At 56.0% G+C, this 55,704-nt stretch carries 64 protein-coding genes, 1 pseudogene and 1 riboswitch (1 of these 66 cut by a window edge); of the genes and pseudogenes, 56 read left to right on the top strand and 9 right to left on the bottom strand.

The features are described 5' to 3' along the window. Positions 1–256: 256 nt before the first annotated feature. From aroQ to MJA45_RS17445, 4 genes are read left to right on the top strand one after another with little or no spacing between them, the layout of a single operon-like run. The gene (aroQ, locus tag MJA45_RS17460; RefSeq protein ID WP_315608048.1) at positions 257–703 is read left to right on the top strand and encodes a type II 3-dehydroquinate dehydratase; all 447 of its coding nucleotides are present in this window, start codon (positions 257–259) and stop codon (positions 701–703) included. Positions 704–709: 6 nt separating this feature from the next. Next, on the top strand, positions 710–1,783 hold the full coding sequence (locus tag MJA45_RS17455) for a M24 family metallopeptidase (RefSeq protein ID WP_315603183.1): 1,074 nt from the start codon (positions 710–712) through the stop codon (positions 1,781–1,783). Between the two features lie 32 nt (positions 1,784–1,815). After that, the gene (gene efp / locus MJA45_RS17450) at positions 1,816–2,373 is read left to right on the top strand and encodes an elongation factor P (RefSeq protein ID WP_315603182.1); all 558 of its coding nucleotides are present in this window, start codon (positions 1,816–1,818) and stop codon (positions 2,371–2,373) included. A 56-nt stretch (positions 2,374–2,429) separates the two neighbouring features. Continuing rightward, positions 2,430–3,686, top strand: a complete 1,257-nt coding sequence (locus MJA45_RS17445; protein WP_315603181.1) for an aspartate kinase — start codon at positions 2,430–2,432, stop codon at positions 3,684–3,686. 9 nt (positions 3,687–3,695) lie between these two features. On the opposite strand, the gene MJA45_RS17440 is transcribed toward MJA45_RS17445, so the two are convergent. From MJA45_RS17440 to MJA45_RS17430, 3 genes are all read right to left on the bottom strand, one after another. Beyond that, the gene (locus MJA45_RS17440) at positions 3,696–4,154 is read right to left on the bottom strand and encodes a DUF441 domain-containing protein (protein WP_315603180.1); all 459 of its coding nucleotides are present in this window, start codon (positions 4,152–4,154) and stop codon (positions 3,696–3,698) included. Positions 4,155–4,273: 119 nt separating this feature from the next. Continuing rightward, positions 4,274–5,026: a 2-phosphosulfolactate phosphatase gene (locus tag MJA45_RS17435; protein WP_315603179.1), complete on the bottom strand. Its 753-nt coding sequence runs from the start codon at positions 5,024–5,026 to the stop codon at positions 4,274–4,276. 5 nt (positions 5,027–5,031) lie between these two features. Beyond that, positions 5,032–5,823, bottom strand: a complete 792-nt coding sequence (locus MJA45_RS17430; protein ID WP_315603178.1) for a phosphosulfolactate synthase — start codon at positions 5,821–5,823, stop codon at positions 5,032–5,034. 159 nt (positions 5,824–5,982) lie between these two features. Here MJA45_RS17430 and MJA45_RS17425 point away from each other — a divergent pair, with 159 nt between their 5' ends. From MJA45_RS17425 to MJA45_RS17275, 31 genes are all read left to right on the top strand, one after another. Then, a complete protein-coding gene (locus tag MJA45_RS17425; protein WP_315603177.1) occupies positions 5,983–6,249 on the top strand; it encodes a YqhV family protein in 267 nt (88 codons plus the stop codon). A 70-nt stretch (positions 6,250–6,319) separates the two neighbouring features. Next, complete coding sequence (gene spoIIIAA / locus MJA45_RS17420; protein WP_315603176.1) at positions 6,320–7,300, top strand: stage III sporulation protein AA; 981 nt, start codon at positions 6,320–6,322, stop codon at positions 7,298–7,300. After that, positions 7,293–7,811, top strand: coding sequence for a stage III sporulation protein SpoIIIAB (gene spoIIIAB / locus MJA45_RS17415; RefSeq protein WP_315603175.1), 519 nt, complete (start codon positions 7,293–7,295; stop codon positions 7,809–7,811). The genes spoIIIAA and spoIIIAB overlap by 8 nt, the downstream gene beginning before the upstream one ends. A 13-nt stretch (positions 7,812–7,824) precedes the next feature. Continuing rightward, positions 7,825–8,028: a stage III sporulation protein AC gene (spoIIIAC, locus tag MJA45_RS17410; RefSeq protein WP_315603174.1), complete on the top strand. Its 204-nt coding sequence runs from the start codon at positions 7,825–7,827 to the stop codon at positions 8,026–8,028. Between the two features lie 9 nt (positions 8,029–8,037). Next, complete coding sequence (gene spoIIIAD / locus MJA45_RS17405) at positions 8,038–8,427, top strand: stage III sporulation protein AD (RefSeq protein WP_315603173.1); 390 nt, start codon at positions 8,038–8,040, stop codon at positions 8,425–8,427. A gap of 24 nt (positions 8,428–8,451) precedes the next feature. Then, positions 8,452–9,630 (top strand): stage III sporulation protein AE, encoded by a 1,179-nt coding sequence (gene spoIIIAE, locus MJA45_RS17400; RefSeq protein ID WP_315603172.1) that lies wholly within the window; start codon positions 8,452–8,454, stop codon positions 9,628–9,630. A gap of 10 nt (positions 9,631–9,640) precedes the next feature. After that, a complete protein-coding gene (gene spoIIIAF, locus MJA45_RS17395; RefSeq protein ID WP_315603171.1) occupies positions 9,641–10,345 on the top strand; it encodes a stage III sporulation protein AF in 705 nt (234 codons plus the stop codon). A gap of 35 nt (positions 10,346–10,380) precedes the next feature. Next, positions 10,381–10,995 carry a stage III sporulation protein AG gene (gene spoIIIAG / locus MJA45_RS17390; protein ID WP_315603170.1) on the top strand — a complete coding sequence of 205 codons (615 nt, stop codon included), beginning with the start codon at positions 10,381–10,383 and terminating at the stop codon, positions 10,993–10,995. Positions 10,996–11,029: 34 nt separating this feature from the next. Beyond that, a complete protein-coding gene (locus MJA45_RS17385) occupies positions 11,030–11,845 on the top strand; it encodes a SpoIIIAH-like family protein (protein WP_315603169.1) in 816 nt (271 codons plus the stop codon). 150 nt (positions 11,846–11,995) lie between these two features. Further along, positions 11,996–12,490, top strand: a complete 495-nt coding sequence (accB, locus tag MJA45_RS17380) for an acetyl-CoA carboxylase biotin carboxyl carrier protein (protein WP_315608047.1) — start codon at positions 11,996–11,998, stop codon at positions 12,488–12,490. Between the two features lie 11 nt (positions 12,491–12,501). Beyond that, positions 12,502–13,860: an acetyl-CoA carboxylase biotin carboxylase subunit gene (gene accC, locus MJA45_RS17375; protein WP_315603168.1), complete on the top strand. Its 1,359-nt coding sequence runs from the start codon at positions 12,502–12,504 to the stop codon at positions 13,858–13,860. Between the two features lie 112 nt (positions 13,861–13,972). Next, positions 13,973–14,383 (top strand): Asp23/Gls24 family envelope stress response protein, encoded by a 411-nt coding sequence (locus tag MJA45_RS17370; RefSeq protein ID WP_315603167.1) that lies wholly within the window; start codon positions 13,973–13,975, stop codon positions 14,381–14,383. Between the two features lie 115 nt (positions 14,384–14,498). Further along, positions 14,499–15,059 (top strand): alkaline shock response membrane anchor protein AmaP, encoded by a 561-nt coding sequence (gene amaP / locus MJA45_RS17365; RefSeq protein ID WP_315603166.1) that lies wholly within the window; start codon positions 14,499–14,501, stop codon positions 15,057–15,059. 15 nt (positions 15,060–15,074) lie between these two features. Further along, entirely contained in the window at positions 15,075–15,302 is a 228-nt protein-coding gene (locus tag MJA45_RS17360; protein WP_315603165.1) for a DUF2273 domain-containing protein, read from the top strand. 137 nt (positions 15,303–15,439) lie between these two features. Further along, on the top strand, positions 15,440–15,907 hold the full coding sequence (gene nusB, locus MJA45_RS17355) for a transcription antitermination factor NusB (RefSeq protein ID WP_315603164.1): 468 nt from the start codon (positions 15,440–15,442) through the stop codon (positions 15,905–15,907). A gap of 118 nt (positions 15,908–16,025) precedes the next feature. Then, the gene (gene folD / locus MJA45_RS17350; RefSeq protein WP_315603163.1) at positions 16,026–16,892 is read left to right on the top strand and encodes a bifunctional methylenetetrahydrofolate dehydrogenase/methenyltetrahydrofolate cyclohydrolase FolD; all 867 of its coding nucleotides are present in this window, start codon (positions 16,026–16,028) and stop codon (positions 16,890–16,892) included. A gap of 7 nt (positions 16,893–16,899) precedes the next feature. Then, positions 16,900–18,261: an exodeoxyribonuclease VII large subunit gene (gene xseA / locus MJA45_RS17345; protein WP_315603162.1), complete on the top strand. Its 1,362-nt coding sequence runs from the start codon at positions 16,900–16,902 to the stop codon at positions 18,259–18,261. Next, entirely contained in the window at positions 18,248–18,493 is a 246-nt protein-coding gene (gene xseB, locus MJA45_RS17340; protein ID WP_315603161.1) for an exodeoxyribonuclease VII small subunit, read from the top strand. Before xseA ends, xseB begins: the two co-directional genes overlap by 14 nt. Continuing rightward, positions 18,490–19,404: a polyprenyl synthetase family protein gene (locus MJA45_RS17335; protein WP_315603160.1), complete on the top strand. Its 915-nt coding sequence runs from the start codon at positions 18,490–18,492 to the stop codon at positions 19,402–19,404. The genes xseB and MJA45_RS17335 overlap by 4 nt, the downstream gene beginning before the upstream one ends. 777 nt (positions 19,405–20,181) lie before the next feature. Then, positions 20,182–20,811 carry a hypothetical protein gene (locus MJA45_RS17330; RefSeq protein ID WP_315603159.1) on the top strand — a complete coding sequence of 210 codons (630 nt, stop codon included), beginning with the start codon at positions 20,182–20,184 and terminating at the stop codon, positions 20,809–20,811. After that, positions 20,786–22,669, top strand: coding sequence for a 1-deoxy-D-xylulose-5-phosphate synthase (dxs, locus tag MJA45_RS17325; RefSeq protein WP_315603158.1), 1,884 nt, complete (start codon positions 20,786–20,788; stop codon positions 22,667–22,669). The genes MJA45_RS17330 and dxs overlap by 26 nt, the downstream gene beginning before the upstream one ends. Positions 22,670–22,685: 16 nt before the next feature. Continuing rightward, positions 22,686–23,513 (top strand): TlyA family RNA methyltransferase, encoded by an 828-nt coding sequence (locus MJA45_RS17320; protein WP_315603157.1) that lies wholly within the window; start codon positions 22,686–22,688, stop codon positions 23,511–23,513. A gap of 110 nt (positions 23,514–23,623) precedes the next feature. Beyond that, entirely contained in the window at positions 23,624–24,076 is a 453-nt protein-coding gene (locus MJA45_RS17315) for a hypothetical protein (protein ID WP_315603156.1), read from the top strand. 11 nt (positions 24,077–24,087) lie between these two features. Beyond that, positions 24,088–24,537, top strand: coding sequence for a transcriptional regulator AhrC/ArgR (gene ahrC, locus MJA45_RS17310; protein ID WP_315603155.1), 450 nt, complete (start codon positions 24,088–24,090; stop codon positions 24,535–24,537). A 6-nt stretch (positions 24,538–24,543) separates the two neighbouring features. Next, positions 24,544–26,274, top strand: a complete 1,731-nt coding sequence (recN, locus tag MJA45_RS17305) for a DNA repair protein RecN (protein WP_315603154.1) — start codon at positions 24,544–24,546, stop codon at positions 26,272–26,274. Between the two features lie 129 nt (positions 26,275–26,403). Beyond that, entirely contained in the window at positions 26,404–27,726 is a 1,323-nt protein-coding gene (spoIVB, locus tag MJA45_RS17300; protein ID WP_315603153.1) for a SpoIVB peptidase, read from the top strand. A 213-nt stretch (positions 27,727–27,939) separates the two neighbouring features. Then, positions 27,940–28,740: a sporulation transcription factor Spo0A gene (gene spo0A / locus MJA45_RS17295; protein ID WP_315603152.1), complete on the top strand. Its 801-nt coding sequence runs from the start codon at positions 27,940–27,942 to the stop codon at positions 28,738–28,740. A 229-nt stretch (positions 28,741–28,969) separates the two neighbouring features. Then, positions 28,970–29,455, top strand: a complete 486-nt coding sequence (locus MJA45_RS17290; protein ID WP_315603151.1) for a hypothetical protein — start codon at positions 28,970–28,972, stop codon at positions 29,453–29,455. Positions 29,456–29,618: 163 nt separating this feature from the next. After that, positions 29,619–29,888 carry a hypothetical protein gene (locus MJA45_RS17285; RefSeq protein ID WP_315603150.1) on the top strand — a complete coding sequence of 90 codons (270 nt, stop codon included), beginning with the start codon at positions 29,619–29,621 and terminating at the stop codon, positions 29,886–29,888. A 107-nt stretch (positions 29,889–29,995) separates the two neighbouring features. Next, positions 29,996–30,250, top strand: a complete 255-nt coding sequence (locus MJA45_RS17280; protein WP_315603149.1) for a hypothetical protein — start codon at positions 29,996–29,998, stop codon at positions 30,248–30,250. Positions 30,251–30,515: 265 nt separating this feature from the next. Continuing rightward, a riboswitch (cyclic di-AMP (ydaO/yuaA leader) is annotated at positions 30,516–30,661 on the top strand. A 29-nt stretch (positions 30,662–30,690) separates the two neighbouring features. Continuing rightward, the gene (locus MJA45_RS17275) at positions 30,691–31,506 is read left to right on the top strand and encodes a C40 family peptidase (RefSeq protein ID WP_315603148.1); all 816 of its coding nucleotides are present in this window, start codon (positions 30,691–30,693) and stop codon (positions 31,504–31,506) included. A 142-nt stretch (positions 31,507–31,648) separates the two neighbouring features. Here the strand turns inward: MJA45_RS17275 and MJA45_RS17270 are convergent, their stop codons facing one another. Next, positions 31,649–31,921, bottom strand: coding sequence for a DUF2627 domain-containing protein (locus MJA45_RS17270; RefSeq protein ID WP_315603147.1), 273 nt, complete (start codon positions 31,919–31,921; stop codon positions 31,649–31,651). A gap of 122 nt (positions 31,922–32,043) precedes the next feature. Here MJA45_RS17270 and lpdA point away from each other — a divergent pair, with 122 nt between their 5' ends. The 4 genes from lpdA to MJA45_RS17250 all read left to right on the top strand — a co-directional run bounded on the left by lpdA (position 32,044) and on the right by MJA45_RS17250 (position 36,936). Beyond that, positions 32,044–33,465, top strand: a complete 1,422-nt coding sequence (lpdA, locus tag MJA45_RS17265; RefSeq protein WP_315603146.1) for a dihydrolipoyl dehydrogenase — start codon at positions 32,044–32,046, stop codon at positions 33,463–33,465. Positions 33,466–33,590: 125 nt separating this feature from the next. Then, a complete protein-coding gene (locus tag MJA45_RS17260; RefSeq protein WP_315603145.1) occupies positions 33,591–34,592 on the top strand; it encodes a thiamine pyrophosphate-dependent dehydrogenase E1 component subunit alpha in 1,002 nt (333 codons plus the stop codon). 13 nt (positions 34,593–34,605) lie between these two features. After that, positions 34,606–35,586, top strand: a complete 981-nt coding sequence (locus MJA45_RS17255) for an alpha-ketoacid dehydrogenase subunit beta (protein WP_315603144.1) — start codon at positions 34,606–34,608, stop codon at positions 35,584–35,586. A gap of 42 nt (positions 35,587–35,628) precedes the next feature. Next, entirely contained in the window at positions 35,629–36,936 is a 1,308-nt protein-coding gene (locus MJA45_RS17250) for a dihydrolipoamide acetyltransferase family protein (RefSeq protein WP_315603143.1), read from the top strand. Between the two features lie 107 nt (positions 36,937–37,043). On the opposite strand, the gene prli42 is transcribed toward MJA45_RS17250, so the two are convergent. After that, positions 37,044–37,145: a stressosome-associated protein Prli42 gene (prli42, locus tag MJA45_RS17245; RefSeq protein WP_315603142.1), complete on the bottom strand. Its 102-nt coding sequence runs from the start codon at positions 37,143–37,145 to the stop codon at positions 37,044–37,046. Between the two features lie 149 nt (positions 37,146–37,294). On the opposite strand from prli42, the gene MJA45_RS17240 reads away from it, so the two are divergent. Both MJA45_RS17240 and MJA45_RS17235 read left to right on the top strand, forming a co-directional pair. Continuing rightward, complete coding sequence (locus MJA45_RS17240) at positions 37,295–38,434, top strand: M20/M25/M40 family metallo-hydrolase (protein WP_315603141.1); 1,140 nt, start codon at positions 37,295–37,297, stop codon at positions 38,432–38,434. Between the two features lie 135 nt (positions 38,435–38,569). Further along, a complete protein-coding gene (locus MJA45_RS17235) occupies positions 38,570–38,893 on the top strand; it encodes a 2Fe-2S iron-sulfur cluster-binding protein (protein ID WP_315603140.1) in 324 nt (107 codons plus the stop codon). A 159-nt stretch (positions 38,894–39,052) separates the two neighbouring features. Here MJA45_RS17235 and MJA45_RS17230 read toward each other — a convergent pair whose 3' ends face one another. Beyond that, positions 39,053–39,898, bottom strand: coding sequence for a phytanoyl-CoA dioxygenase family protein (locus MJA45_RS17230; RefSeq protein ID WP_315603139.1), 846 nt, complete (start codon positions 39,896–39,898; stop codon positions 39,053–39,055). A 136-nt stretch (positions 39,899–40,034) separates the two neighbouring features. Here MJA45_RS17230 and MJA45_RS17225 point away from each other — a divergent pair, with 136 nt between their 5' ends. After that, positions 40,035–40,940: a helix-turn-helix transcriptional regulator gene (locus MJA45_RS17225; RefSeq protein ID WP_315603138.1), complete on the top strand. Its 906-nt coding sequence runs from the start codon at positions 40,035–40,037 to the stop codon at positions 40,938–40,940. A gap of 84 nt (positions 40,941–41,024) precedes the next feature. On the opposite strand, the pseudogene mciZ reads toward MJA45_RS17225, so the two are convergent. Further along, positions 41,025–41,099: pseudogene (mciZ, locus tag MJA45_RS17220) on the bottom strand (Z-ring formation inhibitor MciZ); the annotation flags it as partial. 172 nt (positions 41,100–41,271) lie between these two features. Here mciZ and MJA45_RS17215 point away from each other — a divergent pair. The 4 genes from MJA45_RS17215 to fur all read left to right on the top strand — a co-directional run bounded on the left by MJA45_RS17215 (position 41,272) and on the right by fur (position 44,364). Beyond that, positions 41,272–41,832: an NUDIX domain-containing protein gene (locus MJA45_RS17215; RefSeq protein WP_315603137.1), complete on the top strand. Its 561-nt coding sequence runs from the start codon at positions 41,272–41,274 to the stop codon at positions 41,830–41,832. A gap of 2 nt (positions 41,833–41,834) precedes the next feature. Then, entirely contained in the window at positions 41,835–43,007 is a 1,173-nt protein-coding gene (locus MJA45_RS17210; protein ID WP_315603136.1) for an endonuclease Q family protein, read from the top strand. A gap of 152 nt (positions 43,008–43,159) precedes the next feature. Next, complete coding sequence (gene spoIIM / locus MJA45_RS17205) at positions 43,160–43,771, top strand: stage II sporulation protein M (RefSeq protein WP_315603135.1); 612 nt, start codon at positions 43,160–43,162, stop codon at positions 43,769–43,771. Positions 43,772–43,875: 104 nt separating this feature from the next. Then, positions 43,876–44,364: a ferric iron uptake transcriptional regulator gene (fur, locus tag MJA45_RS17200; RefSeq protein ID WP_315603134.1), complete on the top strand. Its 489-nt coding sequence runs from the start codon at positions 43,876–43,878 to the stop codon at positions 44,362–44,364. Between the two features lie 165 nt (positions 44,365–44,529). On the opposite strand, the gene MJA45_RS17195 is transcribed toward fur, so the two are convergent. Continuing rightward, a complete protein-coding gene (locus MJA45_RS17195) occupies positions 44,530–45,783 on the bottom strand; it encodes a S8 family peptidase (RefSeq protein WP_315603133.1) in 1,254 nt (417 codons plus the stop codon). Between the two features lie 40 nt (positions 45,784–45,823). Here MJA45_RS17195 and MJA45_RS17190 point away from each other — a divergent pair, with 40 nt between their 5' ends. The 8 genes from MJA45_RS17190 to MJA45_RS17155 all read left to right on the top strand — a co-directional run bounded on the left by MJA45_RS17190 (position 45,824) and on the right by MJA45_RS17155 (position 53,335). After that, positions 45,824–46,057 carry a DUF4227 family protein gene (locus MJA45_RS17190; protein WP_315603132.1) on the top strand — a complete coding sequence of 78 codons (234 nt, stop codon included), beginning with the start codon at positions 45,824–45,826 and terminating at the stop codon, positions 46,055–46,057. A 63-nt stretch (positions 46,058–46,120) separates the two neighbouring features. Then, positions 46,121–47,053 (top strand): site-specific tyrosine recombinase XerD, encoded by a 933-nt coding sequence (xerD, locus tag MJA45_RS17185; protein ID WP_315603131.1) that lies wholly within the window; start codon positions 46,121–46,123, stop codon positions 47,051–47,053. Positions 47,054–47,235: 182 nt separating this feature from the next. After that, the gene (gene deoB, locus MJA45_RS17180; RefSeq protein WP_315603130.1) at positions 47,236–48,420 is read left to right on the top strand and encodes a phosphopentomutase; all 1,185 of its coding nucleotides are present in this window, start codon (positions 47,236–47,238) and stop codon (positions 48,418–48,420) included. A 25-nt stretch (positions 48,421–48,445) separates the two neighbouring features. After that, positions 48,446–49,288: a purine-nucleoside phosphorylase gene (locus MJA45_RS17175; RefSeq protein WP_407083054.1), complete on the top strand. Its 843-nt coding sequence runs from the start codon at positions 48,446–48,448 to the stop codon at positions 49,286–49,288. Continuing rightward, positions 49,285–50,145, top strand: a complete 861-nt coding sequence (locus MJA45_RS17170; protein WP_315603129.1) for a purine-nucleoside phosphorylase — start codon at positions 49,285–49,287, stop codon at positions 50,143–50,145. The genes MJA45_RS17175 and MJA45_RS17170 overlap by 4 nt, the downstream gene beginning before the upstream one ends. Positions 50,146–50,440: 295 nt before the next feature. After that, positions 50,441–50,818, top strand: coding sequence for a cupredoxin domain-containing protein (locus MJA45_RS17165; RefSeq protein WP_315603128.1), 378 nt, complete (start codon positions 50,441–50,443; stop codon positions 50,816–50,818). Positions 50,819–50,949: 131 nt separating this feature from the next. Next, a complete protein-coding gene (locus MJA45_RS17160; RefSeq protein WP_315603127.1) occupies positions 50,950–52,281 on the top strand; it encodes a pyrimidine-nucleoside phosphorylase in 1,332 nt (443 codons plus the stop codon). Between the two features lie 238 nt (positions 52,282–52,519). Then, entirely contained in the window at positions 52,520–53,335 is an 816-nt protein-coding gene (locus MJA45_RS17155) for a lipoate--protein ligase family protein (protein WP_315603126.1), read from the top strand. A 34-nt stretch (positions 53,336–53,369) separates the two neighbouring features. On the opposite strand, the gene MJA45_RS17150 is transcribed toward MJA45_RS17155, so the two are convergent. After that, positions 53,370–54,098, bottom strand: coding sequence for an alpha/beta hydrolase (locus MJA45_RS17150; RefSeq protein ID WP_315603125.1), 729 nt, complete (start codon positions 54,096–54,098; stop codon positions 53,370–53,372). Between the two features lie 261 nt (positions 54,099–54,359). Here MJA45_RS17150 and pdhA point away from each other — a divergent pair, with 261 nt between their 5' ends. Both pdhA and MJA45_RS17140 read left to right on the top strand, forming a co-directional pair. Next, a complete protein-coding gene (pdhA, locus tag MJA45_RS17145; protein WP_315603124.1) occupies positions 54,360–55,424 on the top strand; it encodes a pyruvate dehydrogenase (acetyl-transferring) E1 component subunit alpha in 1,065 nt (354 codons plus the stop codon). A gap of 153 nt (positions 55,425–55,577) precedes the next feature. Further along, positions 55,578–55,704, top strand: partial view of an alpha-ketoacid dehydrogenase subunit beta gene (locus MJA45_RS17140; protein ID WP_315603123.1) — the beginning only. It continues 854 nt past the right edge of the window; the window shows 127 of its 981 coding nt (coding positions 1–127); the start codon lies at positions 55,578–55,580; the stop codon falls past the right edge of the window.

Below are 55,704 nucleotides of genomic sequence, written 5' to 3'. Positions count from 1 at the left end.
ATTATAGGAATATTGTAACGGTTTCGTCCCTTTAATTCCATAAGTTTTGTTGGTTGGAGCAGGGGGATGGAGGGGAACCTGCCAATGTCTGGTTCCTTGGAGATCCTTCCGGCGGTGGCGGCTTCTCCCTGATGGATTCCTGTTTCAAAAAGGGGAATCTTATGGTAAAATGTCTACGTTAAAATAACCCCTTCCATCCGGATGGGGGTTAATGATGTTTATGACGGCTTACGCCTGGCGAAGATGGGTGAAGAACTTGAAGAAAATTTTGGTTTTGCATGGACCGAACCTGAATATGCTGGGGTTGAGGGAGCCTGGAATTTACGGCACCGACACGCTTGAGACGATCGAACGGAACTTGTCCAGGCTGGCTGAAACGCTTGGCGTGGACCTCGAAAGCTTCCAATCGAACCACGAGGGAGCGTTGATTGACCGGATTCACGAAGCTTACGGGACGAAGGACGGGATCCTGATCAACCCGGGAGCCTTTACCCATTACAGCTATGCGATCCGGGATGCGCTGGCCGCCGTTCAGCTTCCGGCGATAGAGGTTCACCTGTCCAACATTCACAAAAGGGAAGCCTTCCGCCATACGTCTGTCATTGCTCCGGTTGTCATCGGCCAGATGGCCGGCTTCGGGGCGTACGGCTATGAGCTGGGGTTGCTGGCCCTGCATCGCCATCTTTCGGAGAACGGGGGTTAGATTCCATTGGAAAAGCAGAGATTAGCGCGTCTGAGACAAGAAATGGAGCAGCAGAGGCTGGAAGCCATTCTGATCACCAATCCATACAACCGTAAGTACATGACCGGGTTTACCGGCTCGTCGGGGTACGGACTCATCACGGCGGACCGGGCGTATCTCCTGACAGACTTCCGTTACATGACGCAGGCCCCCGCGCAGGCGGTGGAGTACGAAGTGGTGGAGCATGAGGCGAAGCCGATGGCCACGGTGAAGAGCCTCCTCGGGCAGCTGAACATCAAACGGCTCGGCTTCGAGCAGAACTCCGTCACCTTCGGAACGTACGCTTCCTATGCCAAGGACCTGGCAGGCATCGAGCTCGTCCCGGTGGACGCCCTCGTGGAGAAGCTGCGGATGTACAAGGATGAGAGGGAAATCCAGATCATTCAGGAAGCCGCCGATCTGGCCGACCGGACCTTCTCTTACGTGACGGGTATTCTCAAGCCCGGAATGACGGAGGAAGAGGTCGCTCTCGAGATGGAGTTCTTCATGCGCAAGCATGGGGCGACGGGAACGTCGTTCGAAACGATCGTCGCTTCCGGCGAACGCTCGGCCCTTCCCCATGGCGTGGCCAGCGGACGGACCCTGAAGGGCAACGAATTCGTCAAATTTGATTTCGGAGCGCTCTACAAGGATTACTGCTCCGATCTTACCCGCACGGTGTGCCTCGGCCAGCCGACGGATAAGCACAAAGAGATTTACTCCATCGTTCTTGACGCCCAGCTTAACGTTCTCGACAAGCTGAAGCCCGGGATGACCGGCCGGGAAGGGGATGCCCTTGCGAGGGACATCATCGCGAAGGCGGGCTACGGTGACTATTTCGGGCACGGAACGGGCCACGGAATCGGGATGGAGATCCATGAAGCTCCGCGGCTGTCGTTACATAGCGACATGGTTCTGGAGCCGGGCATGGTGGTGACCGTGGAACCGGGCATTTACCTTCCCGGCTTCGGCGGGGTTCGCATTGAGGACGATGTGGTGATCACCGACAGCGGGATCCGCATCTTGACCCAATCGTCCAAAGCTTTTACTGTTATTGATTAAGATCAGGCTACCATACTTAGGAGGTTATCCCATTGATTTCAGTTAACGATTTTAAAACAGGCTTGACCATTGAAGTGGAAGGCGACTTGTTCTCGGTATTGGATTTCCAGCACGTGAAGCCGGGGAAAGGCGCGGCCTTCGTCCGCTCCAAGCTGAAGAACCTCCGCAACGGAAACACGGTGGAGAGAACGTTCCGCGCCGGTGAGAACGTGGTCCGCGCTCATGTGGAGAACCGCGAAACGCAGTATCTGTACTCCGCCGGAACCGAACACACCTTCATGGATACCGAAACCTACGATCAGTTCCAGCTCGAGACGAAGCAGCTCGAATGGGAGCTGAAATTCCTTAAAGAAAATATGAACGTTAACATCATCAGCTACCAGGGCGAAATTCTGGGCATCAACCTGCCTAACAGCGTAGAACTGAAGGTTACCGAAACCGAGCCGGGTGTGAAGGGGAACACCGCCCAAGGCGCTACCAAGAACGCAACATTGGAAACCGGCTTGACCGTTCAGGTTCCGCTCTTCATTAACGAAGGGGACGTGCTGCTCATCGATACCCGCGAAGGCAAGTACATCTCCCGGGCGTAACGGACGGCAGCCGACTAGTCAGACAGCAAGCAACATGGGGTGGGGAGGTTTTACGGTTGTCTTTGATTGTGATGAAGTTCGGGGGGAGCTCCGTAGGAGATGCCGAACGGATGAAGCGCGTCGCAAAACGCGTAGCCGATAGGAAAAAGGAAGGTCACCGCTGCGTGGTCGTTGTTTCGGCCATGGGGGATACGACCGATGACCTGATTGATCTGTCCAAGCAGCTTTACGACGGGGCGCCGCCCGTGCGTGAGATGGACATGCTTCTCAGCACGGGAGAGCAGGTGTCCATTGCTCTTCTGTCGATAGCCATTCAAGGACTCGGCGAGAAAGCCGTGTCGTATACCGGCTGGCAGGCCGGAATGCTGACGGAAGAGGTACACGGGAAAGCTAGAATTACGGAGATCAAACCGGACCGCGTTGTCCAAGCGCTGGATGACGACAATATCGTCATCGTGGCCGGCTTCCAGGGGATGACCGCGGATGGCCAGATCACGACGCTTGGCCGGGGCGGTTCCGACACGACGGCTGTGGCTCTCGCCGCGGCAATTAACGCGGATCTATGCGAGATCTATACCGATGTGGACGGGGTATACTCCACGGACCCTCGTGTCGTGAAGGTTGCCCGCAAGCTTGCGGAAATTTCGTATGACGAAATGCTGGAGCTGGCGAACCTGGGCGCCGCGGTGCTGCATCCACGGGCCGTGGAGTATGCCAAGCATAACAATGTGGCATTGGTCGTCCGGTCCAGCTTTACCCACAACGAAGGCACGTACGTAAAGGAGGAAGCAGTCATGGAGCAGGGGATGGTCGTACGCGGCATTGCCTATGACAAGAATGTGGCCAGAATCAGTCTTTTGGGGGTGCCGGAGAAAACGGGGCAGCTCGCTGTCGTCTTCGGTGCCTTGGCTAAGGCTCAGATTGACGTTGACATCATCGTGCAAAGCGGGGTTGTCAACGGCATGGCCGATACGTCCTTTACCGTTTCCTTGAACGATGTGGAGAAAGCGAAGCAGGTGCTGGAATCCATCCGGCCCGAAGTAGGCTTCCGTGAGGTAACCTCCGAAGGAAACCTGGTTAAGGTTTCCATTGTGGGAGCCGGAATGGTCAGCAACCCTGGCGTTGCCGCCACTATGTTCGAAGCCATTTCCGCCCTTGGAATCAGCATCAATATGGTGAGCACGTCCGAAATCAAAATGTCCTGCGTCATCGACAATAGCCGTCTGAACGAAGTGATTCAGGCGCTTCATTCGGCTTATGGTCTCGATACGCAGGAGCAGGCCTTTGTCGGCGGCCCTTCGGAACGCCGCTAAGAGACTTTGCTAGACTTTAAAAAGAAATTGAAAAATCTTCAAAAGAAGTGCGGTAATCCCGGCGGCCATGAGTGGGCCGACCGGGATTCCTCGCATAAAGACGATTCCAAAGATAGAACCGATGACAAGACCCACAATCAGCTGTGGGTCTATTTTTAGCAGCTCCAGCCCTTTTCCGTTCATGTAAGTGGCGATGGCTCCTCCGGTCAAGGCGAGAATGCCGGGCCACGTCGTGAAGACCGGGGTGACATCCTTTAAGGAAATGCGTTCGCTCGCAAAGGGAACGAGCACCCCCATGGTCAGGAACAAGAGGCCGAGCTCGAGCCCCCGTCTTTCAATCGTCGGCAGGTAGCGGTCCAGGCTGAGCAGCTTGATGACCAGCAGGATGCACGAGGCTGTCGTGATGATGTTGGAGCGGCCGATAAGCCCGATGATGATAAGAAGAAGGAGCAGAATGTTTCCGTTCATTGAAAGATCTCCTTGTCCGTGCAGCTTGCTTTGGCCGCCGTTTCCGGCATGCCAAGCCTGCGTCTCCCTAAAGTTTATGTGGGACAAGGAGAACTAGAACGGTTTCTCCGCTGGTCCGTTCAGGAGAGAGCGTAACGGACCAGCTGGCCGTCTTTAAGAACCGGCACGAGGTTATACTGGTTCAGCCTCGCACAGTACAGAACATCGTCGCGGTAGCCCAGCTTGGTCAGCCGGACCCCGTTGGCGCAGGCCAGCAGCGTTTCCTCCAGCCGGTCCTTAAGAGACAAGGAGCACTCGAGCATGGCTTTGCCGAAATCGTTAAGCTCGAGCTTCCCATCGGCCAGGACCGCCAGCTCCTGAAGCAGAAAGCCGGCTCCCAGGCCGTCTTCGAGCGAGAAGTTATCCTGAGTCCCCGAGCACAGCACCATGACATCCTTACGAAGCTCCCACACCGCCTCGGCACATGCTCTTGCATTCAGGAGGCTGGCCGCGAGAACATGCCGGGCTTTAAGCGATTTCTGAATGGCCCGGGTGCCGTTCGTCGTGGTCATGACCACCCGCCGGCCCGATATATACGATTCCATATATTCAAAGGGGGAATTCCCCAGGTCGAAGCCGGGAATCCGCCGGCAGTTTCTTTCCCCTCCCAGCAGATCCTCTTCCCGGCGCACCGAAACCGCCTGCTGGACCGTTTCTACCGGTGCCACTCCGCTGGAGCCGAAGGCCAGAGCCGTGACCATGTTGCTCGTTGCCCGGAGCACGTCGATGATGACCGCCGTTTTATGAACAAATTCATCGGACCGGGCTTCACTGATCCCGGAGATGACTTCCACGCGCATGGCGTCCTTCAACCTCCCGCAGGTCTGATTCATATTCCTTAATAAACGAACGTATCCGAACGTAGCCCCCGCCGCAAAGCCTCGAGCGAAAGCACATCCGCGGCGGCGATATTGCCGAGGTTCAGATCATGACCGAGCATCTTCAGAAGATGGACCTGCTGCTCCTTCTGGGGAGCTTCCCACAATAAGAGAGTCGGTGCCGGAATTCGCTCCATCACGTGCAGCACCTCATGGTCCCGGCACTTGCCGTTCTCATCGAAGATTCCCACGCCCGTACCGGACTCCCGAGCCTCAATGGTGACGAGCTCCGCCCCGGCCCGGATATCCCCGTTCACCGTTTCCACCAGCTCTTCGACCTCCAGCATGGAGCCCCAGCACTTTTTGCCGTATTCGGTATAGACCGTCAGCCCTCTCTCCAGCCCCTTGGCAATAAGCTCATCCCGCGTCCTTCGGTCCATCTCGATCGTTCCGTCAGAGATTTCCACCGCATTGAACCCGAATTCGACTACCGAGTCGAGGTACGAGTCCGCTACGCCTCGCGCCACCGCAGCCTCCAGGAAGGTCCCTCCCGGATAAATGACCAGTCCTTTTTGGCGGGCGGAACGGATTTTATGGGTCAGCAGGCCGGTCGGGTACAGTGGAGCGGTTCCGAAGCCGATTTTGATCATATCGATATGGGCCGCCGCCGTTTCGAGCAGGTCTTCGAATGCGTGCCGCCCAAGCCCTTTGTCAATGACCATCGTTTTGCCGCTTGCTCTCGGTTTCTCCTCCCGCGATTCCGTAGGGTCGAGAAGAATCGGCGGCCAGCATGGAGCTGGACATTCACTCATGAAAAAATCGCCTCGCTTTATGGGTTCCAAGATGCCACATCATATGCAAGGACAATCGCCTGGGTTCCCTATGCTAAAACAAGACAAGCCCGCATAAGGATAGAACAGTTGCCTTCAGGCTCGAGAAAGGCAGCAGCCAGTTCTACGGGAGGGAATGGAATGATCAATAAGTTTGTAATGGGAATGGCATCGCTGCGCCTCGTATCCGGAACGCTCGAAATCTTGGCGGCCCTGCTGATGCTCCGACTGAATCAGGTGGACCGCGCTCTGCTCGTAAACTCCGGGCTCGCGTTCGTGGGCCCGCTGGTCCTGCTCGCCACCACGACGATCGGCCTGGTGGGCCTCGCGGATAAACTATCATTCTCCAAAATGCTTTATATCTTTGCGGGGGTGGGCCTCATCTTCTTTGGGATTCTCAAAAAATAGCAGACATAATAAGCCCGTCCGGTCATATAAATGTTGTAGATCAATAGGACAACTTTAGGAGGCGGCCGGAATGGACAGTGTGCTGACGGTACTTCCTTCTTCCCTAAAAACCATAGCAGCCCGGCTTCCCCGCGTGATCCTTTCCCAGCTGGAAGAGATCCGGATCCGGGAAAGGCGTCCTCTCGAAATTCAGTACGGGGGACGCTCAGGCTTTGTCAGCCGGGAAGGAGAGATCGTCCCAACGGAAGCGGAGGCTTATCTCCCCACCCGGGAGGATTGTGCCCGGCTGATCGATCTTCTCACTCACCACTCCCTTTACAGCTTCGAGGAGGAGCTGAGGAGGGGCTATATCACCATTGCGGGAGGTCACCGGGTGGGACTGTCCGGCAGAACCGTGCTCGAAGGCGGCCGGGTCAAGCTGCTTCGCGATATAGCGGGGTTCAACCTTAGGGTCGCTCGGGAAGTGACCGGCTGCGCGGCTGATGTGCTGCCCTACTTGATTGATCCGGATGGAGCCACCCTTCACCATACGCTGGTGGTCTCTCCTCCCCAACAGGGAAAGACGACGCTGATCCGCGATTTGGCCCGGCTGGTCAGCAGCGGATGGGGGCCTCTTCCCGGCAGGAAGGTGGGGATTGTGGACGAGCGTTCCGAGATTGCCGCTTGTGTCCGCGGTGTGCCTCACTTCAACGTGGGTCCCCGAACCGACGTGCTGGACAGCTGCCCGAAGGCGGAAGGGCTCATGATGATGATCCGTTCGCTGTCACCCGAGGTGCTGATGGCCGATGAAATCGGGAAGCCCGAGGACGCGGAGGCGATCCGGGAAGCCCGGCATGCCGGCATCCGGGTGGTGGCTACCGCCCACGGCAAGGACCTGGAGGACGTCAAGGAGCGTCCGGTCTTGAGAAGCCTGTGCCGGGAAGGGGTCTTTCCCCGCATAGTGGTGCTGAGCAAGCGGGGAGGGCGGTTTGAATCGGCCGTCTACGACCTCAGCGGCAGAAGGCTGGATGAGAACCGGGTCCGGCCGGCAAGGGGAAGCGCTAATGCTTAAGCTCATCGGAGCGTTGTTCGTTCTTTTTGCCGGCACGATGCTCGGGTTTTACCAGGCGGGACAGCTGGCCCGAAGACCCCGGCAGATCCGCCAGCTCATCCTTGCTCTGCAGAGGCTGGAAACCGAGATCCTGTACGGCTTCTCTCCTCTGCCGGAGGCACTGCAGACGGTCAGCCGGCCGCTTGCTTCTCCGTTATCCGAGCTTTTCCGGCAGGCCTCCGACAGCATGGAAGAGCGTTCTGGGGCCTCGGCCGAGGAGAGCTGGAACGGAGCCGTCAGCCGGACATGGGGACAAACCTCCATGAAGGGAAATGAACAGGAGGTGATGAAGCAGCTTGGTCACACGCTTGGAATATCGGACCGCGAGGACCAGATCAAGCATATCCGGCTGGCTGTCAGTCACCTTCAGGCGGAGGAGCAGACGGCGGCGGAGGAACAGAAGCGGTTCGAGAAGATGTGGAAAAGCCTCGGCGTTTTGGCGGCGGCGCTAATTGTCCTATTAATGTATTAACGGGGTGCCTTCCATGAACGTAGATGTCAACGCCATCTTTCAAATCGCCGGAATCGGCATCATCATCGCCATGATTCATACGGTCCTCAAGCAGATGGGCAAGGAGGATATGGCTCACTGGGTCACGGTCATCGGGTTTGTCGTCGTGCTGTTCATGGTGGTGAGTATGCTGAACAACCTTTTCAAGGAAATCAAAACGATTTTTCTTTTCCAGTAGGTGGGGAATGTGGAAATTGTCCAGATAGTGGGACTGGCCTTCGTGGCCGCGGTCCTGATTCTGATCATCAAGGAGCAGAAGCCGATGTTCGCGTTTCTGCTTACGGCTTTCACTGGAATCGTCATCTTCCTCTTCCTGCTCGGCAAAATTTCGTCGGTCATCCATGTGCTGGAGGACCTGGCCGAACAATCGGGCGTCAAGCCCGTTTTTCTCAAGACCATTCTAAAAATTATCGGCATCGCTTATATCGCGGAATTCGGCGCCCAAATCGTCCGTGACGCGGGGCTGGAAGCCATTGCCGCCAAGATAGAGCTCTCGGGCAAAATCCTGATCATGGTCATGGCCATTCCGATCATAACGGTCATTATCGAAACGGTGGTGAACCTGATGCCGACCTAAAACTCGTTGGAAGGGGGGCGGACCATGCTGCGCAAGCCGCTGCCGGCGCTGATCCTGCTGGTCTTGGCTCTCCTCCTGTGGGGGAGCGGAACGGCTCTCGCCGAAGGGCCGGCCGATTCCATCATTAAGGAACAGGCGGAGCAGGTGGATACCGTTAAGGTGGAAGCCTTCTGGAACCAGCTGATGAAGGAATACGGGGGTTATCTTCCGGAGAGCAGGGCCCCCACGTTTATGGAGCTGCTCGTTCCCGGATCCAAAGCTTTCAGCTTCTCCTCCATGGCCAAAGGGCTTCTCCGGTTCTTCTTCCATGAGGTGCTCGTCAACGGCAAGCTGGTAGCCACCATTGTCATCCTGTCGGTATTCAGCATGATTCTGGAGACGCTGCAGGCGGCGTTCGAGAAGAATACCGTCAGCAAGGTGGCGTTCGGCATCTGCTACATGGTTCTGATCGTTCTTGCGGTCAACAGCTTCCACGTCGGAATCGGTTACGCCAAATCAGCGATCGAAGGCATGATCCAATTCATGATCGCCGTTATTCCGCTGCTCTTGACCCTGCTCGCTTCCATGGGCAACCTGGTTTCCGTATCGGTGCTGCATCCGCTCATCATCTTCATGATCCATACGGTCAGCACCGCGATTTATATGGTCGTGTTCCCGCTTCTGTTCTTCTCGGCGATCCTTCACATCGTCAGCTCCCTCTCCCAGCGCTTCAAGGTGACGCAGCTCGCCAATATGCTCCGATCGGTAAGCGTAGGGCTGCTGGGGTTGTTCGTCACCGTGTTTCTCGGGGTGATCTCGGTTCAGGGAGCCACCGGGGCGGTAACGGACGGAGTCACGATCCGAACCGCCAAATACGTCTCGGGAACGTTCATCCCGGTGGTCGGGCGAATGTTCTCCGACGCATCGGACACGGTCATCGGAGCTTCCCTGCTCGTCAAAAATGCGGTCGGCTTGGCCGGGGTCGTCATACTTATCCTTCTGTGCGCCTTCCCGGCGATCAAAATTCTGACTCTGGCGCTCATCTATAACTTGTCCGCCGCCGTGATGCAGCCGCTTGGGGACAGCCCGATCGTTACCTGTCTGCAGACGATAGGCAAAAGCATGATCTACGTCTTCGCCGCCTTGGCCGCCGTCGGGCTGATGTTCTTTCTTGCCATAACGATCATGATCGCGGCCGGCAACGTGTCGGTGATGATGCGCTGAGGAGGGGTTCATGAGCTGGTTAAGCGGATGGCTAAAGGAACTGATCGTCATCATCATGCTTGCTTCCTTCGTGGATTTACTCCTGCCGAGCCGCTCCATGGAGCGTTACGTCAAGACGGTAATCAGCTTGTTTATTCTCCTCGTGCTGCTGTCTCCCGTATTCAAGCTTTTCCAAACGGGCTGGGATCCCGACAAGCTGATCCCGACCGCGGAATCGTCCCAGAAGGCCTTGACGGTTGGCGGCCGGGTAACCGACGGAGGGATGCAGGAGTTATCCGCCATTCTGGAGCAGGCGGACAAGCTGAAGGAAACGAACGCCGCTCAAGCGAAGCGGCTGGTGGAGACCCAACTCTCCGGTTCGATTCAGGCGGGGATCGAGCGGAGCTTGAACCTCCGTGTAGCGGAGGTGACCTCTGCGGCGGAGCTGAATGACGCCAACCGGATGGAAATCAAGTCGGTTCAAGTGTGGCTTAAGCCGGGGGGAGCTCAAGGAGGGGAGAAAAGCCCCGAAGCGGGCAGGACCATGAAACCGGTTGAACCGGTTCAGCCGGTCATCATCGAGATCCGTCCGGGCCGGACGCCTCCGCCATCCTCAACATCCCCGAGCGGGGAGAAGACCGATCCGGCGGATGTCGCCAAAATCAAAGCTTTCATAGAACGGGAGTGGCAAATTCCCGCAAATCGGATTCAGGTCGGCAGCCGGCCGTCCGAATAAGGAGGGAAGTCCGATTGGGCAGCTTCTTCAAAAAAATGGAACAGTGGCTGGGCGGCGGCCCGGGAGGCGCGAAGCGGATCCAAACCTTCCGCTGGCTGCTCCTTATCGGTCTTATCGGCGCCGGCCTGATGATCATGAATTCCTTTATCGAGGTAAAGAAGATCGATCCGATCAGCACGAGCCGTGCCTCTCCCGATCCCTCGGACGCCAAGCAGACTCTGGGCTCGGCCTCCAAGGACAAGTCGCCTTTCCGGGAATATGAGCAGGCTTACGAAACCCAGCTTCGGGATATTCTTCAGAAAATCGTCGGCGTAGGAGAAGTGGAAGTGATGGTTCAGATTGATTCGACGGAGGAAACCGTGGTGGAGAAGAACACCAAGGAAACCCAGCAGTCCACCAACGAGCAGGATAAAGAAGGGGCGAACCGCCGCGTGACCGATGTGACCCGAAGCGGGGAGGTGGTCCTGTACGAAGTCTCCGGCAGCCAGACTCCCGTTATCGTGAAGTCCATCAAGCCCAAGATTAGAGGGGTGCTGATTGTGGCGCGAGGGGCCGAAAATTTAACGGTCAAAAAGCTACTCGTGGAAGCCGTGGAACGGGGGCTGGATGTCCCCTCCAACCGAATCTCGGTGGCTCCCCGCAAGCAGTAGAACCCATTCCATTACCCTTAAGGAGGAAAAGGAAATGAACACGAAAAGACAAACGATCTGGCTGGTCTCCATGCTCAGCTTAATGGTGGTCCTGTCGGCGTACTACCTGTTTACCGAAGATGTCAACAAGCTGGATGTCGCGTCGGATGCCACCCACCAAGAGGATGTTAAAGTAACAACCCAAGAAGATCCTGCCGGAGGCAAGGACAAGGCGGTCGGCGGAACGGAAGCGGCTGGAGCGGTCAAGACGGATTCCTCCAAAACGGATGCAAAGCCAGCCGATCCCCGGTCCGAACCCAAGCCGGTTTCCCCACAGCCTACGGAAGGCGGCAAAGCCTCCCCTCAGCCAACGGACAGCGGCAAAGCTTCTCCGAAGCCCACGGATAGCGGAAAGACCCAGCCTCAAGCAAGCGCCGCTCCCAAAGACAACAAATCGACCGATGCCAAAGCGACCGACGCTCAGGTGATCTCGCAGCTCGAGTCCCAAGCCTCCGCCAAGTCCGGTGCGGATTACATCATCCAGCAGCAGCTCAAACGGTCGGATGATCTTGCCGAGCAGACCGGGAAGCTTCTCGCCATCATTAACGACACCAAGAACAGCAGCGATACCATTGCCAAGGCCTATGACGACATGAGCAAGCTGGAGCAGCAGGAAGCCAAGCAGTCCCATATCGAAGAGGTACTCTCGAAGGATTACGCTCAAGCGCTTCTGACCAAGGAAGAGAGCAAGTGGAAGGTCATCGTTCAAACGAACAAGCTTGAAAGAAGCCAAGCGCTCAGCATTATCGATCTCGTCATGAGCGAACTGAATGTAGGACCGGAGAAGGTCTCCGTTCAGGCCATGCAGTAGTTCCCATAGAGATGTTTTACGAAAAGAGTCCGCCAAAAGCCGGGCTCTTTCCATTTCTATTCTATGTGTTATAATACTAACGTCGCATTGATGTCCCGCCGGGCGGCCTAAGCCGGGGGCACTCAACCTCTAAAGGAGTGAAAATCGTTGATGTTTAAACTTAGTGAAATCAAGGAATTGATCAAGCTGGTTGATCAATCCTCTCTTCAGGAGCTGGAAATTCAGAATGAAGGCTCGAGGCTGTTCATTCGTAAACCCAATACAACCGAATCGGTTTTTGTTTCTTCCGTACCCCCTCAACCCGTATACCAGGCTCATCCTGCGGCGGCACCCGCTCCTCAGCCAAGCCCGTCCGTACAGCCGGAGAGCGCACCTGCGGCCGCACCAGCCGCCGACACCTCCAACCTACATAAGATCGTTTCTCCTATGGTCGGGACCTTCTATTCCGCCCCGTCTCCTGATGCCGCGGTTTATGTTAACAAAGGCAGCAAGGTAAGGGAGAAGACGGTCGTCTGCATCGTGGAAGCAATGAAGCTGATGAACGAGATCGAAGCCGAAATCAAAGGGGAAATCGTCGAGATTCTGGTTGACAACGGCCAGCTGGTCGAATACGGCCAGCCTCTGTTCTTGGTGAAGCCGGAATAGGAGGAGACGACATGGCCTTTCATAAAATACTTATCGCAAACCGCGGGGAGATCGCCGTGCGGATTATTCGCGCCTGCCGGGAGATGGGAATCTTCACGGTTGCCGTCTACTCGGAAGCAGACCGGGATTCCCTTCACGTCCGTCTGGCGGACGAAGCTTACTGCATCGGTCCTACCTTGTCGAAGGACAGCTATCTTAACCTGACCAATATCATGAGCGTCGCCACGCTTACCGAAACGGATGCGATTCATCCCGGTTACGGCTTCCTCGCCGAGAACGCCGACTTTGCCGAGATTTGCGAACGCTGCAACATCACCTTTATCGGGCCTTCGCCTGATGCCATTAACCGTATGGGGGACAAGTCCGTCGCCAAGCAGACGATGAAGGATGCCCAGGTGCCGGTTATCCCCGGCTCCGAAGGTCTGGTCGAGGACTTGGACGATGCTGTCCGCATCGGACGCGAGATCGGCTATCCCGTCATCATCAAGGCTACAGCCGGAGGGGGAGGCAAGGGGATCCGGATCGCCGAGAATGAAGAAGCGCTGATCCAGCAAATCACCCAAGCCCAGCAGGAAGCCGAGAAGGCCTTCGGCAACGCGGGGGTTTATCTGGAGAAATACTTGACGGGAATGAAGCACGTCGAGATTCAGATCATCGCGGACAAGCACGGCCATGTGGTCCATCTGGGGGAACGCGATTGCTCCGTTCAGCGCAGAAGACAGAAGCTTGTGGAAGAAGCGCCATGCCCGGTTCTGACTCCGGAAATCCGTGCCCGTATGGGGGAGGCGGCCGTCCGCGCAGCCAAAGCCGTGAACTACTCCGGTGCCGGTACCCTGGAATTCCTGCTCGGCCCGGACGGAAACTTCTATTTCATGGAAATGAACACGAGAATTCAGGTGGAGCACCCCGTAACCGAGATGATTACGAACGTGGATCTTATCAAGGAAATGATCCGGGTGGCGGAAGGAGAGCCTCTGTCCTTCCGTCAGGAAGACGTCCAGATCAACGGCTGGTCCATCGAATGCCGCATCAATGCGGAGGACCCGAGCCGGAATTTCATGCCATCCGCCGGGCATATCCAGTTCTACCTTCCGCCGGGCGGGCTAGGGGTGAGGGTAGACAGCGCCGCCTATCCCGGCTATACGATCTCGCCTCATTATGATTCGATGATCGCCAAGCTGATCGTGTGGGGAAAGACGCGGGAGGAAGCCGTGGACCGGATGAAACGGGCTTTGTCCGAATTCGCCATCGAAGGAATTCAGACCACCATTCCGTTCCACCTTAAGCTTCTGGAGCACCAGCTCTTTCTGAAAGGGGATTTCGACATCAAGTTCCTCGAGGAGCACGATGTCAATGATCCGCATTCTTGAGGCTGGAGCAGGAGAGCGTCGTTTGTCATAAATTTAGCCAAATGATATAGTATGGATAATAAGACAAACTTCCCGCGAGCGGGCGGTTTGCAACCCTTCAGGAGGTATCACGATGAGTACGATTATCCCGGATTACGAGAAAACGGAAATGGGCCATATTCAAATCGCCCCCGAGGTTATCGAGGTCATTGCCGGACTGGCTGCCGTTGAAGTAAGAGGGGTTGCCGGAATGAGCGGCGGCTTCGCGGGAGGAATTGCCGAGCTGCTGGGTCGCAAGAACCTCTCCAAAGGCGTCAAGGTGGAAGTAGGCCAGCGGGAAGCTGCGGTTGATGTGAATATTATTATTGAATATGGATACAAAATTCCCGAGGTGGCAGGGGAAATCCAAGACAATGTGAAGCGCGCCATCGAATCCATGACCGGGCTTGACGTGGTGGAAGTGAACGTCCATATCCATGACGTCCACTTCAAAGGAATGGAGAAGCCGATCGAAGAAGACCCTACGGCCATCCGAGTGAAATAAGCAGCCTTTCGTCCGTCCGGGGGGCGCCCGGCTTGGACTGACAGGCCTATAGCAAGACGGCAAACCCCCTACCCCATAGGGGGTTTCCTCTAATCCGGGAAGGAGACAAGCAGTCGTGGCCAAATTCTTCGACAGGTTCCTGTTATTGTTATTCAGTCTTGCCAGCATCATTGCCCTGGTCAGTTTGTTATTGTCGGCCTTTGGCCTCATTCCCTATGATACCGCCAACGCCTTCCTGATCAACGTATACCGGGATGAAGCCACTGCGGTCGCTTTCATTACCTGCTCGGTGATCCTGCTGCTCATCGCCGTCCGGATGCTCATCCTTGCGGTCCGTACGGGAGGCGGTCATGCTCCATCGATTGACCAGCGCACGGAATTTGGAGATATCCGCATTTCCATGGAAACGGTGGAGAACCTGGCCCTGAAATCGGCCGGACGTACGCGCGGCGTGAAGGATTTGAAATCACGGGTCAAGGTCATCCAGGCGGGACTCGATATTGAGATCCGCACCATCGTGGACGGGGAAACCTCCATACCGGTTATGACCGAGGAGATTCAGGCTGCGGTTAAGGAGCATATCGAAGAGATTACGGGAATACCGGTGGCGAACGTTTCGGTTTATGTCGCGAACGTCGTCCAGAATGCCCACACGTTCAAAAGCAGAGTGGAATAGGGGTGGTTTTCCTGTATGTGGCGTGAACTTTGGGAAAAGCATACCGGCAAGTGCATCGGCGCGGCCTGCGGCGTTTTCCTGGGCTTTGTTTATCTGATCTGGGGCTTTTGGGATATGCTCATTTTTGCTTTTATCACCTATATCGGTTATTATGTGGGGAAAAAGCTGGATAGCCGCGAGCCTTTGTTCGGAGCTGACGAGCTATGGCAGCGGCTGATGGAAAGATGGAGAATGTTCAGATAATCCTGTGAGGGACCGCTCTTCTTTCGGGCTGTCTTTTCATGGGTTTTTTTGTGAGTAAGGAAGGCAAGGCTGTTGGATAAGACAGAGCTCACCGTAAGAAGCTAAATCTAGAAGGTAACGTTCCGGGAGGAGTATACATGAAACGCAGATTGGCCAGGGAAATAGCGCTTCAAAGCATGTACCAGATGCAAATGAACGAGGTAAGCTCGCACGAAGCGATCACGACCGCCATCACCGAAGCCCTTCATGACAATGAAGCGGATCTTTCCGTAAAAGGGGAGAGCATCTCGCCTGATTATGTCCAGGAGCTGGTGGAGGGGACCGAGAAGCATCTGACCGTCATCGACGAAATTCTGTCGGTTTATTTGAAGGGATGGAAAATCGACCGACTCTCCAAAATCGACCGCGAGGTGCTGCGGCTTGCGGCCTACGAGATGATTTACCGGGATGATGTACCCCCTAAGGTAGTCGTGAACGAAGCGATTGAGCTGGCCAAGCATTTCGGCTCCGAGGAGTCGGGCAAGTTCGTAAACGGGGTTCTGGGTAAAATGATCGGGGAATTGGAGTCCATCAAGGAGAAGTATTTACCCAAAACCGAACAATAATGGATGTGTACCGTTAAAACTTACGTCTTTACACCGCGACAACCAAAACGTAAACTAGGGGCATAGGACACTCAAGACTTGGGTAAGAACAAAACCGTATTATCAGGAGGGGAACCGGATGACGGCAGAAGTAATCAACGGCAAGGAACTGGTAGGAGAAATCCGCGAGGAGATCAAGAACGAAGTTCATCAACTGGTGCAGCAGGGGACTCAGCCCGGATTGGCGGTTGTGCTGGTGGGAGACGACCCGGCTTCGGCTGTATATGTGCGCAATAAGGCCAAAGCGTGTGAAGAGGCGGGGATGTATTCCGAAGTGCACCGCTTGCCGGCGGAAACGTCGGAGGAAGAGGTCCTTTCGCTGATAGCTAAGCTGAATGCGGACGAACGGATTCACGGCATTCTTGTGCAATCGCCGCCTCCTAAGCATATCGACGAACAAAAAGTAATTGACGCCATTGATCCTTCCAAGGATGTGGACTGCTTCCATCCGGTTAATGTAGGCAATCTCGTGCTGGGCAAAGAAGGCTTCCTGCCATGTACACCTGCCGGGGTCATTGAAATTTTGAAGCGCAAGGGCGTAGAGATCAAAGGCAAGCACGCCGTCGTAATCGGACGGAGCCACATCGTGGGCAAGCCGATGGCCATGCTGCTTCTTCGTGAGGATGCGACGGTCACCGTCTGTCATTCGCGCACCTCGAATATGGCCGAGATTACGAGCCAGGCCGACATTTTGGTCGTGGCGGTGGGACGGGCCAAGCTCGTAGGCAAGGAACATGTGAAGCCGGGAGCGGTTGTCATTGATGTGGGCATGAACCGGGACGAGAACGGCAAGCTGTGCGGAGACGTGGATTTCGAGGCGGTCAAAGAAACCGCCGGTTTGATCACGCCTGTTCCGGGCTGCGTCGGTCCGATGACCATTACCATGCTGCTCCAAAACACCTTGGAGGCCGCCCGGAAAACGGGCAAGTCGTCCGTAAGAGTGTAAGCCGATGATGAATCGGGAGCAGGTCCTTTCGATCAAAGAGCTTAACCGGCTGATCAAGCGCAAGCTGGAAGGGGACTATACCCTGCAGGACGTTTGGGTGCGCGGGGAAATCTCCAATTTCACCCACCATTCCAGCGGGCATATGTACTTTACCCTGAAGGATGCCGAGAGCCGGTTGAAGAGCATCATGTTCGCTTCCTATAACCAGCGGCTTCCTTTCCTTCCCAAGGAAGGGACCAGGGTTCTCGCACGCGGCAGCATTTCGGTTTACGAACGGGACGGGCAGTATCAATTCTATGTCAATCAGATGCAGCCGGACGGCATCGGCAGCCTCTACCTCGCCTTCGAGCAGCTCAAGAAGAAGCTTGAGGAGGAAGGCTTGTTCTCTCCCGAGCGCAAGAAGCCGATCCCCAAGTTTCCCAAAGCGATCGGTGTCGTCACCTCCCCCAGCGGAGCGGCGGTACGGGATATTCTCATCACCCTCCGCCGCCGTTATCCAATGGTCAATATCATCATTCACCCCGTTCTGGTACAGGGAAAGGGAGCCGCCTCTTCCATTGCCAAAGCCATAGAAGCGATGAATCGGCACGGCGAGGCGGATGTGCTGATCGTCGGGCGAGGCGGCGGTTCGCTGGAGGAGCTCTGGGCTTTCAATGAGGAGATTGTGGCGAGAAGCATCTTCGCCTCCCGAATCCCGATTTTGTCGGCCGTCGGCCATGAAACGGATTTTACGATTGCCGACTTTGTAGCGGATGTCCGGGCGGCTACGCCGACGGCGGCGGCCGAACTGGCCGTGCCGCATATCATGGAATTGCAGCAGCAGCTTTATTACCATTCCCAGCGGCTGCAGCGGGGGCTGCTTAAGAAGCTGGAGCAGAAGAGGGAAAGGTTGAACCGGCTGAACCGGTCGCCCGTTCTCCAGAATCCGAAAAGACAGCTTCAACAACCGGCGCAGCGGCTCGACCGCATGACGGAGCAGCTGCTCTACCGGATGAGGCACCGGCTTAATGCTTCCACCCAGAAGACGGCCAAGCTTAACCAGAAGCTGTCCGCTTTTAATCCGAAGGACCAAATACTTTACGCGCGCCGGCGGGTGAACACGGCGGAACGGCAGATGCTGCAGGCCATTCAGGTGGCGGTTCGGGCAAGCAAGGCCCGTCTGTCTTCGCAGCTCCGGCAATTGGATGCTCTCAGCCCCCTTAAGGTCATGCAGAGAGGCTACAGTCTCGTCTATGACGAGAAAGAGAAGTCGCTGATCAATTCGGTGAGCAAGGTTCAGCCGGGCGATCTGATCCGGGTGCGAATGACGGACGGACGGTTAACGTGCCATGTCTGGTCGATGGAGGATGATAACAATGACAACCGATAAAGAAACCATCAGTTTCGAAGCGGCCATGGAAAAGCTGGAGGAGATCGTCTCGCTTCTCGAAAGCGGTGATGTCGAGCTGGAGAAGGCGATCGAGCTGTTTCAGGAGGGCATGAAGCTGTCTCATCTATGCGGGCAGAAGCTGGAGCTGGTGGAGCGGAAGATCGAGATGCTCGTCGAAGAGAACGGAAGCCTAACCAAAAAACCGTTCCAAGCCGGAACGGACGAAGGATGAATGACTTGAATACGACGGATACTATACAACAATACATCAAGACCACCGCCTTGACGGTCGAAAAGGAAATGCTCGCGATGATTCCGGAAACGTGGAGCATTCCTTCTCCCTTAAGAGAAGCCATGAAGTACTCTTTGCTCGCCGGGGGCAAAAGACTACGCCCGATTCTGGTCCTTGCCGCAGCCGAAGCCCTTGGCGGTAAAACCGAAGCGGCCATGCCGGTAGCCTGCGCGGTGGAGATGGTCCACACCTACTCGCTCATTCACGATGATTTGCCTGCCATGGATGATGACGATTACCGCCGCGGCAAGCCCACCAATCATAAGGTTTTCGGCGAAGCCATGGCCATTCTGGCGGGAGACGGTCTATTGACCCATGCCTTCTATGTGCTCGTACAAGCCTTCCGGCGGTTCGGAGTGCCGGCCGAGCAGGCCCTTGCCATGGTCGAGGACCTCTCCGTCCTGGCCGGACCGAAAGGAATGGTGGGCGGACAGGCCGCCGATATGATCGGCGAGCAGGGGATCACGGACTTGAGCCAGCTGGAGTACATCCACACTCACAAAACGGGAGATATGATTGTCTTTTCCCTGAAGGCGGGAGCCCGTTCGGCGGGTGCCGGGGAACAGCAGCTTAAGGCGCTGGAGAAGTTCGGGTATAATATCGGACTTGCTTTCCAAATTCAGGATGACATCTTGGATTTGACGGGCGATGAACAGAAGCTCGGCAAGCCGGTCAAGAGCGATGAGAAGCAGCAGAAGGTGACCTATCCTTACCTGGTGGGACTGGAAGCCTCGCAGGCGAAAGTCACTCAGCTGACGGATGAGGGCAAAGCCGCCGTCTTACAGGCCGGATTCGCACGTCCTGAGAGGCTTCTTCAGCTGGCGGATTATTTGATGGAAAGGGATCATTAAACAACCTTAGGGAGCCAACCGCTTCCCGCCGGCCGCCCGGATTCCGCTGGCGGCCGGTTCCATTGAGCACGAGCCCAATCGTATGGTATAATGAGAATTGCGATTTATTCGTGAGTGGCGCAGTATTCTAGTCAGTCCACCATTTCTGAAGGCGGGCCTAAAAATTCGCCAAAGGGCACATCGATGAAGTTCCTGGTGTTGGCTTCTAACGCCCAGTTGGGGGCTGATGCTGGGAGTTAAGGTAGTAGGGCGATCCACAATGGCATGTGGGCGTTGACCCTGCCTCCGCGGAGGCCCAAGTGCGTGGCTTTTGTGCCACCGTGCACCCGGCTACGGCTTGGGGTATGAACCTGCAAGTGCGAGTCTCACTTGAAGCCGGCATGCTTTATCGCCGGAGGCTAAAACGACTTGTGTGCAGCGTAGCCTGCCTTGAGTGAGTTCTGAGGGGATTGCAGATGGTAGGAGTCAGTCTCTTCGGCCAAAGAGGCTTTCGCCGGATGCTGCATGAAATCGAATTTGCAAAAGAGGCTAAGGAATGGTTTCAGGGCTGTAGAGGAAAACTCCTAGACTGTTTACTCGATGTAAGGCTTTTTGGGGATTATAGTGTGGACTAAGTGGTAATCCAGTCTGATGACCGGTAACGGCATCAAGGCGGGCGTAAAGGGAAACCGCCCCTCCGGCAACGCTGGGGTGACCTGTCTGGGAAAACCTACTGGACCTAAGCCACAGCGTTTACTCAGAAAGCTGCCACTCTTTAACCTTATCGGGGAGAATAGAATGAAATTTTCATTGAAACACTCCATTAATTGGAGTATTTTTATATCGGTAATCACTTTCATATTAGCCTGTATTTTTACCGTCGCTTCCACCACGATGCTCGAAGGGGTTTCCTGGGGAATCGGCATGCTGATTGTATTTTCTCTGGTACTTACCGGAATCTTTTTTGACATCTTAGGCTTATCCGCGGCGGCGGCCAGTGAAATTCCGTTTCACGGCATGGCTTCGGAGCGGGTGAAGGGCTCGCGGCAGGCGATTTATATCGTTCGCAACGCTGACCGTTTCTCGAACTTCTGCAACGACGTGGTCGGAGACGTCTCCAGTGTCATAAGCGGCGCAGCCAGTGCAGCGGTCGTTCTCAAGCTGATGATCCATTCCGACAATGCGCTGTTAAACACCGTCGTAAGCGTCATCTTTACCGCTTGTGTATCGGCCTTGACCGTTGGCGGCAAAGCCATGGGCAAATCATTTGCCATCCATTATGCCACGGATATCGTCTTATGGGTCGGCAAGCTGTTTTATTTGCTGGAGAACCGTTTCAAGCTGAGAATCTTCACTCCTAAACGCAAACAGAAATCACAGAACGGGAAGCGGGGGAACAAACGTGCTCGAACAAATCAATCGGCCTGAGGATCTTAAGAAGCTTTCTGTGGAACAATTGGATGGGCTTGCGGAGGAGATCCGCACCTTTCTGATCCAGAGGCTGTCCGCGACCGGAGGCCACCTCGCACCCAATCTGGGCGTGGTTGAGCTTACCTTGGCGATGCATTATTACTTTAACAGCCCTGTCGATAAATTCATTTATGACGTGGGCCATCAATCGTACGTGCACAAAATGCTGACCGGCCGGATGGACCGGTTCGACACGCTGCGCCAGTACAAAGGGCTGTGCGGCTTCATCAAGAAGGCCGAGAGCGAGCATGACGTCTGGGAGGCCGGGCACAGCAGCACGTCTCTTTCTGCGGCGATGGGAATGGCGCTCGCCCGCGATCTGAAGGGTGAAACGAACAAAGTCGTGGCCGTTATCGGCGACGGAGCCCTAACCGGAGGAATGGCCTTCGAAGCCATGAACCACATCGGGCATGAGAAGAAGAAGCTAACCGTTATTCTGAATGACAACGAGATGTCGATCGCTCCGAATGTCGGGGCCATGCACAATTACTTAGGCAAGATCCGCTCGGACAAAACATACAAGAAGGCCAAGGAAGAAGTCGAGCACCTGCTGAAGAAGATCCCGGCCATCGGGGGAACGCTTGCCAAGACAGCGGAGAGGCTTAAGGACAGCATGAAGTATTTCCTTGTATCCGGGATGCTTTTCGAAGAGTTCGGGTTCAAGTATTTCGGTCCGGTCGACGGCCATAACATTCCACAGCTCCTTGAAATGTTCAAGCAGGCGGAGAACGTGGACGGCCCGGTGCTGATTCATGTTATCACCACCAAGGGGAAGGGCTACAACCCGGCGGAAGCGGATTCGCTCGCCTGGCACGGGGCCTCCCCTTATAAGATCGAATCCGGCCAGATGATCAAAGCCGTCGGTCCTCCCATGTACACCGATGTTTTCGGCAGTACCCTCATGGAGCTGGCGGAGAAAGATGAGCGCATCGTAGCGGTCACCCCGGCCATGCCGGCGGGCTCGGGGCTTCTCAAGTTCGCGAAGAAATTCCCCGGACGCATGATCGATGTAGGGATCGCCGAGCAGCACGCCGCCACGATGTGCGCGGCCATGGCCGGTGAAGGAATGAAGCCGGTTTATGCGGTCTACTCGACCTTCCTTCAGCGGGCTTACGACCAGGTGGTGCACGATATTTGCCGCCAGGACCTGAACGTGCTGTTCGCCATCGACCGGGCCGGCTTTGTCGGACCGGATGGGGAGACGCACCAGGGCGTGTATGATATTGCTTTTCTGAGGCATGTTCCCAATATGGTCATCATGATGCCCAAGGACGAGAACGAGCTGCGGCATATGATCAAGACGGGGATCGATTATAACGACGGCCCCATTGCCGTTCGTTATCCCCGGATTAACGGAACGGGAGTCAAGCTGGAGGACGAGCTGAGAAGTTTGCCGATCGGTTCCTGGGAAGTGGTGCGGGAAGGAAACAAAACAGCCGTACTCGCGGTCGGACCGATGGTTCAGCTCGCCGAGGAAGCCGCCGATCTGCTGCGTCCGCAGGGCATTTCGATCAAAGTGATCAACGCCCGCTTCATCAAGCCTCTTGACGAGGCCATGCTGCTTCAATTGGCCAAGGAAGGGTACAACCTGGTTACGCTCGAGGAGGGATCGCTTGCCGGAGGATTCGGCAGTGCGGTTCTGGAATTCTATGCTTCCCAGCAAATTTACGGGCTGCAGATTAAGAATATGGCGGTTCCCGATTATTTTGTAGAGCACGGAAGCATCAAAGAGCAGCGCCAGGAAGTCGGATTAACGGTTGAGAATCTGGTTATGCAGATCCAGTCCTTCACGGCCCGGACCCGCCAGAGAGCTTAACCAGCAAGGAGTCAACATGCCAACAGCCGATAAAGAACGAATCGATATCCTGCTCGTGGAGCAGGGCTATTATGACAGCAGGGAGAAAGCAAAGGCCGCCATTATGGCAGGCCTTGTTTTTGCGGAAGAGGAAAGAATTGAGAAGGCCGGGACGAAGGTTCCGAGGTTTGCGAAGCTTACGGTAAAGGGCGCGGTTCATCCCTATGTCAGCCGCGGGGGGTTGAAGCTGGAGAAGGCTCTTCGTGAATTTGAGCTTGATCTTCACGGGGTTCATATGCTGGACATCGGTGCCTCCACAGGAGGCTTCACCGATTGCGCCTTGCAGAACGGCGCCTCTCATGTCTATGCGGTCGATGTCGGGTACAACCAGCTGGACTGGTCCCTCCGCAACGACAAACGCGTCACGGTCATGGAACGGACCAATTTCCGCCACATGACGAAAGAGGACCTGACCGGACCGCTTCCGGACTTCGCCACCATCGACGTTTCCTTTATCTCCTTGAAGCTTATTCTTCCGCCTCTTGCGGCCCTGCTTGTTCCCGGCGGGACCGTGGTAGCCCTTATCAAACCCCAGTTTGAGGCGGGCAGGGAGAAGGTCGGCAAATCCGGCGTCATCCGGGATTCCGCCGTTCATCGGGAAGTGCTGGAGAAGATCCTGCCATTTGCTGCCGAAGCGGGCTTCGAGCTCGAGGGCTTGACTTACTCTCCCATCACGGGCGGCGAAGGAAATATTGAATTTCTGGCCTGCTGGCGTCTGAAGGATGCCCCCGTCTCCTTGGACAGGGACAAGCTTTCGAGGCGTATTGCGGACACCGTCCAGGCGGCTTCTTCCAAATTTTCATAAGCGGACAACATCAGACTCATCCCCAGAACGATCTTTTAGAGGAACTAAAAGACTTGTCCTTGCCGGATGGGTCTTTTTAGAAGCAGGGGGAGTCCCAATGGGGTGATGATATGCAAAATGCCGACGTCCTGGTATTCCTTCTTCTCGTGGCTATTCTCCTTGTTTGGCTGGCCGGTCTGTTCCGGAAATGGCTGACCGCCCCGCCCAAAACGATACGGGTTGTGGAGCCGGACGAGGAAATTCCGGTGACGGACGCCGTTGCCCTCCTGGAGGAATCGGGCTACGAAGTCATGACCACGAAGCGCAAAGTTCCGATCCGCATTCGGCTTAATGGCGACCAGGAGCTCGAAAGCCGGCTGTTCGTCGATCATTTCGCCAACGATGGGGACAACATATATATCGTTAAGCTGGCAAGAGAGAGACAGCCGATGGAGATGACCGGCAGCGGAATCCGCAACCAGCTTCTGGTCTACCATCTTCTGTATGAAGAGGCGGCCGGTATTCTATACGTAGATCCCCGCCAAAGAACCATCCACAAAATCCAATTCGAAGTCACGGCTTGAAAGGAGTACCTATGAAGGGCCAACGGCACGTGAAGATACGCGAAATTCTGTCGACCCGGGAAATCGAAACCCAGGACGATCTGGTGGACGCTCTTCGGAACGCCGGTTTCCATGTTACCCAGGCGACCGTTTCGAGAGATATCAAGGAGCTTCATCTGATCAAAACTCCGCTTAAGGACGGGAGGTACAAGTATGCCATTCCCGCGGAGCAGCGCTTCAATCCTCTGCAAAGGCTAAAAAGATCGCTGTCGGATCATTTTGTGCATATCGACCATACGGACAATCTGGTGGTCATGAAATGCATGCCCGGAACCGCCAATGCTATCGGCGCTCTGATTGACAACCTCGAGTGGAACGCCGTCATGGGAACCATTTGCGGAGACGATACCATTCTGGTGATCTGCCGCGGCAAGGACCAGAGCTTGCATTTTGTCAATGAAATTATGGCTATGCTGGGGTGAGGAACTATGCTGAACGAATTATCGATCCGCAATCTGGCGGTGATTGAGTCGGTTCATCTTGATTTCCGCAACGGATTTCAGGTGCTGACGGGGGAGACGGGTGCCGGTAAATCCATTATTATCGACGCCCTTGGGCTAGTGGCTGGAGGAAGAGGGGCAACCGATCTGGTCCGCTACGGCAGCGACAAAGCCGAGATTGAAGCGCTCTTCGATATGCCTTCCGACCATCCCGTCTGGGAGTCGCTGAGTAAGCTCGGGATTAACGCCTCCGCTGAGGAGCATTTGATCATAAGGAGGGAAATTACAACCAACGGCAAAAGCACAAGCCGGATCAACGGCCAGCTGGTCAACCTTTCGATGCTCCGGGAGGTAGGTGAGTGGCTGGTCAACATCCATGGCCAGCATGAGCATCAATCCCTGATGAAGGTGGATGAGCATATTCACTGGCTGGACTTGTTCGGAGGACCGGCCCTGGCGGATGCCTTAACCGCTTACCAAAGCTCTTATGACAAGTATACCGCCCTCCGGAGACAGCTGCAGGAGCTCCAGGAAAGCGGCAAGCAGGCCCTTCAAATGCAGGACCTGTACCGGTTTCAGGTGGAGGAAATAGCGGCAGCCCAGTTAAAAATCGGCGAAGATGAATTATTGCAGGAAGAACGGCGCAAGCTATCAAATGCCGAGAAGCTGTATCAGAACGTGAACGAATCGTATGACACTCTATACAACAACAAAGGCCTGCAGGCCGTAGGCAAAAGCATGCAGAGGCTGCAGGAGATCGCGTCGCTTGATCCGGCCGGCCTTCAGCCCTTACTGGAGCAGGTGCAGTCTGCGTATTACCAGCTGGAGGATGCGGCTTTTCAGCTGCGGGATTATCAGGAGCAGATTGAATTCAATCCGGAACGGATCGATGAAATTGAGCAGCGGCTTGACCTGTTGTCTTCTTTCCGCCGTAAATACGGGGAAAATGTGCAAGAGATTTTGGCTTACTTAACCAAAATCGAGGAGGAGCTCTCCCTCATCGAGAATAAAGATGAGCATATCCAGAAGCTGCAGGCGGCCGCCGATGCGGAGCTGGGTAAGCTGGGCGGCCATGCCCGCAAGCTGTCCAAGCTTCGGGCCAAGGCGGCGGAGTCGCTTTCCCAGGAGATAGAAGGCGAGCTGAAGGACCTCCATATGGAAAGGACCCGATTTGCCGTGAGTCTTAAGCCTCTGGAGGATCCGAAGGGGACGGAGATGGACGGAAGAACCGTGCGTTTGACCCGGAACGGAATCGACCAGGTCGAGTTTCTCATCTCCGCGAACCCGGGCGAGCCCTTAAGGGGACTGAGCAAAATCGCCTCGGGAGGAGAGCTGTCCCGGATCATGCTGGCCATGAAGGCCATCTTTGCCAAAGTGGACCGGATTTCCGTTCTTGTCTTTGATGAGGTCGATACGGGCGTCAGCGGCCGGGCGGCCCAGGCGATAGCGGAGAAGCTGTCGCGGTTGTCCCAAAGCTGCCAGGTGTTCTCCATTACCCATCTTCCCCAAGTGGCATGCATGGCGGATGCTCATTACCTGATCCGCAAATCGGTCGAAGGGGAACGTACGTTCACCAAGGTGGTCCGCCTGAACGAAGAGGGACGGGTGGAGGAGCTGGCCCGGATGCTGGGAGGGGTGGAGGTGACGGACAAAACGCTTCAGCACGCCCGGGAAATGATCCAGCTGGCAGAGGTTAAAAAAACTGCCGCGGCAGGGTAAAAAAGCAATAACGGCGCGGGTTTGAGCATCATTAACAGTTATAAAAGAATGGGGCCGGGGTTAACTTATAGGTACGCTTTTGACGAGAGCTTTTCGTCAGGCAGGAAAAGCATAAGGAGCGTGATCTGCTTGAACCCCGGCAACCGCAGAAGAGGGATAGGTCTTATTCTTGTCATTCTAATCAGCCTGGCCAGCTTCACCGCCCCGTTCCAAAGCTTCGCGCGTTTTCCTAAGGAGCTTCGCCTGTTCTCCGGACAAGCGGCGAACCTTAAGCTTTCCATGCCGGTTACCGCCCGTGTAACGGTATCGGACCCGCTGGTGGCTCACTTGAAGGGGGAAGCCGTCTCTTCCGCCGAAGTGAACCTGAAGGATCCCATTACCCTGCAGTCGGACCGCTCCGGTGAGACGGAGATGAAGCTTAAGCTGTTCGGAGCCATACCCTTCAAAACCGTAAAAGTCAAGGTCATCCCCGATCTTAAAGTGATCCCAGGCGGACAGACCATCGGGGTTAAGGTCAAATCGGCCGGTATCCTTGTAGTTGGCCATCATCTGGTGACCATTCAGAAAAACCAGAAAATTTCCCCCGGAGAGCAGGCGAAGGTAGAGATCGGCGACTTGATTACGTCCATTAACGGCGCACCTTCCAGGGACGTGTCGGAAGTAGCCGAGAAGGTGAAGGAAGCCGGTGAGAAGAAACAGCCTTTGGACTTGGTGGTCAAACGCCGGGACCAGGAGCTCCGCATCCAGCTGCAGCCGGCCTACGATATTCTCGATAAAGCCTACCGGCTTGGGCTCTATATCCGGGATTCGGCGGCAGGGGTAGGGACGCTGACCTTTTACGCACCGGATCAAGGCAGCTACGGAGCGCTGGGGCACATCATTACGGATATCGATACCCAGACCCCGATTGTGGTCGGAGGCGGGCAGATCGTTCATTCCAATGTAACGTCCATAGCCAAGGGGCAAAACGGGAATCCGGGAGAGAAGCACGCTCATTTCTTTCAGGAAAGCCGGGTGCTCGGCAACATCGAGAAGAATACGCCGTTCGGGATCTTTGGCCGGATGACGGGCCGTCCGGACCATAGTCTGGTGGACAAAGCCCTTCCCGTTGCCTTCGCGTCGGAGGTCAAGGAAGGACCGGCTCAAATCTACACGGTTGTCAGCGGCCAGAAGGTGGAGCCTTTCGATATTGAAATCACCCATGTTTCCAAGCAGGAGTTGCCGGCGACCAAAGGCATGGTGATCAAAATCACCGATCCTCGTCTGCTCGAGAAAACAGGGGGAATCGTTCAAGGGATGAGCGGAAGCCCCATCATCCAAGACGGCAAGCTGATTGGAGCCGTTACGCATGTTTTTGTGAACGACCCGACCTCGGGCTACGGCTGCTTCATTGAGTGGATGCTGAAGGATGCCGGTATTCTTCCGGAAGCGGCGGAGAAGCAGGCGAGCTGAGCTAACGGCCTCATGGATGCATGGGGCTAACCTTTTGTTTGCAGGGATTGGCGAATCCTGTAAACGAGTGTCGGAATAAATCAAAAATTTTAATTATAAAAGAAAAGGTCAAAAAAAGAAAGGAAAATATTTTTCGACAGAAGGATTTTCACCAGGGTTGTCGAATTGGTTATAGGCAAACCTTTAATAGCCGATTCGAAGGAGGAAATGGAATTGCAAACGATTGATGTTCTTTTGGCGGACGACAACCGGGAATTTACTAACTTGTTATCGGAATATATGGATGATCAAGATGATATGAATGTTGTCGGGGTGGCCTATAACGGTAATGAAGTGCTGAGGTTTCTCGAGCAGCAGAAGAAAGCTCCGGATGTCCTCATTCTTGATATCATCATGCCTCATCTGGATGGACTCGGCGTGCTGGAGCAAATCCGCGAAATGAATCTGTCGCCGATGCCGAAAATCATTATGCTGACCGCCTTCGGACAAGAGAACATTACGCAGAAAGCCGTTCAATTGGGTGCTTCTTACTACATATTGAAGCCATTCGATATGGAAGTGCTGACCAATCGGATCCGCCAGCTCGTGTCCAACCAGTCGTCTTATACCAGCAGCAGCTCCTCCTCGGCCAAAACCAATGTCGTACCCATGTCCAAAGGCAAAAACCTGGACGCCAACATTACGAGCATTATCCATGAGATCGGCGTGCCCGCCCATATCAAGGGGTATCAATATTTGCGCGATGCGATTACCATGGTTTATAACAATATCGAAATTCTCGGGGCCATCACCAAAACGCTTTACCCGGCTATTGCCGAACGATACAAGACCACGCCGAGCCGCGTCGAACGCGCGATCCGTCATGCAATTGAAGTGGCATGGACCCGCGGCAATATCGACAGCATCAGCTTTATTTTCGGCTACACGATCAATATTTCGAAGTCGAAGCCGACCAACAGCGAATTTATCGCCATGGTGGCGGATAAGCTTAGAATCGAGCATAAGGTTTCGTGAAAGGGTTAGAAGCCTTTTAGCGGAGACAAGCCAACAAATACTGCTTCTTTTATTGGGTTCAGATACCCGATTAAGGAGTGGTATTTTTTATGACCAATCAAAGATAACCTATAGGGGGGTGAACCATTTGCGGTTAAAAGAAATACTGGGTCATGTCATGGCAGAGGATCAATTTCTTGATATTTGCAAGGCTGCAAGAAGTGCTGCTCTCTTTAGTGGATAACTTAAGTTGTCATTTGAATTATATGATGGGATGCCCACATACTCGATCCTTCATCATATAGGCCTATCCTTCCATGATTTTAATGGGGAAGAAAAAGATTATATGTGGGAAAAGTACTTGTCTTATTTATCTTCTGAAGACAACTCTTTATCTAAGCCCGTAGAATATTCGCTTTGGTGTCATTTTTTTGAAGATCAGGAGCTGGTAGAAGATTCATGGGAAAGGATCTTTAATCAGCCAAGAAAGGATCGTTTAATTCAGAGAATACTTATTGCCTCAGGCCCCGTACCTTACACGTTGAAGAATCCATTATATAGTCGACTCATCAAAGACTTAAAGTGGCATTATTACATTTACCGAAGCTTGTTGCATAGTGCATTTGATTATTTCGGCAATATAGAAAAGGAAAAAGCATTAGAACTATTAGAACAATTAAAATTATCCGAGGATGTTAAAAATTTAGAACTACTAAAGGAGAAACTAAAACAATAAATCCTTTTTGGGAGCATCGAGCCTAAGGTTTCGTGAAAGAATAAGGTGTAGAAGCCGCCGCTTCGATTTCGCCAGTCGGTAAGGTGGTTCCTTACGACGTGCTTGCTCTGCCTCCGTGGTTTTATATATAATGGATGGGCAACCAATATAGGAGGTCATGACCATGCCTTATCAACCGAAAGTGGCGGAAGCCAAAATCGTAAGCCATAACGAAAAGAACGGACTGATGGAAGTCGTTGTGGTTCTCGAAGACCGCAACCACTGCCGGGTCACTTATGAAACCTTGCCGAGCGGAGAGAAGGTTCCGACCGATATCAGCCGCCTGCATAAAGAGCCTTGCCCGGTATGCAAGAAGGATTACTTGTGCAACTGCATGGATCCTTATCTGCCCGAGATCGGGGAGCAGGTTTCCAAGTTCGTGGATTTGGGGTAACCGACACAGACAGCGTTATATAAGCAATGGGGACGGAGTGCAGCCTGGCTGTGCTTTTTTCTTTCCGCTTTGGCCCGCATGTTACGTCATATTTGGGAGGGATTGGAATGAATCACGAACACGATGACCGAGACAAGCTGGAGCAGGAGATGGCGCATTCGCTGGAGGAAGGGGACATGGAGAAGGAGGAGCTGGATGCAGCCGCTAGGCGGAGGCTTTCGCCCCGGTATGAAATCCGGATCCAAGCCAAGCTGGACCCTGTCGTGGAAGAAACCCGCCTGTATCGTCAAATGGCCAAGGAAGTGGATGGCCGCTATGACAAATACAAAATCGACCAAAATCAGGGAGAAGAACCTAAATGAGGTTATAGATAGGCGTATATATGGTGTGTTATACTAAACGTATAGCCGCATTGGCCTGCGGCTATCTTCATAACCTTTTTTTCTTTCTCCTTAATTTGGCCTGTCGGGTTATCCGGCAGGCTCTTTTTTGTGTTCCTTTGTCAACTCCTATTCCTATTCGTTCACATAATGGACATATTCCATAGGAGTCCTTTCCTATCCCACTAATTACCTACAATAGGGGGATTGCCGTGAAAACATTTCCATGGTATTTTTATACTCGTCATACTACGTTAAGCCGAATCCGGGCGCACAACATGCCCGGTACGGGGGACTTATTTATGGGGTGAATGTTCACGCGCGCGAGTGAACTAGGGAGCCTGCCTTTCCCGAATCCGTCAACTAACCTCGGAGGCACATAGGAGGAAACAGAACTGAATAGGTGGATTCGCACGTCTTTTTTGTCGTCCGTATGTTTGGGGCTCGGTCTTGCTCTCAGTACGCAGGCTTATGCCGATCCCGTTAAGGTTCAAGTCAATGATGACCTGGTTCATTTTCCCGATGCCCAGCCTTTTATGGATGGCAGCAGCCGCACCCAGGTGCCGATTCGCATGGTAACGGAGAAAATGGGGTATCAGGTCAACTATAGCATGACGACTGACCAGCAGGTGAAAGTCAAAATCAGCAGCAGCACCAAATCCGTCGAACTGAAGACGGGAGAGAAGAGAGCCCTTGTCAACGGGCAGCCGATAAGCATTGATACGAACGCCCTTTTTACGGGAGGACGCACGTATGTGCCGGTCCGCTTCATCTCGGAAGCTTTGGGAACGATGGTCCAATGGGACCAGAACAATTATATCGCGATCGTGGCGGCCGACGGCAAATACCACGCTCCGGCGTGGTACAAACCTCAGCCTCTGCCGTTTACCATCATCAACAATGCCAAAAAATACTTAGGTGTCCCTTATGCTTTTGGAGGAACGACCCCAAGCGGATTTGACTGCTCCGGGTACGTTCAATACCTCTTCAAGCAGCAGGGAACCACACTGCCTCGCACGGCAAGCCAAATGTATGCAGGCGCCGGGCAATTTGTTTCCGAAGTACAGCCGGGCGATCTTGTCTTCTTCTCGGAAACCTCCTCTTCCCCGATCACCCATGTGGGCATTTATTTGGGGAACAGCCAGTTTATTTCGGCGACAACTTCTTACGGGGTGCATATCGATAACCTGTATTCCGGTTACTGGGGAGCCCGGTACAAGGCGGCTAAACGCATTTAACCATCAGCTCATAGCAAAAGACGCTTCCCTCGCGGGAGCGTCTTTTTTTGCGGGCGAACGGGATTGCCGTCGGATGGTGTCGGGCGGTTTTCATTGCGCCGGCAGGTGCGGAAGTGTAAAATCGTAAGTAAACGCTGAAGCCTCATTCTCTGCCGGGACGGCGTTTCTTTTCTTTGAAGCGGGGAGCTACATAATTGCGCTTGCGGTCCCTATAGAAGGTCCAGCCTCCGATGAAGGCGACGCCGGCGGCAAACAGCACAAAGCCGATAAGGAATTTGCCCCAGGTAAACCCCGCGGAGGCTTCGTCAAACAGCGCGAACAGCGAATCCTTCATGGCGAGAAAGCCGTAAGTCGCGGCAATCCCGGGGATAACGAGAATCAGGGCGGCGGCAAAGCGGGAAATTGTGGATTTCATACCGTTGTCCTCTTTCAAGAGATGTTTATACGCTACCATTAGTTATACTATATTCCCCCCACTTAAGTCCAAAGGGGGAGGGGATTCATCGAAGCCAATACTATCGGAGGGATCGATTAAGCATGAGCCATACTTATGATATTGTCGTTCTGGGCGGAGGCACAGGAGGCTACAGTGCCGCGATTCGAGCAGCCCAGCTCGGCATGTCCGTTGCTCTTGTAGAGCGGGACAAGCTTGGCGGCACCTGTCTTCACCGCGGTTGCATCCCCAGCAAGGCGCTTCTACGCAGTGCGGAAGTATATGCCGAAGCCAAGAACGGGGAAGCCTATGGCGTCACCGCTTCTTCGGTTACCCTTGATTTTGACCGGGTCCAGCAAAGAAAAGCCGGGATTGTGGACCAGCTGTACAAAGGGCTTCAGCTCCTGATGAAGAAGAACAAAATCGATGTATACGCCGGAAGCGGGAGGATGATCGCCCCTTCCATCTTCGCTCCCCGAAGCGGAACCATTGCCGTCGAGCTGGCCGATGGGGAGACGGAAACGCTTGTTCCCGGCCATCTTATTCTCGCTACCGGCTCCCGGCCGCGCATCCTGCCCGGACTTGAGCCGGACGGAGAGCTCATCCTGACGAGCGACGAAGCTCTTCTGATGGCCGAGCTTCCGGAATCCATGCTCATCGTCGGGGGCGGGGTAATCGGAGTGGAATGGGCGTCGATGCTGAATGACTTCGGGGTGGAAGTCACGGTGGTGGAATATGCCCCGCGTCTCGTTCCCCAGGAAGACGAGGACATTTCGAAGGAGCTGGAGCTTCTGTTCCGCAAAAGGGGCATCCGGGTGCTGACCGGAGCGAAGCTTCTTCCCGAATCCCTCGAGAAAGGGGAGAAGGAAGCCACCGTTCAGGTAGAGAAGGACGGCGAACGGATGGGTCTCTCCGCTTCACGAATTCTGGTCTCGGTCGGCAGGGAAGCCAATATTGATTCCATCGGGCTCGAGAACAGCGACGTGAAGGTCGAGAAAGGCTACTTGAAGGTGAATGGAAGCTTCCAGACAGCGGAGCCTCATATTTATGCGGTCGGGGATGCGATCGGCGGGCTTCAGCTAGCCCATGCCGCCGCTCACGAAGGCATTCGGGCGGTCGAGCATATAGCCGGCAAGGAGAACGGCCGCTACGAGCCCCATCGGGTGCCGCGCTGCATCTACACGCGGACGGAAATCGCGAGTGTGGGATGGACCGAGCAGCAGGCCAAGGAGCGCGGGCACGACGTAAAAACGGGGCGGTTCCCGTTCAAGGTGCTGGGCAAAGCCCTTGTGCAGGGACATACGGAAGGCTTCGTCAAAATCGTAGCGGACCGGAACACCTCGGACCTGCTTGGCGTGCATATGATCGGTCCTCACGTAACCGAGCATATCAGCGAAGCGGCGCTTGCCCAGCTGCTTGACGCGACTCCATGGGAGGTGGGGCAATCCATTCATCCCCATCCGACGTTATCGGAGGCGTTGGGGGAAGCGATGCTGGCAGCCGACGGACAAGCCATCCATGTATAAAAGGTGCCGCCCTCCAGGCGGCATTCGTCACAACCCATTCATAAATGTACCAATCTATGATATGATAGAGGTAAGGCTTAGTATTAGGACCAGGTATTAAAAAGCACAACAAGGAGGCTGGTTTCATGTCAATCGGTCAATTGGCGAAGCACAGGACAGTAGGATTATCCGATGAGCAGGCCATCCAGATGTATTCCATTATGCTGAAGGCCCGCAAATTTGACGAGCACTGCTTCCTGCTTCAGCGCTCCGGCAAAATCGCTTTCCATGTGTCGGGGATCGGCCAGGAAGCCGCCCAGGTAGCCGCGGCCTTCGCTCTCGACACCGAGCAGGACTATTTCCTGCCATATTACCGGGACTACGGAGTGGTTCTGACCGCCGGTATGTCGCTCAAGGAACTGTTTCTTTCCGTCTTCGTCAAAAGCGAGGACCCGAACAGCGGCGGCCGGCAGATGCCGGGCCATTTCGGCCACAAGAAGCTGCGCATCGTGACCGGTTCGAGTCCGGTTACGACTCAGGTTCCCCATGCCGTGGGAATAGCGCTTGCGGCCAAAATGAACAAGCAAAAGTTCGTTTCTTTCGTCACCTTTGGAGAAGGCTCGAGCAACCAGGGCGATTTTCACGAAGGCTGCAATTTTGCCGGCGTTCACAAGCTGCCCGTTATCCTAATGTGCGAAAACAACCAATACGCCATCTCGGTGCCTATTCATAAACAGGTGGCCGGAAACATACACGACCGGGCGCTGGGCTACGGATTCCCGGGGGTCCGTGTAGACGGGAATGACGCCCTAGAGGTATTCCGCGTTGTGAAGGAAGCCCGGGAACGCGGCCTTCGCGGGGAAGGCCCCACTTTGATCGAGGCGGTTATGTACCGCATCTCTCCCCATTCCACCGCGGACAACGATCTTCTGTACCGGACGAAGGAAGAGGTGGAGGAGAACCGCAGCAAGGACGGCCTTCCCAAGTTCCGGCAGTACCTGATCGATTGCGGGATCTGGAGCGAGGAAAAGGACCGGGAGCTGGCCGCGTCGATCGATAAGGAAGTCAAGGAAGCGGCCCGTTATGCCGAAACCGCCCCGCCGGTTAAGCCGGAGGAAGGGCTGAAGCATGTCTATGCATCGCAATAAGGAGGAATAAGGTTTGGCGGTTATTTCTTATTTAGAAGCTATCCGTACGGCGATGCAGGAAGAAATGCAGCGCGACGGGAACGTTTTTGTGCTGGGAGAAGACGTCGGCAAAGGCGGCGTGTTCAACGCGACGAAAGGGCTGCGGGACGAATTCGGAGAAGACCGGATCATGGATACGCCGCTTACGGAGTCGGCTATCGCGGGAGTCGCGATCGGAGCGGCCATGTACGGCATGCGGCCGGTGGCCGAGATGCAATTTGCCGACTTTATTTTTCCGGCCACCAATCAGATCATTAGTGAAGCGGCCAAAATCCGGTACCGCTCCAACGGAGACTGGAGCTGTCCGGTCGTCATCCGGGCGCCTTACGGGGCAAGCGGGGGAGGAGGACTCTACCACTCCCAGTGTCCGGAATCCGTCTTCTTCGGGACGCCGGGTTTGAAGCTGGTGGCGCCGTCCACCCCCTATGACGCCAAAGGGCTGCTCAAGGCAGCCATCCGGGACGAGGATCCCGTTCTCTTCTTCGAGCATAAAAAATGCTACCTGGCCATAAACGAAGAGGTCCCCGAGGACGATTACATCGTTCCGATCGGCAAAGCAGCCGTTAAGCGGGAAGGAACGGACCTTACCGTCATTACATACGGCATGATGGTACATCATGTGCTGAAGGCGGCGGACGAGCTTAAAGCGGAAGGCATCACGACGCAGGTTCTCGACCTGCGCACGCTTCAGCCGCTCGACCGGGAGGCGATTCTGGAAGCCGCGGCCAAAACCGGCAAGGTCTTAATCGTTCACGAGGATAATAAGACGGGTGGAGTGGGAGCGGAAGTTTCCGCCATCATCTCGGAAGAGCTCTTCTATGATCTCGACGCCCCGATTATGAGGCTGTGCGGACCGGACGTGCCTGCTCTTGGCATGAGCCCGGTGCTGGAGAAGGCGTTCCTGCCTAACCCGGATTCCATCCGGGAAGCGATGCTGAAGCTCGCCCAAATCTAGAAAGCGCGTTCGGGAAATCCGTACGTTTTCAGGAGGCTATACATGAAAACCCCAACCAAAGGGACGGCCATCACGGTCCCCCATCTGGCTGAAAGCCTGGTTTCGGCAACGATCGGAAAATGGCTGAAGCAGCCGGGCGACTATATCGAGCAGTATGAAGTCATTTGTGAGCTCATTACGGATAAGGTTACGGTGGAAATGCCGGCGCCGGTGGAAGGGACGCTGACGGAGATTATCGCTCCGGAAGGTCACACGGCCGAGGTAGGCGAGGTCATCTGTGTTATTCTGGATCCGGTGGCCGAAGCTGGCTCTTCCGCCCCTGCAGGCATGGCGCCGGCTGCCGTTGCATCCCGGGAAGCGGCAGGCAGCGAAGAAAGCATGCGGTCCCGTCTGTCTCCCGCGGTCCTCAAGCTGGCGGCCGAGCACGGCGTTAACCTGGAGGAGGTCGGGGGCACCGGCCTGGGCGGCCGAATCACCCGCAAGGATGTGCTCGCTCATGCGGAGGCCTCTCAGGTTAGCCGTACAGCAGCCCCGCACGTGACGGAACCTCCCAAAGCTCCGACCGTGCCCGTTCGTTCCAGCGGGCTGCATCTATCGGCCCAGCCGCCGACCCCGTTGACCGGGGAGCGGGAACCGAGGGCGTCCGAAAGCCGCGGGGAGTATCTGATCGACGTTACGCCGATCCGCAACACCATTGCCCGTAACATGCGTCAGAGTGTGTCGGAAATTCCCCACGCCTGGACGATGATTGAGGTCGATGTCACGAACCTGGTCCTGCTCCGCAACAAGCTGAAGGATGAGTTCATGCGCCAGGAGGGCATCAACCTGACGTATCTCGCTTTTATGTTGAAGGCGGTCGTCAATGCCATCAAAGATTATCCCATCATGAACTCGGTGTGGGCGGTGGACAAGATCATCGTCAAGAAGGACATCAACCTGTCGCTTGCCGTAGGTACGGAGGATTCGGTCATTACGCCCGTCATCAAGCGGGCCGATCAGAAGAACATTGCCGGCCTCGCCAGAGCCATTGATGAGTTGACCAAAAAATCCCGCTCCGGGAAGCTGGGTCTCGATGATCTGCAGGGAGGAACGTTCACGGTGAACAATACCGGCTCGTTCGGATCCATTGCCTCCTACCCGATCATCAATTACCCGCAGGCGGCCATCATAACCTTCGAATCCATTGTGAAGAAGCCGGTCGTCATCAACGACATGATCGCCGTGCGGTCCATGGTCAACCTGTGTCTATCGCTTGACCACCGGATCCTCGACGGGGTCATTTGCGGCCGCTTCCTCCAACGGGTTAAGGAGAACTTGGAAAGCTATAACCTGGATACCCGGCTGTATTAACCGTAAGCGGAGCCCTGGAGAGGGAAGGAACCGAAAAGAAATAAACACAAAAAAGGCGCCGGTTTGACCGGCCCCTTTTTGCTTCCGGGCAGTTTATGGGCCTACCATTATTGAAACAGGAATGCGAAGGAAAACAGCAGGGTAGAGAGAACCATGCTCGCCAGCATGACATAGACGAAAGCGCGAAACCACCATTTGCGGGTAATCAATTCATTTCAGCTCCTCTGTAAGGAAATCAAGCGGGCTCCCTCTACCCGGCCGTACCATCGGGTGGGCTCCGCTTTCACTTATCTAACCAGTTACTCCGTACAAGCAGTACCCTTATTGTAACCCAATTCGAACCCAGGAGGGAAGTCCCATGATCCAGCAGGACCGAGTGATCCAGGAATTTATGGAACTGGTACAGGTTAACAGCGAGACGAAGCACGAGCAGGAGATTTCCAAAGTTCTTAAGGAGAAATTCGCTTCCTTGGGATTTTCCGTAGAAGAGGACGACAGCGCGGCCAAGACGGGGCACGGCTCGGGTAATCTGATCTTTACGCTCCCGGCAAATACCGGGAACCCGCAGGCCCCCCGGCTGTTTTTTACCTGCCATATGGACACGGTGGCGCCCGGGAATAACATCAAGCCGCAGCTTCATGCGGACGGATACATACGCAGTGACGGCACAACCATACTAGGGGCGGATGACAAGGCTGGGATTTCCGCTCTCCTGGAAGCCATTCGCGTCCTGAAGGAGCAAAAGCTGGAGCATCCCCAGCTTCAAGTGGTCATCACAGCCGGGGAAGAGTCCGGCCTGGTGGGCGCGCGGGCCATGGAAGCGAAGTGGATCCAGGCCGATTACGGCTTTGCTCTGGATTCGAACGGCAAGATCGGGGACATTGCGGTGGCCGCTCCCTCCATGGACAAGATCGCCATTACCTTCTATGGCAAATCCGCCCATGCCGGGGTCAACCCGGAGGATGGCGTCAGCGCCATTCAGGTGGCGAGCAAGGCGGTCTCCCGCATGCCGCTCGGACGGATCGACCATGAAACGACGGCCAATGTCGGAAGCTTCGCCGGAGGCGGCGAAACGAACGTCGTGTGCGACAAGGTGGTGCTGAAGACGGAAGCGCGCAGTCTCGATACCCGCAAGCTGGAGCGGCAGGTGGAAGCGATGCGCCGGGCGTCGTTCGAAGCGGCCGAGGAGATGGGAGCCCGTGCGGAATTCGAGAGCTACCTGAAGTATCCTTCCTTTCGGTGGGACGAAACGGCTCCTGTCGTCCAATTGGCTATGAAGGCCCTGCGCCGCGCTGGAGCGGAGCCGAGAACGTTCCATTCCGGCGGGGGGAGTGACGCGAACATTTTCAACGGCATGGGGATTCCTACCGTCAACCTGGCCGTCGGGTATGAGAATATTCATACGACGAAGGAACAGATCAAGGCCGCCGATTTGGGCCGCGTCGCCGAGACGGTTGTGGCCATTATCCAGGAAGCGGTCGGCAGCGGGCAGGCCTAGTGGCTTAACCGGTAACTTTGTTCGGTGAGGAAGCCTCCGATGGTTCAAGCGTTTTTCCGTGATTTCCCTCCTGTCTTTTTTCTTAAGGGAAAGGATGGGTAATAATAGATGGTCAATCATAAGGAGGAGATAGCTATGGCAACCGTTAAAGTGGAAGGCAAAGGCGAATTCCAGGTGGAGAACGGAACGAAGCTCGTTCTGGCTCTGGAGGACAACGGAGTCGACATCCTGCACCGCTGCGGAGGGAATGCGAAATGCACGACCTGCCGGGTGGAAGTGCTCGAAGGGGATGCTGGTCCGGTTAGCGAGAAGGAGAAAGCGGCGCTGGAGCTGAAGGGCGGGGCGCCGGATAACGTCCGTCTCTCCTGTCAGGTCCATGTAGAGGGCGACCTAACCGTCCGTGCTCTGCGTACGGCCTCCGAATCCGGCCTGGAGCCGGGGCCGCGGCCGGAGGAGTAAGAGAGCAGCACAGGGCTCCCTCCGAGCGGAGAGACTGGCCGCATTCAACGGCCTATACCGCAGGACAGCCAAAAAAACACCAACGTTACTCGGACCGGGTAACGTTGGTGTTTTTTGGCTTGCTATTATCTCGGAGGAGCCTATAAAAGACGGCCGTTCTCAGCTGTTGCGGCGGGAGTAAACCAAGGGGAAGTAAGCATTGTCAAAAGGCTGTCCGGCGTAAGGACGAGGACCCAGCAGACGGACGTTGTCATGATGCTGGACCCGGGGGCGGTAGCCGGTCCCGCCCGGCATCAGATGAGCGACAACCGATAGCCTGGGCTCGTTCGTCCGGTTGGGGCCGGACCCGTGAAAGGTCAAAGCGTGATGAAAGCTCGCCTGACCGGCTTTTAGAAGGCAGGGCTCTTCCGTCCAATCGTGGCCGAGAGCGGAAAATTTGCGCTTCAGGGAATCCATGTCCTGGTCGAAGAAGCTGTTGCTTTCCGGAATCAGGCCCCAACGGTGGGAGCCCGCGATGCTCATCATCCCGCCGTTGGTCAGGTCGGTGTCCTGCAAAGCGATCCATACGGTGATCATCTCGGTGGTATCGGTCGCCTGCCAGTACCCGTAATCCTGGTGCCAGCCCACGTTGCCCGCTGCCGTTTCCCTGTCTCCGACCCCGGGCTTGTAGATCATTTGATCATGCCACAGCCGGATCTCGTCGGTTTCGAGCAGGTCGGCGGCCCAGCGGCCCATGACCGGATCGGTCACCGCTTGCCGGACCTCGTCGTTGACCCACCAGCCGTTATCGAGCTTGCGAAGCTTCAGCTCCTCGTAGGCCGGCCGCACGCTCTGCGGATGCATCGGATACCCGTCCCCGTCATAATCCCCGGCCCACACGCGGTCGTGGGCTTTCCTCAGCCGGGCGATCTGGTCGTCATCCAACAGCTTCGGGGAGATCCAATACCCTTTCTCGCGAAATTCCTTCCTGTCCTGCTCCGTTATTACATAGGTGGTTTCCAGCATGACCATTCCTCCTCTGTCCGTTTCCTTTCCTAAATGACACCTCCAGTGTATCAACTACCGGAGCAATTGACGTTCGAGAAAGTGGTGAGTAGAATCAGAAACATATGAGGGAATGAGAAACATAAGGAGGTCGGCCATGAGAAAGCGCCGCGTGTGGGAGGAGCCTTTTCCGCTTTGCCCGGAGCTGGTCATGCTGGGCTTTGATGATGTGAGGAGTGCCATTCCGCTCGAAGAGCATCGTCACGAGCGTTCCTTTGAGTTTGTGTATGTGGAGAAAGGACGAGCGGCCTGGAAAATTGGAAGGGATACGTACGAAACCTTGGCGGGAGATGTGTTCCATACCCGGCCGGAGGAGACGCACAGCGGCCGCTTCGACGTTATCGAGCCCTGCCGGCTTTGGTGGCTTATCCTAAGAGTACCGGAGGGGCGAGGGAGCCGCTGGCTGGAGCTGCCGGAAGCGGAGGCGGAGCTTGTTCTGGCAAGGCTGTGGACCCTTCCCCGGATGGTGACTCCGGACGCTCCGGTTCTGGCTATCTTCCGCAAGCTGAAGGAAGCGCTCGAAGCCCCAAAGGCCTGGGCTGGGCTGGAGATCCGGCATGCGGTCCTGGGGCTGCTGCTTGTCCTCCTCAGGGAGGACAAGCCGTTGGGGCGGGTCGAGCCCGGAGAACCGGTCATCCGGGAGCTGGCAGGCCGCCTCGCGGAGTATCCGGCCTGGAGGCCGTCGGTACCGGAGCTGGCGAGCCTGGCCGGGATGAGCGAGTCCCACTTCTACCGGCAGTTTCACAGGGTGACGGGATTGTCGCCGATGGCGTACGGAGAAAGAATACGGATCGAAGAAGCATGCCGGAGGCTCCAGCATTCCCTGGAACCCGTTACCTCCATGGCTCTCGATTTGGGCTTCACCTCGAGCCAGCATTTTGCCACCGTTTTCCGCCGCGTAACCGGACGCTCTCCCCGGGAGTGGAGACGCCTAACGGCGGCCGGCGTTCTGCTCCCGTTGGAAGGGGAGCAGCTGTCCGGCAGGCCGGATGGACTCGGCTGATGCTCCCGGAAGGCCGCTCAACCGCATCAGAAGCTGAGAAAGAGGAAGATCGGGCTGCCCCGTCCGGTCTACGAGCTGGCGGAGCTGAAGAAGCTGGTGACGGACCTCCCAGGCCTTGCCGACGAGACGAATTTGGTTGGGGGAGTAGTAGGATTTCATGACGATTCCTCTTTTCGTTAAAGTTTGGGTAGTTCCCGTTCAACCTGGACTGATGCCGTAAGCTCTTCCTAGCCTTTCCATCCGGGGCGCGGCTGAAACGTGGTATAATGGAGTCTATGTAATCGCCATGAACAATAGTACTAGACTAATAGAATAGAAAGCAGGGGTAGCCATGAAGACGGAGCATTCCAACAAGTTCGAAGAAGTGACGGTTCAAACGGAGGCTATCTTTAAAGGGAAAATCATTTCCCTGCAGGTGGACCATGTCCGGCTTCCCAACGGGGAAATGGCCACTCGGGAAATCGTCCGGCACCCGGGAGCGGTGTGTGTGCTTGCGGTCGTGAACGGGAGGATGCTCGTCGTGGAGCAGTACCGTAAGCCGCTCGGCCGGAGTCAGGTCGAGATTCCGGCCGGCAAGCTTGATCCCGGAGAAGATCCGATGGAAGCGGCAAGGAGAGAGCTGGAGGAGGAAACGGGATACCGGTGCGGGGAGCTTAAGCTGATATCTTCGTTCTACACGTCACCCGGCTTTGCGGACGAGCTTCTGCATCTCTACTACGCCGAAGGGTTGACCGCCGGGGAAGCCCATCTCGACGAAGACGAGTTTCTGGACTGCGAGGCCCTTACTCTTGAAGAAGCGAAGCGGTACATGGCGGAGGGCCGCATCAGCGACGCCAAAACGATTACGGCTCTCTACGCCTGGCAGGCGTACCAGCTGACGGGAAGCTTCTGATCATGAAGTCTTATTATGTTGATCTGCACGTGCATATAGGGCGTACCGAGAAGGGCTCTCCCGTCAAAATCAGCGCTGCCCGCAACCTTACCTTCTATAACATCGCGAAGGAGGCCTCGGAGCGCAAAGGAATTGAGGTTGTCGGCATCATCGACAGCCACTCTCCTTCGGTTCAGGAGGAAATCGAGCATTACCTCGACAACGGGGAAATGACCGAGCTTGAAGGCGGCGGCATCCGCTACCACGATACGACGATTCTGCTGGGCAGCGAGATTGAGGTGCGGGATCCCGGCATGGGTCCCGCCCACCTGCTCGTTTATTTGCCCCGCCTCGCCGATATGAAGGCTTTTACCGGCTGGCTCCGCCTGCACATGAAGAATGTGGATTTGAGCTCCCAGCGCATCTACGTGCCGGCCCGGGTGCTGCAGCAGGAGGTTCTGGCCCGCGGGGGAATCGTCATTCCCGCCCACATCTTTACCCCGCACAAGAGCATCTACGGAAGCTGCTCCTCCCGGATGGCCGACCTTCTCGATCTTGACGGCCTGGCGGCCGTGGAGCTTGGCTTGAGCTCGGACACCGGGATGGCCGGCTGCCTTTCGGAGCTCGACCGGCTCGCGTTCGTCACCAATTCCGATGCCCATTCCCTTGGCAAAATCGGCCGCGAGTACAACCGGATGCGGCTGGAGAGTCCAAGCTACCGGGAGGTAGTCCTGGCGCTCCGTGGAGAGCAGGGAAGGGCCATCGAAGCGAATTACGGGCTGAACCCCCGTCTCGGCAAATACCACCGCACCTACTGCGGCCAATGCGAGTCTATCCTGGACGAAGCCGGGACGGCCGTCGAACGCTGCCTGAACTGCGGCTCGACCAAGATCGTTCGCGGGGTGATGGACCGGATCGAGGAAATTTCCGACCGGGAGGAGCCGGATTCCTCCATTCCTCGTCCTCCCTACCAGTATCAGGTGCCGCTGGAGTTCATACCGGGTCTCGGACCGAAGTTGTTTGACCGGCTGCTCGACCGCTTTGGCACGGAAATGGCCATTCTTCACCAAGCCTCCCGCGAAGGGCTGGCGGAAGTCGCCGGGGAGGCCATAGCCGGACTTATCGTTCAGGCGAGGGAAGGCACCCTCCGGCTTGACGCCGGGGGCGGAGGCCGTTACGGCAAGGTAAGCCGATAACGGTTGGTTGAATCGGCAGCCGCTCGATTGCCTGTTCTTTATTCCGGCACGCAAGCTGGCATACTGCCTGTCTGCCCCTCATATCCTGTTACTAACGGGACAAGAGGGGAGAGGCTGCGATGCCATACGGCAATCAGGCAATGCGGTTGTACATGAAGGAGCATTTATCGCTCTATGTTTTTATAGGCGTTATTTTCGTAACCGGCGTGGTGTTCGGCGCCATTCTGGTTAATGCGCTGACCCTGGACCAGACGCAGGAGCTCAGGAGGCACCTGGGCAGCTTCTTTCAGGTTGTCGACCAAGGGACCAGCTGGGACCAGGCCCACTCGTTCTGGCAGTCCTTCAGCATGAACGTCAAATGGGTGCTGCTGATCTGGCTGCTGGGGCTCTCGGTAGTGGGGCTTCCGCTTATCTTCATTCTTGATTTTCTGAAGGGCGTTCTGGTCGGCTTCACAGTAGGCTATCTCGCGGGGCAGTATGCCTGGAAAGGCGTCCTGTTCTCCCTGGTATCCGTCGCGCCCCAGAACCTTATTCATATTCCGGTTATCGTCATCTGCAGCGTAGCCGGGATGAGCTTCTCTCTGTACCTGATCAAAAACCGGTTTATCCAAAAAAGAGGAAACCTTTACGCGCCCTTTATGAATTATTTGATTTTGTCTTTCTCGATGGTCTTGGTGACGGGTGCCGTTTCCTTGTACGAAGCCTTTCTGTCCCCGGAGCTGATGCGTTGGGTTACCCCTATGCTCGTGACCGCCGGGGGCTGAGAGACCCTTGAAATGGTTTGACTTTCGGGAAGATAACCTCCTATAATGAAGGAAATGGCGATGGACCGCCATGGGGAACCAGCGTGGCCGTTAGGGGGAGAAGTATGGAATCCCGGATTGAAAAAATCAAGCAGCAGCTCCAGTCGCAGGGTTACAAGCTTACGCCCCAGCGTGAGGCGACGGTTAGGGTGCTGCTGGAGAACGAAGAGGACCATTTGAGCGCGGAAGAAGTTTTCATGCTCGTTAAAGATAAAGCACCGGAGATTGGCCTGGCTACCGTTTACCGCACGCTGGAGCTTTTGACTGAGCTTCATGTGCTGGAGAAGATGAACTTCGGAGACGGAGTGGCCCGGTACGATCTGCGCAACGAAAGCACTCATCACCATCATCATCATCTGATCTGCGTACAGTGCGGAGCGGTCGATGAAATCATGGAAGATTGGCTGCTTCCTTTGGAGGAACGGCTGGAGAAGGAATACCATTTCAAGGTATTGGACCACCGGCTGGATTTCCAAGGCATTTGCCACCGCTGCCTCGACAAGGACAAGGGCAAGCCCAAAATTCCGGCGGAATCCCACAGCAGCACCCTCTAATCCGGCAGCAGCCGGACAGGAGGGTGCTTTTTGGTTGAAGGGGGAAAGAGCCGGGCGGCAGTGAAGCCGTTCGGGAGCCAGGGGACGATCCGGGCAGGCCCGCCGGCCGGCAAGGGGATCCAGGTTAGGAAGGTCGCGGCAAGCGGCTCGATCCGGTTCCTCCCTTTACCCCTGAGCCGCCTTCTTCGCTTGCAGGAGGCCGCTTCCCTGGGAACGGGCGGAATAGCCTTTCAGCTTAAGAGCGGACCGCCGGATACGGCTCCGGAAGCCCTTGGGCGTCATCCCGGGGTGAAGCCGGAGCAGGAGAGCGGCCGTTCCCGATACGTGAGGAGCCGCCATGGACGTTCCGTCCAGCTTGGCATACGTGCCGCCCGGGTAGGTGGAGCAGATTTCCGCTCCCGGAGCGGCAATGTCCACTCCGGCTCCCCGGCTCGAGAAGGAAGCGATTCTTCCCCGGCTGTCGGAGGCGGCGACAGCGATCGTTTCCGGGAACCGGGCGGGATAATTCAGGTCCTGGTTTCTTGGGCCGTCATTGCCCGCAGAGGCGACCATGATGATGCCTTTCTTGTAGGCCTGGCGGATGATGTCGCGCAGGGATTCGCTGTAGGTCGGATCCCCGAAGCTCATGTTGATGACCTGAATGTTGTTCCGGATGCACCAGTCGATGCCCTCTATGATGTCGGACATATAGGCGCTGCCGTTGCGGTCGAAAGCTTTTACCGCATACAGCTTAACCCGGGGAGCCGCTCCGACCACTCCGATCGAGTTGTTAAGGGCTCCAATCGTGCCGGCCACGTGGGTGCCGTGCCCGTTGTCGTCAACCACGGGCCCGCTTCCGATCGTGTTAAAGCTTCCCGCCACCTTCAGATCGGGATGGGGGGCGATGCCCGTATCCAGGACCGCTACCCGGACGGAGCGTCCGGTCGTACGGCCCCAAAGGGAAGGCGCCTGAATCCGGCTGATTCCCCACGGTACCGTCTGCCGGCCGGAGACGGCACAGGCGGCGGCCGCAAGGAGCGGAGACGAGATTCTTCGGCGGTGAAGCCGGATGCGGCGGTCATGGTCGATCCGTTTGACGAGCGGATGCTTTTTAAGAGTGGCGATATCGGCTTCCGGGTGCACCCGGCAGAGGATGGCGTGCAGGGAGCGGATTTTTTTGATCGGACGAATCCCCTGCTTTTTTAGTTCCTTCAGGCATTGGTGGTAAGCGGAAGCATTTTGCAGGACAACGAGCCGGCGTACGGGCTTGCTCTTGGAACGGGGAGCGACGGCGCGGCCGAGGAGCTTGCTTAATGATTTCAGAAGAATCCCTCCGTAGGCGTTATGGTGTATTGTATGTGCGGAGGGAGCCGGCCGGATGCCGTCAACGGCCCAATTGTTATCGACCGGTAAGGGGTCTACCGGCTGCCCGTCCTTCATATGGTAGCTAGTAAGGAACCATCGGGGAGGAGTGCCGCTAATGATCGTATCCGTCCGCAAAATCGCTCAGCGCTTCAAGCTCATCCTGCTGTTTGTCGCCCTTACGGTCTGCCTGTATCAGCTTCTCGCCTTAGCCCAGCCGTGGATCAAGCCCGTGGACCGTTACCGGGAGCCGACCGGCAGGGCCGTTAAAGTCTTCCGCGATGAAGCGGTCCGGGAGGAGCAGCTGACGATGGGGGAAAGGCTGAAGCGCTTCTATTGGTACGGGCAGTAAGCAGGAAATCCGGGGCCCCGTGTGGAAGTGATAGAGGAACTTATACAGACAGGGGCGTCAGCTATGAAAAACGAACTGCAGACCTTTATTCATTACCTTTCGGTGGAAAGGGGCCTTGCGCAGAATACGCTGGAGTCTTATGAGAGGGACCTGACGCAGTATATCGAATTTTTGGAGAAGAGCGGCATTGTCAAGCCGGCCGATTCCCGTAAAATACATATTCAAAATTATTTGCTGCAGCTAAAAAAGCTGGGACGCGCCTCTTCGACCGTTTCCCGAAGCATGGTGTCCATCCGGTCCTTCTACCAGTTTCTGATCCGCGAACGCCTGCTGGACAGTGATCCTTCCCTCCATATGGAGACTCCGAAGCTGGACAAGCGCCTGCCCAAGGTGCTGTCCATCGCCGAGGTCGAGACCTTGCTGGACGCGCCGGAAACCACCACTCCTTCCGGACTTCGCGACAAGGCAATGCTGGAAATCCTCTATGCCACCGGCATCCGGGTGACGGAGCTCATCTCGCTTGATGTGGGCAACGTGAATCTCGGCATGGGTTTTGTCCGGTGCATCGGCAAAGGTTCGAAGGAACGGATCATTCCACTCGGCCGGATTGCAGCCCATTGGCTGGATCAGTATATCCAAGCCATGCGTCCGAAGCTGCTCAAGCAGGCTAAGGAAGAAGAAGCCCTATTCATCAATCATCTCGGAACGCGGTTAACCCGGCAGGGCTTCTGGAAAATCATCAAGAAGTATGCGCGGGAAGCGCAGATCGTGAAAGATATTACGCCGCATACACTCCGGCATTCCTTCGCCACCCATCTGCTCGACAACGGGGCCGATCTCCGGGCCGTCCAGGAAATGCTGGGGCATGCCGATATTTCCACGACCCAGATCTACACGCACGTGACGAAATCGAGAATGAAGGAAGTGTACGACCGGACCCATCCCCGGGCCAAAATGCAGCTATCCGAGCAGGGACAGGGAAGCAGCCGTGTCTGACGTTTGACGGAGAGCCGAATGGGGTAAGACAAACAAAACGGGCCTATCCGTATATTCACTTGAATGGAAAGCTCCTCCTGGGGGCTTTTCGTTTGTTGAGAACCGCTTTAACCGGGCAGAGGATTCGGAAGACGAAAGCTGGATAAACTTTGGAAAGGCATGATCATAAGGAGGCGGACAAGATGACAAACAAGACCTTTCGCAGGGTGTGCTTGATTGTGCTGGACAGCGTAGGAATCGGGGAACAGCCGGATGCCGCCCGGTTCGGGGATACCGGGGCGGATACGCTTGGCCATATTGCGGAACGGGTAACCGGTTTTGCTCTTCCGAACTTGGCCAAGCTCGGCTTGGGAAACATTTCCCCCTTAAAGGGAATCGAGCCGGCCGGGAAACCGGAAGCTTATTATGGTAAAATGACGGAGGTTTCCGTCGGGAAGGATACGATGACCGGACACTGGGAAATTATGGGACTAAAAGTCACCATTCCGTTCAACACGTATCCGGACGGATTTCCCGAAGCCTTGATCCGCGAGTTCGAGAAAGAGACGGGACGCCGGGTGATCGGCAACAAGCCGGCGTCAGGAACCGAAATTCTTGACGAGCTTGGGGAAGAGCAGATGAAGACGGGGGCTTGGATCGTCTATACGTCGGCGGACAGCGTCTTCCAGCTGGCGGCCCATGAAGAGGTTATCCCTCTTGAGGAGCTGTACCGGGCTTGCGAGATCGCTCGCCGGCTGACGCTCAAGGAAGAGTTCGCGGTTGGCCGCGTCATCGCGCGTCCGTACATAGGCAAGCCGGGGGCTTTCACCAGAACGTCCAACCGGCACGATTATGCGGTCAAGCCCCCCGAGCCGACGGTCATGAACCGGATCCAGGAAGCCGGACTGGCCTGTATCGCGGTGGGCAAAATCAACGACATCTACTCCGGAGAAGGAGTGACGGAAGCGCGGCATACGAAGAGCAACGACGATGGGGTGACACAGACCATCGAAGCTCTTAGCAGCGATTTCCACGGCCTTCTGTTCACCAACCTCGTTGATTTTGACTCGCTGTACGGGCACCGCCGGGATCCCGAGGGCTACGGGCAGGCCTTGATGGACTTTGACAAGAGGCTCCCGGAAATCCAAGCCAAGCTTGGGGAAGAGGATCTGCTCATCCTGACGGCAGATCACGGCAACGATCCGGTTCACAGCGGAACCGATCATACCCGGGAGTATGTGCCGCTGCTCGTTTGGAGTCCGTCCTTAAAGGAGACGGCGAGCTTGGGCGTCCGGGCCACCTTCTCCGATCTCGGAGCTACGATCGCCGATAATTTCGGAGTGGGAATGCCGGTGAACGGGAAGAGCTTTTTGAACGAATTGAAGTAAGGCAGCAGGGAAGGGGAGAAAGGGATTGGCGGCAGTGAGTGGATTGGACAAGATCCGGGAAGCGTCGGACTTCCTGACGAAACGAATGGGAGAAGCACCGGCTGTCGGATTGATTCTGGGGTCCGGGCTCGGCGTGCTGGCGGATTTGCTGGAGGGGGCGGTTTCGATTCCTTACGGAGAGATCCCGCATTTTCCCGTTCCGACGGTAGAAGGACACGCCGGGGAGCTCGTTTTCGGCCGCGTGGCGGGAACGCCCGTTGTGATGATGAAGGGCCGGTTCCACTTGTATGAAGGACACGCCGAGGAAACGGTCAGCTTCCCGGTTCGCGTTATGCAAAGCCTGGGTATCCGTACCCTGGTCGTCACGAACGCGGCAGGAGGGGTTAACGAGGAGTACCGCGTCGGGGATATCATGCTCCTCCGCGACCATATCAATTTTATGTTCCGCAGCCCGCTGATCGGCCCGAATCCGGCGGAGCTCGGAGTCAGGTTCCCGGATATGTCGGAGGCTTACAGCGCCAGGCTGCGGCAAGTGGCCAAGGCGGCTGCGAAGAATCAGGGACTGCAGCTCCGCGAAGGGGTATACCTGGCCGTGACGGGCCCGAATTACGAGACCCCGGCCGAAATCCGCATGATGCGCCGCCTTGGAGCGGATGCCGTCGGCATGTCCACGGTTCCCGAGGTGCTGGCGGCCCGCCATGCCGGGCTCGAAGTCATCGGCTTCTCGTGCATCACGAATGCCGCATCCGGCATTGGAGAAGGCCCGCTGTCGCATGAGGAGGTCATGGAGGCGGCGGAGCAGGCGAAGCAGACGTTTTTGGATTTGGTGATGGCCCTTATTCCACAACTTCAGGAGGAAACGCCATGACGGCAGAGAACCAGTCTTACTTGCAGCACATTACGGAAGCGGCGGATTATGTCCGCACGAAGCTTGGAGGGGTGAAGCCGTCCATCGGCCTGGTCCTGGGCTCCGGCCTCGGCGATTTGGCGGAGAAGGTGGAGGGGCCGGGTTATGTTCCCTTCGGCGAGATTCCTCATTTTCCGGTTTCGACGGTAGAAGGACATGCCGGCCGGTTCGTCGCCGGAACACTGGAAGGCAAGCCAGTGATCGTCATGCAGGGCCGGTTTCATTTCTATGAAGGGTACCCGATGCAGAAGGTGGTTTTCCCGGTCTACGTCATGCGTATGCTTGGGGTTACCAGCGTGGTGATGACGAATGCGGCCGGGGGCATGAACCGCTCTTTTCAGGCGGGCGATCTCATGCTGATTTCGGACCATATCAACTTTACGGGCGCGAACCCGCTCATCGGGCCGAACTTCAAGGAGCTCGGCGTCCGGTTCCCCGACATGTCGGAAGCTTACGACCGCGGGTACCGCGAGCTGGCGAAGCGGCTTGCCGCCGGTATCACCAGCGCGGAAGGAGCGCCCCTGCGCCTGCAGGAGGGCGTCTACTGCGGAATCAGCGGTCCCGCCTATATGACGCCTTCGGAGCTGACGATGCTGGCCCGTCTTGGCGGTGATGCTGTCGGGATGTCCACCGTGGGCGAGGTCATTGCCGCCCGGCATGCGGGGCTTAAGGTCCTCGGCATTTCCTGCATCACGGACATGGCGATCGGCGACGAGCTTGAGCCTTTGACGCACGAGCAGGTCATGGCCACCGCCGAACGCACGAAGCCGATGTTCCAGTCGCTGGTTCGGGCTTTTGTCCGCGAGCTGGCCGATTGAGACTGTCTTGCCGTTAACCACGAACAGCCTGCGCTGCAGCCGGATTTCCTGTCCGGAGCAAGCGGCGGGTTGTTTGGCTTGACCAGACGTTGCCCGGTTAGCAACTTGCCAATCGTTTCCGAAACGACCATAATGGATAAGATAGAAGATGTTGGCTTTTCCCGAAGGACTCTTGGCACGGCTTGCCACTTGTCACAATTTGTTCATTATTAAGTCGGCAAAGTTATTAGGCAAATCATGCCGAATCCTGTAAAATGGGTGAAGTGACTACTACGAAAAGGGGATCTGATTGTCCATGTATAAATGGATCATGTTTGTTCTGTTTGTGGGCGCAGGGGTGCTGGGCCTGGGAACACTGTTCGGTGAAGTAGCCCAACACGCCAGGGAAAACGCTCCGGATACATCGGGGGTTCCTAAGCTGGCGTTAAATGTGAGCAACTTTAAGTTCGACCAGCCCGAGTACACCGTAAAAGCAGGAGAAAAAGTAAAGGTAAGCATGAACATCAAGGAAGGGATCCACGAGGTCGGAATCAAGGACTTTAACGTTCATCTGACGAAGGATGCCCCTACCGCGGAAGTGACCTTTGACAAGCCCGGCACGTATGTCGTCGAGTGCGTCCTTCCTTGCGGACCCGGCCATGACGGGATGAAAACCAAATTGGTTGTGCAGTAAGGCACAGCCTGAAGAGCGAATGGCGTTCCGCGTCATTTGCTCTTTTTTTTGGTCAATACTATACTGTCGGTAGATTGGCCCAGAGGGCCGGCAAGGCGAGCAGTCCTAACGAACACGGGAGGGATTCAAACATGCGCACAGTCGATCTCATTCAGAAAAAGCGGGACGGCGGGGAGTTAACCCGGGAGGAAATCGCCCACCTGATCCGTGGCTATACCTCGGGACAAATTCCCGACTACCAAATTTCGGCCTGGGCGATGGCCGTGTTCTTTCGCGGCATGACGGACCGGGAGACCGCCGATCTGACGCTCGAGATGGCCCGTTCGGGCGACCAGATGGACTTGAGCGCCATTCCCGGCATCAAGGTCGACAAGCACAGCACCGGCGGCGTGGGAGATACGACGACCCTTATTCTGGCCCCTCTGCTGGCCTCGGCAGGGGTTCCCGTGGCCAAAATGTCCGGAAGAGGACTCGGGCATACCGGAGGAACGATTGACAAGCTGGAAGCGATCCCGGGATTTCAGGTGGAGCGGACAAGAGAGGAATTCCTCGACCAGGTCACCCGGGTCGGAGCGGCGGTCATCGGGCAGTCCGGGAACATCACGCCGGCCGATAAGAAGCTGTACGGGCTCCGGGACGTGACAGCCACCGTCAATTCGATCCCGCTCATCGCCTCCTCGGTCATGAGCAAGAAGATCGCGGCGGGAGCGGACGCCATCGTCCTCGATGTAAAGACCGGCAAGGGAGCGTTCATGAAGACGCTGGAGGAATCCATTCAGCTTGCCCAGGCAATGGTGGGAATCGGGACGGAGGTGGGCAGGGAAACGGTTGCGGTCATTACCAGCATGAACGAGCCGCTCGGCATGTCCATCGGCAATGCGCTGGAAGTCAAGGAGGCGATAGAGGTGCTCGGCGGAAGAGGGCATGCGAGCTTGAAGGAAGTGTCCCTGGTGCTCGGCTCCTATATGCTGGTCCTTGGTGGGAAAGCCTCCGACCTGGAGGAAGCCCGTGAAAGTCTGAAAGCACGGATAGAAGATGGCTCGGCCCTTCGTAAATTTAAGGAAATGATCGAGGCCCAGGGCGGTGATTCCTCCGTGGTGGATGATCCATCGAGGATGCCGGGCGCCGCCGAAACCGTGGAGGTAAAGGCCGAAGCGGACGGATATGTTTCCTCCGTTGAAGCGGAGGAGCTGGGGCTGGCCGCCATGCTGCTAGGAGCGGGACGCGCCACGAAGGAATCGGTGATCGATTTGGGCGTAGGACTCGTGCTGCACAAAAGAATCGGCGATCCCGTGAAGGCCGGAGAAACGCTTGTCACCCTGTATGCGAACCCGGGAGACGGAATAGAGCTTTCGGCTGCCGAGCAGAAGATCCGCCGTGCCTATACGGTAAGCGAAGCTCCGGTGGAGAAGCCGCCGCTTGTTTATGCGGTCATTACAAAAGAAGGCGTTCAGCGCTTCTAATGCTGCACCCGGCGCAGGCCTGTCCGGCGAAGAAGAGGATTGTTCCGAAGCCTCCGCGGCAGCCGGTCGGGTTATGGTGATAATGGAAAGGCCGGTCCCGAAGGACCGGCTTTCTCATTGGCCTTAAGAAAGGGAGTCCGGGTCATAAGGGGAAGGGGAAAAATGGTTTCCTTCCCTTGTCCGGTGGTAAGAATAGAAGAATGCCGGAAACCGGCTGTAAAGGAGAAGGATGGGAAAGATGGGGAAGATGGGAAGCGTACTTTTGCCGCGGGAGTTTGAATTCATGGATGGAACGGAAGGTCCGTCCCTTCCGGACATTCTCTATCCCTTTGCCGTGGATGAGATCATGGCAAGGCGGGTAGGAGAAGGGAGGCGGCCCCTTATCCATATGTGGACCCATCCGCGGGCTATGGTGATCGGCCTGCGGGACCGCCGGCTTCCATCGGCGGAGAAGGCGATGGAGGACCTTCGGAAAGAAGGCTACGAGGTAGCGGTCCGAAATTCGGGAGGGGCGGCGGTGCCTCTGGACGAAGGGGTGGTCAACCTGTCGATTATCCTGCCCAATCCGGAGCGGACCATGGATTTTCGGCAGGATTTCGACGTGATGGTGGAGCTGATCCGCGGCAGCCTGCTCGGGTCGGGGGCTTCCGTCGAGGCGGGAGAGATTGCCGGAGCCTACTGCCCGGGGGATTATGACTTGAGTATCCGGGGGAGGAAATTTTGCGGCATTGCCCAGCGCCGGCAGACGAAAGCCTATGTCATCCAGGCGTTTGTCGTGGCGGAAGGCAGTGGAGAGAGAAGAGCGGAGCGGGTGAGGGAGTTCTACCGGACGGCGGCGGAAGGCGCTTCCGACGGGGCCTACCCCGTCGTGAAGCCCGAAAGCATGGCGAGCCTGCAGGAGCTGACGGGAAGCGGCGGCGGACAAGCCTTCGCCGCGGGAGTCCGCCGCTTCCTGTCCGCTCAGCCGGGTATGAAGAAGGTCGTTCCCGGCGAGCTGCCTAAGGAAGAGATCAGGGCGATGATCCCCGCGCTGAGAGCCCGCTACGACAGGTAAGGGTCCAGCCGGGGCCGGTCCAACCGCTTGCCGTTTATCCGAGAAAATACCGGAGGGCGTCCGGCAGATGATTCTGCCAGAATCCCCAAACATGCTTCCCGTCCGCCTCCTTGTAATGGAGAGTCGCTCCTTTGGCTTCGAGCAGGGACTTGGCTTTCCGGTTCAAGGTTATGAAATCGATATCCCCCCACTGGGTGGAAACCGCTGTTTCCTGGAGGCCCACGATCATATGCAGGTCAAGCCGGGACAAGTCTTCTTCCGCTTCCAGGCGGTCCAGGGTGGAGTATCGGTAAGCACCGGACAGAGACAGCACCTTGCGGAAGAGCTCCGGATAATCGAGAGCGAGATGGAGCGACACCGTGCCGCCTAAGGAGTCCCCGGCGAGAATGCGTTCCTCGGGAGTCCGGCGGACAGGAAACTGACTCTCCACCCAGGGGAGGGCTTCCTCCGTGACGAAGCGCCGGTAGAGGTCATACCGCTCCCCGTCGGGCGAATATTCGGCCGACCTCCTCTTCAGGTCCACTTCCAGGCCGACGATAATGGGAGGCTCCATATCCTCCTCGAGAATGAGCTTGTTCGTGTGGGTGGCGATCCGGCCGAAGTTAAGAAATTCCAATCCGTCCTGGCAGTAGACAACCGGATAGGACAGAAGCTCGTTATAACCCGGAGGGAGATAAACCCACAGCTTGCGTTCGGCCGACAAAGCCGTGGATTGAATTTGGTGACGGATGATGGTGCGCTGGTAGATCGATGGCTGGTTCATGGCAGCTCCTTTCGGCGGACTCGTCCGCGCTGGCAATGTTTTAAGTATAACAGGAAAAAATCTGTCGGATAAAGGCATAATAAGCACTAGGGCCCGTCGGTTCGGCCGTCTGTTATACCATTATATCAAAACTGTTTCTAACAGAAACTTGGTGTTTTCCTCAAAAATATACGCGAGCGGTAGAAATGAAACTAAAACAGTACTATAATTACAGTATAACAGTTTACATGCAATCAATAATACAAGCGAGGTGCGGGGTTCATGAATAAGTCTTATGAGGTTTATGCCCAAGAGGTTGAACCGTTATCCATTCTTTCCCCCGAAGGGAAAATCATTAACGAAGAAGAAATGCCTAACCTGAGCGACGACCAGCTTAAGGAGCTCATGCGCCGTATGGTCTTCACCCGGACGTGGGACGAGCGTGCCGTTAACCTGGGCCGCCAAGGACGTCTTGGCTTCTATGCGCCGGTCTCCGGACAGGAAGCGACGATGGTCGGAAGCGAATTCGCCCTGAATAAGGAAGATTTCGTCTGCCCGGGCTACCGCGATATGCCGCAGATCGTCTGGCATGGACTTCCGCTTTACCAAGCTTTCCTTTATTCCCGCGGTCATCAGCATGGCGGCCAAATCCCGGAGGGCGTGAATGTTCTCATGCCTCAAATCATCATCGGCGCTCAAATTCTTCACGCCACCGGCGTGGCGATGGGCTTCAAGAAGCGCAACCAGAAGAACGTCGTCATTACTTACACCGGCGACGGCGGTTCGTCCGAGGGTGATTTCTACGAAGGCTTGAACTTTGCGGGCGTCTTCAAGCTGCCTGCCATTTATGTCGTCCAGAACAATGGGTATGCCATTACGACTCCGTTCTCCAAGCAGACGGCGGCCCAATCCGTTGCCCATAAAGCCGTAGCGGCCGGAATCAAAGGCGTTCAAGTAGACGGGATGGACGTTCTGGCCGTATACAAAGCGGTGCAGGATGCAGCCGAGCGCGGACGCAACGGAGAGGGAGCCACCCTGATCGAGTCGCTGACTTACCGGTTCCGTCCCCACTCCATGGCTGACGATACGACCAAGTACCGGACTAAGGAAGAAGAGGGCGAATGGAGCCTGAAGGATCCGATCATCCGCTTCGGCAAATACCTCGAGAGCAAGGGACTATGGTCCGACGAGGACACCGCACGCGTGAAGGACGAAGCGAAGGCATCGGTTGCCGAGCATATCAAGAAGGCGGAAACGACGGAGAAAATGACCGTCGCCGGACTGATTGACAGCATGTTCGAGGAAACGCCTCAGCATCTGCAGGAGCAGAAGGCTGATTTTTCCTAAAATCTCTTCCTGCCGTCTCATCCTTATGGATTTATCACCGGCCGGCCGCCGAATGAAACGAAGGGGCTTGCCCGGTTCTCCCTATGGAAATTCCAAACATTGCGATACGAACCAAGTTTACAGGGGTAAACTTTTAAGGAGGATAAACTTGTCATGGCACAAATGAACATGAAGGAAGCCATCCGTGACGGAATGCGCGTCGAGCTCAAGCGCGATCCGAACGTACTGCTGTTCGGCGAAGATGTAGGAAAGGTCGGCGGAGTTTTCCGCGCCACGGAAG

The sequence above is a fragment of the Paenibacillus aurantius genome, assembly GCF_032268605.1.
Lineage (GTDB): Bacteria > Bacillota > Bacilli > Paenibacillales > NBRC-103111 > Paenibacillus_AO > Paenibacillus_AO aurantius.
The sequence above is the reverse complement of the archived record's forward strand: the minus strand, read 5'-3'. Positions and strand labels throughout refer to the sequence as shown.

Bases quoted from the DNA above. Each gene is read 5' to 3' on its own strand.
- spoIIM (WP_315603135.1), top strand. From the start codon at position 43,160: ATGAAGGAGCATTTATCGCTCTATGTTTTTATAGGCGTTATTTTCGTA.
- MJA45_RS17385 (WP_315603169.1), top strand. From the start codon at position 11,030: ATGAACACGAAAAGACAAACGATCTGGCTGGTCTCCATGCTCAGCTTA.
- spoIIIAF (WP_315603171.1), top strand. From the start codon at position 9,641: ATGAGCTGGTTAAGCGGATGGCTAAAGGAACTGATCGTCATCATCATG.
- ahrC (WP_315603155.1), top strand. From the start codon at position 24,088: ATGAAGGGCCAACGGCACGTGAAGATACGCGAAATTCTGTCGACCCGG.
- folD (WP_315603163.1), top strand. From the start codon at position 16,026: ATGACGGCAGAAGTAATCAACGGCAAGGAACTGGTAGGAGAAATCCGC.
- xerD (WP_315603131.1), top strand. From the start codon at position 46,121: ATGAAAAACGAACTGCAGACCTTTATTCATTACCTTTCGGTGGAAAGG.
- spoIIIAA (WP_315603176.1), top strand. From the start codon at position 6,320: ATGGACAGTGTGCTGACGGTACTTCCTTCTTCCCTAAAAACCATAGCA.
- MJA45_RS17225 (WP_315603138.1), top strand. From the start codon at position 40,035: ATGAGAAAGCGCCGCGTGTGGGAGGAGCCTTTTCCGCTTTGCCCGGAG.
- pdhA (WP_315603124.1), top strand. From the start codon at position 54,360: ATGAATAAGTCTTATGAGGTTTATGCCCAAGAGGTTGAACCGTTATCC.
- MJA45_RS17190 (WP_315603132.1), top strand. From the start codon at position 45,824: ATGATCGTATCCGTCCGCAAAATCGCTCAGCGCTTCAAGCTCATCCTG.
- MJA45_RS17165 (WP_315603128.1), top strand. From the start codon at position 50,441: ATGTATAAATGGATCATGTTTGTTCTGTTTGTGGGCGCAGGGGTGCTG.
- accB (WP_315608047.1), top strand. From the start codon at position 11,996: ATGTTTAAACTTAGTGAAATCAAGGAATTGATCAAGCTGGTTGATCAA.
- MJA45_RS17195 (WP_315603133.1), bottom strand. From the start codon at position 45,783: ATGAAGGACGGGCAGCCGGTAGACCCCTTACCGGTCGATAACAATTGG.
- MJA45_RS17335 (WP_315603160.1), top strand. From the start codon at position 18,490: ATGAATGACTTGAATACGACGGATACTATACAACAATACATCAAGACC.
- MJA45_RS17150 (WP_315603125.1), bottom strand. From the start codon at position 54,098: ATGAACCAGCCATCGATCTACCAGCGCACCATCATCCGTCACCAAATT.
- MJA45_RS17315 (WP_315603156.1), top strand. From the start codon at position 23,624: ATGCAAAATGCCGACGTCCTGGTATTCCTTCTTCTCGTGGCTATTCTC.
- MJA45_RS17280 (WP_315603149.1), top strand. From the start codon at position 29,996: ATGAATCACGAACACGATGACCGAGACAAGCTGGAGCAGGAGATGGCG.
- spoIIIAE (WP_315603172.1), top strand. From the start codon at position 8,452: ATGCTGCGCAAGCCGCTGCCGGCGCTGATCCTGCTGGTCTTGGCTCTC.
- MJA45_RS17170 (WP_315603129.1), top strand. From the start codon at position 49,285: ATGACGGCAGAGAACCAGTCTTACTTGCAGCACATTACGGAAGCGGCG.
- MJA45_RS17215 (WP_315603137.1), top strand. From the start codon at position 41,272: ATGAAGACGGAGCATTCCAACAAGTTCGAAGAAGTGACGGTTCAAACG.
- MJA45_RS17360 (WP_315603165.1), top strand. From the start codon at position 15,075: ATGTGGCGTGAACTTTGGGAAAAGCATACCGGCAAGTGCATCGGCGCG.
- MJA45_RS17285 (WP_315603150.1), top strand. From the start codon at position 29,619: ATGCCTTATCAACCGAAAGTGGCGGAAGCCAAAATCGTAAGCCATAAC.
- lpdA (WP_315603146.1), top strand. From the start codon at position 32,044: ATGAGCCATACTTATGATATTGTCGTTCTGGGCGGAGGCACAGGAGGC.
- nusB (WP_315603164.1), top strand. From the start codon at position 15,440: ATGAAACGCAGATTGGCCAGGGAAATAGCGCTTCAAAGCATGTACCAG.
- MJA45_RS17230 (WP_315603139.1), bottom strand. From the start codon at position 39,898: ATGCTGGAAACCACCTATGTAATAACGGAGCAGGACAGGAAGGAATTT.
- MJA45_RS17235 (WP_315603140.1), top strand. From the start codon at position 38,570: ATGGCAACCGTTAAAGTGGAAGGCAAAGGCGAATTCCAGGTGGAGAAC.
- spoIIIAG (WP_315603170.1), top strand. From the start codon at position 10,381: ATGGAACAGTGGCTGGGCGGCGGCCCGGGAGGCGCGAAGCGGATCCAA.
- MJA45_RS17320 (WP_315603157.1), top strand. From the start codon at position 22,686: ATGCCAACAGCCGATAAAGAACGAATCGATATCCTGCTCGTGGAGCAG.
- xseB (WP_315603161.1), top strand. From the start codon at position 18,248: ATGACAACCGATAAAGAAACCATCAGTTTCGAAGCGGCCATGGAAAAG.
- xseA (WP_315603162.1), top strand. From the start codon at position 16,900: ATGAATCGGGAGCAGGTCCTTTCGATCAAAGAGCTTAACCGGCTGATC.
- MJA45_RS17430 (WP_315603178.1), bottom strand. From the start codon at position 5,823: ATGAGTGAATGTCCAGCTCCATGCTGGCCGCCGATTCTTCTCGACCCT.
- MJA45_RS17250 (WP_315603143.1), top strand. From the start codon at position 35,629: ATGAAAACCCCAACCAAAGGGACGGCCATCACGGTCCCCCATCTGGCT.
- recN (WP_315603154.1), top strand. From the start codon at position 24,544: ATGCTGAACGAATTATCGATCCGCAATCTGGCGGTGATTGAGTCGGTT.
- spoIIIAC (WP_315603174.1), top strand. From the start codon at position 7,825: ATGAACGTAGATGTCAACGCCATCTTTCAAATCGCCGGAATCGGCATC.
- MJA45_RS17370 (WP_315603167.1), top strand. From the start codon at position 13,973: ATGAGTACGATTATCCCGGATTACGAGAAAACGGAAATGGGCCATATT.
- deoB (WP_315603130.1), top strand. From the start codon at position 47,236: ATGACAAACAAGACCTTTCGCAGGGTGTGCTTGATTGTGCTGGACAGC.
- spoIIIAB (WP_315603175.1), top strand. From the start codon at position 7,293: ATGCTTAAGCTCATCGGAGCGTTGTTCGTTCTTTTTGCCGGCACGATG.
- fur (WP_315603134.1), top strand. From the start codon at position 43,876: ATGGAATCCCGGATTGAAAAAATCAAGCAGCAGCTCCAGTCGCAGGGT.
- MJA45_RS17155 (WP_315603126.1), top strand. From the start codon at position 52,520: ATGGGGAAGATGGGAAGCGTACTTTTGCCGCGGGAGTTTGAATTCATG.
- MJA45_RS17435 (WP_315603179.1), bottom strand. From the start codon at position 5,026: ATGAATCAGACCTGCGGGAGGTTGAAGGACGCCATGCGCGTGGAAGTC.
- MJA45_RS17240 (WP_315603141.1), top strand. From the start codon at position 37,295: ATGATCCAGCAGGACCGAGTGATCCAGGAATTTATGGAACTGGTACAG.
- MJA45_RS17260 (WP_315603145.1), top strand. From the start codon at position 33,591: ATGTCAATCGGTCAATTGGCGAAGCACAGGACAGTAGGATTATCCGAT.
- MJA45_RS17270 (WP_315603147.1), bottom strand. From the start codon at position 31,921: ATGAAATCCACAATTTCCCGCTTTGCCGCCGCCCTGATTCTCGTTATC.
- MJA45_RS17330 (WP_315603159.1), top strand. From the start codon at position 20,182: ATGAAATTTTCATTGAAACACTCCATTAATTGGAGTATTTTTATATCG.
- MJA45_RS17425 (WP_315603177.1), top strand. From the start codon at position 5,983: ATGATCAATAAGTTTGTAATGGGAATGGCATCGCTGCGCCTCGTATCC.
- MJA45_RS17160 (WP_315603127.1), top strand. From the start codon at position 50,950: ATGCGCACAGTCGATCTCATTCAGAAAAAGCGGGACGGCGGGGAGTTA.
- MJA45_RS17210 (WP_315603136.1), top strand. From the start codon at position 41,835: ATGAAGTCTTATTATGTTGATCTGCACGTGCATATAGGGCGTACCGAG.
- accC (WP_315603168.1), top strand. From the start codon at position 12,502: ATGGCCTTTCATAAAATACTTATCGCAAACCGCGGGGAGATCGCCGTG.
- MJA45_RS17440 (WP_315603180.1), bottom strand. From the start codon at position 4,154: ATGAACGGAAACATTCTGCTCCTTCTTCTTATCATCATCGGGCTTATC.